Origin of the sequence: Streptomyces ardesiacus (assembly GCF_003112575.1) — a bacterium.
Taxonomy (GTDB): domain Bacteria; phylum Actinomycetota; class Actinomycetes; order Streptomycetales; family Streptomycetaceae; genus Streptomyces; species Streptomyces ardesiacus.
On sequence record NZ_BEWC01000011.1, the window covers coordinates 1 to 57671 of the forward strand.

Genomic DNA, 57671 nt, shown 5'->3' on the forward strand with positions numbered 1-57671 from the left:
TCGGGTGAGGGTCAGGTGGCGGTGCGGGACGGGGTGTGGTGGGTGCCGCGTCTGGTGCGTGCCGGTGTGGAGGCTGGCTCTGGTGTGGTGGCCGGTTCCGGTTCCGGGGCCGGTGCTGGTTCTGGTTCCGGTGCCGATGCGGGTTCTGGTTCGGGTTCTGGGTCTGTGTTTGGTTCGGGTGTGGTGTTGGTGTCGGGTGGTACGGGTGGTTTGGGTGCGGTGGTGGCGCGGCATTTGGTGGTGGGTCATGGGGTGCGTGATGTGTTGTTGGTGAGTCGTCGGGGTGTGGGTGGTTCGGGGGTTGCTGGTGTGGTGGGGGAGTTGGAGGGGTTGGGGGCGCGGGTGGAGGTGGTGGCGTGTGATGTGGCGGATCGTGGGGCGTTGGCTGGTGTGTTGGAGGGGCGTGTGTTGTCGGGTGTGGTGCATGCGGCGGGTGTGTTGGATGACGGGGTGGTGTCGTCGTTGTCGGTGGATCGGTTGGCGGGGGTGTTGCGGCCGAAGGTTGATGGTGTGCTGAATTTGCATGAGTTGACGTCGGGTATGGGGTTGTCGGCGTTTGTGTTGTTTTCTTCGGTGGCGGGGGTGTTGGGGTCGCCGGGGCAGGCGAGTTATGCGGCGGCGAATGCGTTCATGGATGCGTTTGCTGTGTATCGGCGGGGGTTGGGTCTGCCGGCGCAGTCGTTGGCCTGGGGGCCCTGGGCGCAGGAGACCGGCATGTCCGGGAGCGCCGAGGCCCGAGCCCGCTTCCGGGCGCACAGCGGCGGCATCACGGCACTCGCCACCGACGAGGGCCTGGCGCTCCTCGACGCGGCAGGACGTACCGGGCAGGCCGCGCTGGTCCCCGTACGGCTCGACCTGGCGGCCCTGAGGTCCGCCGGCCAAGGAGTCCCCGAGCTGCTGCTCGGCCTCGTGCCGCCGGCCCGGCGCAGTGCCGCCGGCAGCGGTCAGGAAGACCTGGCCGACCGCCTCTCCCGGCTTCCGGCCGCGGACCGCCTGGACGTCGTGCGGGAGCTGGTGCGGGAGCACGTGGCCGCCGTGCTCGGGCACTCCACGGCCGAGGTGATCGAGCTGGACCGTGCCTTCCAGGACCTCGGGTTCGACTCGCTCACAGCCGTCGAACTGCGCAACAGGCTCAGCTCGGTCACCGGCACCCAGCTGTCCGCCACGCTCGTCTTCGACCACCCGACGCCCGAGGCCCTCGCCGACTACCTCGTGGCGGAGTTCACCGACGAGGACCGTGAGGCCGAGGAGGCCGCGGCACCCGTCGTTGCCGTCGACGAACCGATCGCGATCGTCGGAATGGCGTGCCGCTACCCCGGCGGGGTCAACTCGCCCGAGGACCTCTGGCGGCTGGTGTCGGCCGGCGGCGACGGCATCACGCCGCTGCCCGGCGACCGTGGCTGGGACCTCGACGAATGGCTGGGCGCGGGCGCGGCCGACGGCCCCGAGGTCCAGGGCGGATTCGTCGACGACGCCCCCTGCTTCGACGCCGCCTTCTTCGGCATCAGCCCCAACGAGGCGCTGGTGATGGACCCGCAGCAGCGCATGCTTCTGGAGACGTCCTGGGAGGCGCTGGAGCGGGCGGGCATCGCCCCGGCGACCCTGCGCGGCAGCGCCACCGGCGTCTTCGCCGGGGCCATGCACACCGAGTACGACCCCGGCATGTTCGGCACCCTCGACCACACCGCCGGCTACCGGGCCACCGGGCTCTCCCAGAGCGTCGTCTCCGGACGGGTCTCCTACGCCCTCGGCTTCGAAGGCCCCGCGGTGACCGTCGACACGGCCTGCTCCTCGTCCCTCGTGGCGCTGCACTGGGCGATCCAGGCGCTGCGCCAGGGCGACTGCTCGCTCGCCCTCGCGGGCGGGGTGACGACGATCGTCACCCCCAGCGCCTTCGTGAACTCCGGCGGCCGCAGCGAGCTCGCCTCCGACGGCCGGTGCAAGTCCTTCTCCGCCGATGCCGACGGCATCGGCTGGGCGGAGGGCGTCGGTGTCCTCGTCGTGGAACGGCTCTCGGACGCCCGCCGCAACAACCACGAGGTCCTGGCGGTGGTCCGGGGCAGCGCCATCAACCACCACGGTGCGTCCAACGGCCTGACGTCGCCCAACGGGCCCTCGCAGGAACGCCTCATCCGCCGGGCCCTCGCCACGGCGGGACTGCAGCCCACCGAGGTGGACGCGGTCGAGGGGCACGGCACCGGCACTCCGCTCGGTGACTCCATCGAGGTGCGCTCGCTGCTGTCGACGTACGGCCAGGACCGGAACGACGACCGGCCGCTGTGGCTGGGCTCGGTGAAGTCCAACATCGGCCACACCCAGTCCGCGTCCGGTGTCGCCGGCGTCATCAAGATGGTCATGGCGCTGCGGCATGAACAGCTGCCGATGACCCTGCACAGCCGGGAAGCCGCGACCGACGTCGACTGGGCGTCGGGGCACGTGCGGCTGCTGCGCGAGACGGTGCCGTGGCCCGCGACCGGCGGCAGGCCGCGCCGGGCCGGCGTCTCGTCGTTCGGGTTCAGCGGCACCAACGCGCACACCATCATCGAGCAGGCGCCCGAGCCCGAGCAGCCGAGCAGCGGGGAGGAGCCGCGGCCCGAGCAGGAAGGGCCGCTGCTGCCCTGGACGCTGAGCGCCCGCGGCCGCGACGCACTGCCCGCCCAGGCCGAACGGCTCCTCGCCCACGTCACCGCGCGGCCCGACCTCGACCCCCTGGACGTGGCGTACTCGCTGGCCACCTTCCGTCCTCCGCTGCCGCACCGGGCGGTGGTCACCGGCACCGGGCGGGACGACCTGCTGCGCGGCCTCGCCGCCCTCGCCCAGGGCGGCGAGGACCCCGGACTCACCGTGGGCACCGCCCGCTCCGGCGGTCGGGTCGCCTTCCTCCTCCCGGGCCAGGGCGCCGTGCGGCCGGGCACCGGACGGGAGCTGTACGCCGCCTTCCCCGTCTTCGCCGACGCCCTCGACACGGTGTGCGCGAGGTTCGACCGGCTGCTGGACCGGCCGCTGCGCGAGGTCATGTTCGCCGACGAGGGCTCCGTGCCGGGCAGGCTCCTGGAGCAGACCACGTTCGCGCATGCCGCGCTGTTCGCGCTGGAGGTCGCACTCTTCCGGCTGCTGGAGTCCTGGGGCGTGCGGGCCGACTTCCTGGCAGGACACTCCGCGGGCGAGATCGCCGCGGCGCACCTCGCGGGAGTGCTGTCGTTGAAGGACGCCGTCAAACTGGTCGCGGCCCGCGGCACCCTGGTGCAGGAACTGCCCGCCGGCGGAGCCATGGTGGCGATCGGGGCGAGCGAGGACGAGATACGTCCGATGCTGACCGACGACACCGCGATCGCCTCGGTCGACGGCCCGGCCTCCGTGGTCCTGTCCGGCGACGAGGAGGACGTGCTCCGCATCGCGGCCCACTGGGAGGACCGGGGCCGCACCACGCGCCGGCTCCCCGCCCGGCGCGCGCTCAACTCGCCGCTGATGGGCGACGTCGTGGAGGACCTGGCCGACGTGGCGGACGAGCTGTCGTTCGACGCGCCCCGCATCCCCCTCGTGTCCACGGTGACCGGCCGCCTCGCCACCGAGGACGACCTGGACGAACCGGAGCACTGGAGCGACCAGTTGCGGGCGACGGTCCGGTTCCAGGACGCGATCCGCACCCTGGAGGCCGAGGGCGTCACCCGGTTCGTGGAACTCGGCGCCGACGGCACGCTGCTCGCCGCGGTCCCGTCCTGCCTGACCGGGGAGACGGGTGAGGCGACCCTCGCCCCGGTGCTCGAACAGGGCCGGCCGGAAGCCGTGGCCGCCCTCCACGCGGCCGGGACGCTGCACGCGTCCGGTGCGGAGGTGGACCTGAAGCGCCTGTTCGCGGGCCGGGGCGCCCGCAGCGTCGAGCTGCCCCCGTACGCCTTCCACCGCCGCCGGTACTGGGCCGAGATGGACACCCTCGCCCGCGGCGGCGAGCCGGGCACGGAAGCCGCCGCCGACGCCACCACGACGGGCCGGGAACCCGCTGCCGGGCCGGACCCGGCCGGGCTGCGCCGACGTCTCGCCGGACTGTCGGCGGACCGGCAGGAGCGCGAACTGTGCGGGCTCGTGCGGCAACTGGCCGCGGACCTGCTGGGTCACGAGACGGCGGACGCGGTCGACGCGGACCTGTCGTTCCCCGAGTCGGGCTTCGACTCGCTCGCCGCCGCGCGCCTGCGCGACCGGATGAACGCGGAGACCGGGCTCAGCCTTCCGGTGACCGCGGTCTTCGACCACCACAGCCCGGCCCGGCTCGCCCAGCACCTGCGCACCGAACTGGCCGCCGGCGACGCGGTGACCGCCGTGGCCGGCGAAGCCCCGGCGGCATCCGGCGGCGACGGGCGGGGCGACATGCTGCGCACCCTGTTCCGGGAGGCCGTCGGCAACGGACGGCTCTTCGAGGGCCTGGACATGCTCAGCGCCGTGGCGGCGATGCGGCCCGCCTTCGGCACCGTCACGGAGCTCGCGGAGCCGCTGCGACCGGTGCGGCTCGCCGACGGCCCGGCCCGGACCCGGGTGCTCTGCGTCGGCACCCCGACGGCGATGTCCGGGATCTACCAGTACAGCCGTCTTGCCTCGCACTTCAGGGGCGTACGCGAGGTGACCGCGCTGCCGGTGCCCGGATTCGCCCCCGGTGAGCCGCTGCCCCGCTCCGCCGACGTACTGGTGGAGACGCTCGCCGGGACGGCCCGGTCGGCCGCCGGCGGCGAGCCGTTCGTCCTCCTCGGCCACTCCTCGGGCGGCGCTCTCGCCTACGCGACCGCGGCCCTGCTGGAGGACGCGGGGCAGCCGCCCGCCGCGGTCGTCCTGCTGGACACCTACGCCATCGAGTCCGGAGACCCCGCCGAGAGGGCGGAGCAGGAACAGGACGGTCGGGGCGCCGGGTTCGACACGGCGATGCACGCCATGGCGGCGGGGATGCTCGACCGGGAGGCCGAGTACGGCCCGTTCGACAGCACCCGGCTGTCGGCCATGGCCCACTACATCGGACTGCTGTCCGGGCTGCGGCTGCCCGGGATCACGGCACCCGTGCTGTTCGTGCGGCCCGAGGAGGCGGCCGGGACGTCCGGCCCCTGGACCGCGGGGGACAGCGTGCAGGTACCCGGCGACCACTTCGGCATCGTCGAACAGCACGCCGCCGCCACGGCGGACGCCGTGGAGAAGTGGCTGACGTCGGTCACGCACCGCGACGGTGAGGAGAAGCACTGAATGTACGAGTCGGACGACGCGGAGATCTACGACCTGATCCACCAGGGCCGCGGCAAGGACTACGCGGTCGAGGCGGACGAGGTCACCGGCCGCATCCTGGACGCCCTGCCGGGCGCCGCCTCCCTGCTCGACGTCGCCTGCGGCACCGGCAACCACCTCCGGTACTTCCACAAGACGTTCGCCCACGTGGAGGGCGTCGACCTCTCGCAGGACATGCTGACCACGGCGGCTTCGCGGCTGCCCGGGGTGCCCCTGCACCTCGGCGACATGCGGGACTTCGACCTGGGACGCTCCTTCGACGCGGTGACCTGCTTGTTCAGCTCGGTCGGCCACATGCGCACCACGGCCGACCTGGACCGGGCGCTGGCCCGCCTGGCGCGCCACACCGTCCCGGGCGGGGTCGTCGTCGTGGACCCCTGGTGGTTCCCGGACACCTTCCTGCCCGGGTACGTCGCCGGTGACGTGGTCCGGGACGACGGCCGCACCGTCGCCCGGGTCTCGCACTCGGTGGTCGAGGGCAACGCGACCCGGATGAGCGTGCACTACCTGGTGGCCGATGCCGACTCGGGCGTGCGGCACTTCACGGAGACCACGCACATCACCCTCTTCACCAGGGAGGAGTACGAGACCGCGTTCGTCCGGGCGGGGCTGGCGCCTCGGTACCTGGGAGCGGGGCCGGGCCGCCGGGGTCTGTTCGTCGGCGTGCGCGGGACGGGTGGCTGACCGGATGCCCACCGTTGCCTTCGGCGCGTACGAGACGTGGTACCGCGTGACCGGCCGCCTGGAGCAGGGCGGCCGGCCACCGGTCGTCGTGATCCACGGCGGTCCGGGCAGCACCCACGACTACCTGCTGAACCTGGCGGTGCTCGCCGACCTCGGCTGGCCCGTCGTCCACTACGACCAGCTCGGCAACGGCGCTTCCACGCACCTGCCCGACCAGGACGCCGGCTTCTGGACCGTGGACCTGTTCCTCGCGGAGCTGGACAACCTGCTGGAACAGCTGGGGGCAGCGGGCAACTACGTGCTCCTCGGTCATTCCTGGGGCGGCATGCTCGGTGCCCGGCACGCCGCCGCGCGCCCCCCGGGGCTGCGCGGACTGGTCGTCGCCGACGCCCCCGCCTCCTACCCGCTGTGGCTTCGGGAGGCGGCCCGGCTGCGGGCCGCCCTGCCCGAAGGCGTGGACGCGGCCCTGCGGGCCCACGAGGAGGCGGGCACCACCGGCACCGAGGAGTACTTCGCCGTGATGCGGGCCTACTACGACCGGCACGTGTGCCGGATCAGCCCGTGGCCCCGCGAGTACCTCGCCTCGTTCATGGAGATGCACAACGACCCGACGGTCTACTACGCCATGAACGGGCCGAGCGAGTTCCATGTCGTGGGCAGCCTGCGCGACTGGTCGGTCGTCGAGGACCTGCCGTCGATCGACGTGCCCACGCTCGTGGTGTCGGGCCGGCACGACGAGGCCACCGAGGCCACGGTCCGGCCCTACCGCGACCTGGTGCCCCGGGCCCGCTGGGAGATCCTGGAGGAGTCCAGCCATGTGCCGCACCTGGAGGAGCCCGAGCGTTTCCTGACCCTGCTCGCCGAGTTCCTGCTGGAGCTGGGGTGACCGGCCCGGCGGCCGGGAACAGGGGAGGGTAGGGGTACCCGGAGCGGACCGCCGATCACAAGGTGGACGGCATGGAGAACGACGGCCGACACGGCACCGCGATCGTGTTCCCCGGGATGGGCCCGTCCCGCTTCGCCGACGTGGGCAAGTTCATGGTGGTCAACCCCTTGGCCCGGCGGCTGGTCGCGCTTGCCGACGAGACGCTGGGCTACCCCCTCGTGGAGCGCTTCCGCGCGGCCGGGGGCGACTACAGCGAATACGCGCAGGTCGCCTTCCTCGTGAACTGCCTCGCCATGGCGCAGTGGGCGGAGACGGAACTCGGCATGGCCGCGGACGTCTGCACCGGGCCGAGCTTCGGGGAGAAACCCATGGCGGCGTACGCCGGGTCGCTGACCACGGAGCAGGCGGTGTGGATGACGGCGCGCATCGCCCGCTGCATGGAGGAGTACTTCCGCGACGAGCACCAGGACGTCGTCACGCAGTCGTTCGTGCGCACGCCCGAGGCCCGGCTGCGGGAGATCCTCGGCGAGTTGGACGAGGCGGGCGAGTGGTACGAGATCTCCTGTCACCTCGACGACGACTTCCACATGCTGTCGCTGCGGGAGTCACGCCTGGAGTGGCTGCTCGGCCGCCTGCGGGCCGGTGGCGGCCTGCCGCTCTACGCGATGCGGCCGCCGATGCACTGCGCGGCGTTCGGTGCGCTGCGCGACAGGGTGGAGGCGGAGATCTTCGCCGAGCTGGACTTCGCCGACCCGGCGCTGCCCGTGGTCTCGGCCCAGGACGGCGGTGCGGTCACCACGGCCGACGGCGTGCGGTCCCTGCTGCTCGACAGCTTCGTGCGTCCGCTGCGCTGGCCCGCCGCGGTGGCGGCGCTGGAGGAGCGAGGGGTGCGGACGGCCTACGTGGTGGGGCCCGACAGCCTCTTCGGCAGGGTCGGCACGACCACCCGGGCCTTCGACGTCGTCCAGGCCCTGCCGAAGCTGTCGCTGATGCCGCGGTTCAGGCCGCCGGCTCGGTCATGACCCGGAGGGTCTCCCACAGCACGGCGGGGGTGGCGAACGACTCCAGGGACAGCGCGTCGTCCTGGAACCGGGTGTCGTAGGAGGACTCGAGGTGCGCGAGCAGTTCCACGGTTCCGAGGGAATCGAGACCCAGCTCTCTCAGACTCGTGTCCGGCTCAAGTGGCTCGTCCGGAGCGAGAAAAGGAAGATGACGGCGAAGTGCTTCCTCGAACTGCTCGTCCCACATACCCAGTTCCTCACTTCTGTATTTCGTGCGACCGTAAAAGCAGCATAGCAGCGCGCAGTTGGCCGGTGTCCTGAAAATTCAATTCATCTCGAAGGGGCAGGAATGACGGGGATGCGGCACGCCTTGCATGCGCGTTTTCTGCGGGGGCTCGAACTGTCCCCGCACGGTCTTGCGGTGAAGTCCGGGCGGGAGTCCGTCACCTACGCCGGGGCTCATCGGCGCGCGCTCGCCTGGGCGGGCGCGATCGACCGCGCGGTGCCGCGGGAGTCGAGGGTGGTGGGCGTCCTCGGCACCGGCGGGGTCCACACCTGCGTGGGCGTGCTCGCCGCGCTGTACGCGGGCGCCACCGTGGTGCCGCTGCACCCGGACTTCCCCGCGGCCAGGACGGCGCACATGGCCGAGGCCGCGGGCGTCCGCCTGCTGCTGACGGACGGCGCAGCCGGGCCCGGGGCCGGACCGGTGCCCGTGTTCGACCTGGACGACGAGCCCCCCGGCGCCCCGTTGCCGGCCCCTCTGCCCGTCGCCCCGTCCGACCACGCGTACATCCTGTTCACGTCCGGCTCGACCGGCCGGCCCAAGGGCGTGCCCCTCACGCATGCCGGCCTCGGCCACTACTTCCGCCTGGTGGACGAGCGCTACGACTTCACACCGGACGACGTCTTCTCGGGAACCTTCGACCTCAACTTCGACTGCTCCGTGTTCGACCTGTTCTGCGCCTGGGGAGCGGGCGCGCACCTGGTCCGTACGCCTCCCTACGCCTATCGCGACCTGCCGCGGCACCTCGCCGAGGAGCAGGTGACGGTGTGGTTCTCCACACCCAGCGCGATCGGTCTCGCCCGGCGCACCACGGGTCTCGCCGAGGGCTGCCTGCCGACGCTGCGCTGGAGCTTCTTCGCGGGGGAGGCACTGCGGTGCGAGGACGCGGCGTACTGGCAGCGGGCGGCCGCCGGCTCCGCGCTGGAGAACCTGTACGGGCCGACGGAACTGACCATCACCATCGCCCGGCACCGGTGGGATCCGGCGACCTCACCGGAGCTGGCGGTCAACGGAGTGGTGCCCATCGGCCTCGTGCACGACGGGCACGAGCACCTCGCGGTCGACGGAGAGCTGTGGGTGTCCGGGCCGCAGATGGCGGCCGGATACCTCGATCCCACCGACGACGAGGGACGCTACGTGCGGCGCGACGGCGTCACCTACTACCGCACCGGCGACCAGGTGAGCCCGGCCCCGGACGGGCAGCTCCGCTATCTCGGGCGGCGCGACAACCAGCTCCAGATCCAGGGCCGCAGAGTGGAACCCGCCGAGATCGAGCACGCGCTGCGGGCCTGCCCCGGGGTCGAGGACGCCGTCGCCGTGGGGGTGCCCTCCGGGGCGGGGACGGAGTTGTTCGTCTTCTACACCGGTGATCGGGTGCCGCCCGGAAAGCTGGCGAAGAATGTGGCGGAATCGGTTCCGGCGGCGCTGGTTCCCCGGCATTACCGGCATGTGGCGGAGCTGCCGCTCAACGGCAATCGCAAGACGGACCGGCGGGCACTTCTGGCCGAAGCGGAGAAGGAACTGCGGGCGCCGGGAATTCCGGATTGATGCCCAGGAGTGGAAATGCCCGGCCGCCCCGGGTCACCAGGAAGGGATCGGTGAATCCGGGGTTTCCGGGGTTTCGGGGGACCCCGTCAAGAGGACCCGGCGCAGTACTCCCGGGGGTGTCGGGCGGGCCTGCCACTCCACGGGGTGGCCGAGGGAGACCTCCTCGAACCGCACGCCGTCGTGCCACGTGGTCCGCGGGATGTGCAGGTGGCCGTAGACCACGGTCACCACGTTGAACCGCCGGTGCCACTGCGCGGTGGCCTCCGTCCCGCACCACTGGGCCAGCTCCGGGTGCCGCAGCGCCCTCGTGGGGGCGCGCACCAGCGGATAGTGATTGACCAGGACGAGCGGCAGGTCCGGGGAGCAGTCCGCGAGCCGCCGCTCCGTCAGCGCGGCGCGATGCCGGCACCACTCGTCGACGCCCGGGTACGGGTCGGAGTGCAGCAGGAACTCGTCACTGCACACGACGCCGGTGCTCTGGGCGTAGGCGAGTCCCTGTTCCTTGGTGCGGGCGCCGGCCGGGCGGAAGGTGTAGTCGTACCCCACGAACAGGGGCGCCACCGTCACCGGACCGCCCTGCCCGGTCCACACCGGGTAGGGGTCCTCGGGGGTGACCACGCCGAGCCGGCGGCACATCCGGACCAGGTGCAGGTAGCGGGCCTCCCCGCGCAGGCCCACCTCGTCGCTGCTGTGTGTCCACAGCTCGTGGTTGCCGGGTGCCCAGACCACACGCGCGAACCGGTCGGCGAACAGGCCGAGCGCCCATTGGATGTCGGCGACCCGTTCGGCCACGTCGCCGGCCACGATCAGCCAGTCGTCGGGGTCGGGAGGGTGCAGGCTCTCCACGATGCAGCGGTTCTCGCGGTGCGACACGTGGAGGTCGCTGATGGCCCACAGGCTGCTCCGGGCGGACGACGGCTCCCGCGCTGGCGTCGTCAAGGACGCCGCCCGGAGTGCCGCGGTGCGTCCGGCGCCAGACGCTCCCGGACGACCCGGATCAGATCCGCCTGATGGTCGGTGAGGAAGAAGTGCCCGCCGGGATAGGTCCGGAGATCGAACTCCGCGGACGTGTGCGCCGACCAGGCGTCGGCCTCGTCCGCACTGACCCGCGGGTCGCTGTCGCCGGTGAAGACGGTGATGGGGCAGGTGAGCGGCGGCCCGGGTGCGTAGCGGTAGGTCTCCGCCGCACGGTAGTCCGCACGCAGCGCCGGCAGCGCCATGCGCACCACCTCGGGATCACCCAGCACGCGGGGATCGGTGCCGCTCAGTTCCCGTACGTCGGCCAGCAGACCCTCGTCGTCGCGCAGGTGCACCCGCTCGTCCCGGAAGCGGGACGGGGCACGCCGGCCGGAGGCGAAGAGGTGGCACACGTCGGTGCCGCGCGCCTGGAGCAGCCGGGCGATCTCGAAACCGAGCGTGGCGCCGAGACTGTGGCCGAAGAGGGCCACCCGCCGCCCGTCCACCGGACCGAGCGCGTCGGTGATCCGGCGGGCCAGTTCCGGGACGTCGTCCACGGGGGCCTCGTGCCGGCGGTCCTGGCGGCCGGGGTACTGCACGGCCACGACGTCCAGCACGGGCGAAAGGGCCCGCGAAAGGGGGAAGAAGAAAGATGCCGAGCCGCCCGCGTGGGGCAGGCAGACAAGGAGGACTTCCTGCGGGCGTGCGGCCGCCGGCGTGGCGCCGGGTGCGCCCAGGAATCTTCTGACCCACAATTCTTGGGCGGCTTTCGGGGGCGTCATGAAGGCGTCCGGTCCTTACGTTGCCGAGCAGTTCCCCCGCAGGTGTGCGTGGGTCTTCCGCGGCGACACATGAACGGGGCGCCCGTTCCGGGCGGTGGAATTGACACGGGGGAATGTCCACCGTTTTTCCGGAACGAACCGCCCCGTCCACGCATTGCACTTCCAAGCCGTTCCGCGTCCGGCAGGCGGCCCGCTGTCCGGTCTGGACACCGATTAACCGTAAGGTGGGGGCGGATTTTCCCATACCCCTACCCACCCCTTACCGGCACGGAATCGATGCTCGGTCAGCCGGTGATCCAGCCGTGGCCGCGCACCACCGTGGAGACGACTGCGCGTACGGCCCTCACCTGGGCCGCCGTGAGCGTGTCGACGCCGTCGAGCAGGGCTTCCGTGAGCTCGGCCTGGAAACGGTCGGCCGGCATGCGGTCCGCCCCCGCCGCCGGGGCCTTCGCGGCCTGCGGGGTGATGCGATTGGGGGACGGCTGGTAGGAGAGCCGGATCTCCGACGCCTTCGGCCCCTTCTCTCCCGATTCCAGGAAGAACTCGACGGAACTGCCCGCCTGGTAAAGGTACTTCTCGTCGACCAGGTCGTTGGCGTGCATGAAGACGTCTTCACCTCCCTCCTCGGGAGCGATGAATCCGTAGCCCTTGACCTCGTCGAACCTCAGAACCTTGCCTACCGTCAACACAGCCATACCTCCCACGCACACCAGAAGAAACGACGGATGCCCGCAACCCCGGGCATCGCGTCACGCCGGGGAATCTACAGTTCTTCGCCCGGATATGCGAGCGGTCCCGTGGATCGGCTTGCGTCAATGAGTCGAAATCCCTGGAGCCGCAGTGCGGTTGAAGCCCATACTGCCCCCATGCAGCAGGCTGAGAACGTTCCCCTGTCCGTGCAACCGACCACCATTCAGGGCCTGATGGTGATCCGGATGAAACAGATAAGCGATGAGCGCGGTACGGTCCGCGAGTTCTACCGCGAGTCGGCCTTCCTCGGCGCCGGGCTCCCCAGTCTGGGTCCCTTCACCCAGATCAACGTGATGGAGACGCGGCAGGGCGCCCTGCGAGGGCTGCACGGCGAGGACATGCACAAGCTGGTCGCCGTGGCCGAGGGCGAGGCGTTCGGTGCCTACGTCGACGCCCGCACCGATTCCCTCACGTTCGGCAGGACCGCCACCGTCCGACTGGCCAAGGGCACCCAGGTCCTCGTCCCGCGCGGGGTGTGCAACGGGTTCCAGTCGGTGAGTCCCGGAGTGACCCAGTACCTGTACTCCTTCGACCAGGAGTGGCGGCCCGGGATGGCAGGGACGTCGGTGCACCCGCTCTCCGCGGAACTGGCGATTCCGTGGCCGCTTCCCGTCGACCCCTCGAACCGTGCCGCGATCTCCGCCAAGGACGCCGGTGCGCCGTCTTCGGTGGCCGGTCCGCCCACCCCGTGAACCCCGGGACCACCGGGAACCGCGCCGCTGCGAGGCGTCGGCGGACCCGTGCCGGCGCCTCGGCGTGACGACTCACGAGGGGCCCCCAGCCCAGGGGGTCCTAGGGGTGGGACCTGGTGGGGGCCCGCATTAGCGTTCCAGCGCATACGGCGATGCGGTGAATCGGGGGTATTGCATGCTCGTGCACGACATCCTGGACGGGGCGGTGGCAGAGTGCCCGGACGCCCGTGCGGTTCAGGACCGGTCAGGTGCCTGGAGCTATGCACGGCTCGGCGAGTACAGCCAGGCGTTCACGCGGTGGCTGCGCCGGCAGGGCGTCGAGGCCGGTGACCGTGTCGTGGTCCGCCTGCCGACCACACGCGAACTCGTGGCCCTGTTCTACGGAACCTCCCGGCACGGCGCCGTCTTCGTGCCGCTCAACCCGGAGATGAAGACGTTCCAGCTGGGTTCGGTCGTCGAGAGCGCCGACCCCGCCCTCGTCATCTCCGACGCGGCCGGCGCCGTCGCGCTGAGCGAGGTCACCTCCCTGCCCGTCCACGACATCGGGACGGTGTGGGCCGAGGTCGAGGCGCTCCGCGCCGAGGACGGACCGGGGGAGCCCGCGGCGCAGGTGGCGGAGGACGCGCTCGCGGTGCTGATCTACACCTCGGGGAGCACCTCCGCGCCCAAGGCCGTGATGGGCCCGCACGCCCAGGTGACCTTCGCGGCGAGCGCGATCCAGGCGGTCCTGGGCTACCGGCACGACGACGTCGTCTTCTGCCGCTTCCCCATGTCCTGGGACTACGGCCTGTACAAGGTGCTGCTGTCCGGTCTGGGCCGCTCGGAACTGGTCCTGGCCGGCGAGGAGTCGGACCTGATGCTGCTGCGGCGTATGTGCGAGACCGGGACGACGGTGGTGCCCGTGGTGCCGTCCCTCGCCTCCATGATCACCACGTTGGTGCGACGGGATCCCGGCTCGGTGCCGCCGGTGCGCATGGTCACGAACACGGGTGCCGCGCTGCCGCGCGCGACGATCGAAGCGCTGCGCGCGGCCTTCCCCGGGGTCCGGGTGGTGCGTCAGTTCGGGCAGACGGAGTGTAAGCGCGTGTCGATCGTGCCGCCCGAGGAGGACCGGGACAAGCCCGGCTCCGTCGGTCTGCCGCTGCCCGGTACCGAGGTGCTGATCCTCGACGCCGAGGGCAACCGGCTCCCGGCGGGCGAGACCGGGGAGATCGTGGCCGTGGGACCGCATGTGATGCCCGGCTACTGGCGTGCCCCCGAGCTGACCGCCAGAACCTTCCGGCGAGAACCGGAGACGGGCGCGCTGCGGCTGCACACCGGTGACTACGGCCGTCTCGATGACGAGGGGTACCTGTACTTCGAGGGCCGCCGCGACGACATCTTCAAACGCAAGGGCGTCCGTATGAGCACCGTGGAGATCGAGGCCGCAGCGATGGACATACCCGGCGTACGCGCGGCCACCGCACTGCCGCCGAGCGACGACACCGACCTCTCCGTGTGTGTGGAGAGCGACCTCACGCCGCAGCAGGTGCTCAGGGAGCTGAGCCGGCGCCTCGAACCGCAGAAGGTTCCGTCGGTGTGCCACGTGGTCGACGAACTCCCGCTCACCGTGCACGGCAAGCAGGAACGCCGCGAGCTCGCCCGGACACTCGCCGGAGCCCGCCGGTGACCCGCTACGACGCACTCGCCCGGCGCTTCGGCACTCCGCTGTACGTGTACGACCTGGACCGGGTGACCGCCGCCCGGGACGACCTGTTCGCCGCGCTTCCCGAGTCGTTCGACGTGTTCTACGCGCTGAAGGCCAACCCGCACCCCGAGGTGGCGGGCGCGCTGCGCGAGGCACCGGGCAGGGCGTGCCGGGCGGAGATCAGCTCCACCGGGGAACTGGCGGCGGCCCTCGCCGCCGGGTACGCGGCGGCGGACTGCCTGTACACCGGGCCCGGCAAGACCGAGGGCGAGCTCGACGAGGCCATCGGCAGCGGCGTGCGGACCTTCTCCGCCGAGTCCGCCACGGACCTCGCCCGCATCGGCTCGGTCGCCGTCCGGCACGGTGTGGTCGCCGAGTGCCTGCTGCGGGTCAACAGCGCCTCCGCGAGCGCCCGGACCAGCATCCGGATGACCGGCACCCCCTCGCAGTTCGGCTTCGACAGCGAGACCCTGCCCGAGGTGCTGCCCGCCCTGCGGGACACGCCGGGCACCCGGCTCGCGGGCGCGCACTTCTTCCCGCTCAGCAACGCCAAGGACGAGGCCAGCCTCGTCGCCGAGTTCGATCACACCATCGCCCTGGCGGCGCGGCTGCGGGACGAGCACGGTCTGCCGCTCGACTTCCTCGACATCGGCGGCGGCTTCTCGGTGCCCTACGCGGTGCCGGGCGACCGCGCGGTCTACCACGGACTGCGCGGCGGGCTCGAGGCCGCGCTCGACCGGCACCTGCCCACGTGGCGGGCCGGCACACCCAGGATCGCCTGCGAGTCCGGCCGGTACCTCGTCGGCGACAGCGGCACCCTGCTCAGCTCGGTCGTCAACACCAAGGAGAGCAGGGGCCGTTCCTTCGTCGTCCTCGACGCGGGCATCAACACGCTCGGAGGCATGTCGGGCCTCGGCCGGCTGCTGCCGGTGGCGGTGGAACCGGAGGAGGACAGCCCGGCGGCCGTCACCGCGAGCCTCGTCGGACCGCTGTGCACACCGGGCGACGTCCTCGGACGGGAGATCAAGCTGCCCTCCCTGGCCCCCGGCGACACCGTGGCCGTCCCCAACACCGGTGCCTACGGCGCCACCGCCAGCCTGCTGACGTTCCTCGGCCGCCCCGCGCCCGCGGAGGCCGTCGTCCGCGGCGGCGAGGTGGTGTCGGTGACCAGGCTGCGGTACGAGCGCGTCCACGAAACGGTCCCGCCGGAGCGGCCGGAGACGGCCCCGTGACCGGCCCGCACGGCCTGGCGCCGACGGGCCGCGGCGTCCTCGTCAGCGGGCTGGCGTCCGACGCCCACACCTGGAACCTGATGTACCTCCAGCTCCTGATCGAGGAACTCGGCCACCCGGTCACCAACCTCGGCCCGTGTGTGCCCGACGAACTCCTCGTCGGCGAGTGCCTGCGGCGTGCCCCCGGGCTCGTCGTCCTCAGCAGCGTCAACGGCCACGGCACCCAGGACGGGCTGCGGCTCATCCGCGCGCTGCGTCGGCACGGGCGGCTCGCCACCACACCGGTGGTCATCGGCGGCATGCTCGGCATCACCGAGGAGGGACGCGAGGAGCGGGTACGCCAGCTGCTGGCGGCCGGGTTCGACGCCGTCTTCGAGAACGGCACGGACGCGGTGGCCCTCTTCAAGGACTACGTCGGTGCGCTCACCGGCGACCGGCACGCGGCGTCGTGAGCGGCTTCGCCGACTTCGTGGCGCAGCAGGCCGCCGCCGGGCGGCTCGTCGTGCAGCCGAGGATGGGCTTCGCCACCCCCGAGGAGATGCGTGCCGGACTGATCGCCACCAAGTCGGCGGCGGCGACCACGGTCGGCACCGTCACCGTCGACAGCTACACCCGGGTCGGCGACCTGGCGGCCGCCCGCACCGCCCTGCGCCGGGGAGCCGGTCTCAACGGCTATCCCCTGGCCACCCACGACGCGGCCACCACCCGGCGGATGCTCGACGGCGTACGCGACGACACCTTCCCCGTGCAGGTGCGGCACGGATCGGCGGCACCGCAGCACATCTTCGCCGCGTCGCTCAGAGCCGGCCTCGACGCCACCGAAGGCGGGCCCGTGTCCTACTGCCTGCCCTACGGCCGCGTGCCGCTGGAGGTGTCCGTACGCAACTGGGCCGCGGCCTGCCGGCTGCTGGCACGCACCCGGGACCTGGGCGCGCGGCCGCACCTGGAGACCTTTGGCGGCTGCATGCTGGGTCAGCTCTGCCCGCCCGGCCAGCTCGTCGCGATCAGCGTGCTGGAGGCGCTCTTCTTCCGACAGCACGGCCTCGACGACGTGTCGGTCAGCTACGCGCAACAGGCCAACGCGGACCAGGACAGGGAAGCGGTCCTGGCGCTGCGCCGCCTGTGCACCGAGTTGCTCACCCCGCTGGGGATCGAGTGGCACGTCGTCGTCTACGCCTACATGGGCGTCTACCCGACGACCGACGAGGGCGCCCACGGTCTGCTGGCCCGGGCCGCCGAACTCGCGGTGACGACCGGCGCGCCCCGGCTCATCGTCAAGACGGTGGCCGAGTCCCGCCGGATCCCGACGGTCCGGGAGAACGTGGCCGCGCTGGAGCACGCCGCCGCCGCGGCGAGGTCGGCGGCCGGGCCCCACGACGCGACGGCCGACTCACAGACCTACGCCGAGGCCCGCGCGCTGATCGACGCGGTGCTCGGCCTCGGGCCCGACCTGGGCGATGCCCTGGTGACGGCGTTCCGGCGGGGCCTGCTGGACATCCCTTTCTGCCTGCACCCCGACAACGCCGGACGCAGCCGCAGCTACCTCGACGCGGACGGACGCCTGAGGTGGGCCGAGCTCGGCTCGCTGCCGCTGCGGCACCTCGTCGGGACCCGTGCGGCACGGCCCGTGACCTCCACCGAGCTGCTGGGCGCCCTGGCGTTCGTGCGCCACAGATACGACCGGGAGGCGCTGGAGGCGTCTCCGACAAGGAGACTGACGTGAACACGGCCGGCCGAGAGATCCGCGCGTACCCCTTCGAGATGCGCGACATCCAGGTTTCCCCGCTGTACGCCAAGCTGCGCGCCGAAGAACCGCTCAGCCTGGTGCGCCTGCCGTACGGCGAACCCGCCTGGCTGGCCACCCGCCACGACGACGTGAAGACCGTGCTGACCGATCCCCGGTTCAGCCGCGCCATCGCCCAGGGCCTCGACCAGCCACGCCTGCGGGCGGAGAACACCGGCGACGGCATCATGGGCATGGACCCGCCGGACCACACCCGGCTGCGCAAGCTGGTCGGCAAGGCGTTCACCGCGCGCCGCGTCGAGCAGATGCGCGCGGGCGTGGCCCAGCGCGCCCGCGACCTGGTGGACGCCATGAAGCGCGGCGGGAGCGAGGCCGACCTGGTCGAGGAGTTCGCCCGGCCCCTGCCCGTCTCCGTCATCTGCGACCTGCTCGGCGTTCCGTACGAGGACCACTCCCGGTTCCGGCGCTGGACCGAAGCGATGACCAACGAGGAGTCCCGCACCGCCGACGTGCTCGCCGAGATCGGGCCCGAACTCGACGAGTACCTGGGCGGTCTGATCGCCCAGCGGCGCCGCAGGCCGACCGACGACCTGCTCGGCGCGCTGGTGCGCGCCCGCGACGAGGGAGACCGGCTCACCGAGGCCGAACTGATCTCCATCGCGGGCCCCGGACTGCTCGCGGGCGGCGCGGAGACGGTCACCTGCGGCATCCCCAGCTTCGTCTACGCCCTGCTCACCCACCCCGACCAACTGGCGTTGCTGCGGCGCACCCCGGAGCTGATGCCCACCGCCGTGGAGGAACTGCTGCGCCACGTGCCCATCAACACGGCGGCGATGTTCGCCCGGTATCCGCTCGAGGACGTGCGGCTCGGCGACACGCTGGTCAGGGCCGGCGAACCGGTGCTCGCCGCCCTGCACGCCGCCAACCGGGACCCGGACGTGTTCGAGAACCCGGAAGGGCTGGACCTGACCCGTGCCCGCAACCCCCATCTCACGTTCGGACACGGACCGCACCACTGCATCGGTGCGCAACTCGCGCGCCTGGAACTCCAGGTGGCCCTCACCACGCTCCTCGAATCCTTCCCGGAACTGCACCTGGTGGACGGCCCGGAGAACGTCGAGTGGAAGTTCGGCGTGATCGTCCGGGGTCCGTCGGAGCTGCGCGTCGGATGGTGAGCGGCATGCCCGCGCCGGGCGGGAACAGCGGGAACAGCGGGAAGAGAAGAAGCGACAGGAGTAGTGAAGCCCGAATGAGCGAGCCCGGGAATTTCGGTTCTGACGCGGTCGGCGAACCGGGCGGGACGGCACGGCCCCGGACCGTGGAACTGGTCCGCGTCCTGGAGGCACTGCCGGGCGCCGAACGCGAGCGCCACGTCGCCTCCCTCGTGCACGAGCACAGCCTCGCCGTCCTGCCCTCCGCCCCGCGGTCCCTGGACACGCGGCTGCCCTTCACGGAGCTGGGCTTCGACTCGCTGGCCGCGGTCGACCTGCAGGCCCGGCTCAGCGACGCGACGGGTCTGGCGCTGCCCGCCACCCTCGTCTTCGACCACCCGACGCCGGCCGCACTCGCCCGTCATCTCACCGGGCTGCTGCTGCCGGGACGGACGGCGCCGGACGCCGGGCACGACGGCCACGAGGGCGTCGGCACCCCCGACGACGACCCGGTCGCCGTCGTCGGCATCGGCTGCCGCTACCCGGGCGGCGTGGCCTCGGCCGACGACCTGTGGCGGCTGGTGGCCGACGCCGGACACGTGCTGACGGACTTCCCCGACGACCGGGGCTGGGACCTCGAAGGGCTCTACGACCCCGACCCCGCCAACCCCGGCACCACCTACGTGCGCAAGGGCGGATTCCTGCCGGACGCGGCCGAGTTCGACGCGGGCTTCTTCGGCATCGGGCCGCGCGAGGCGTCGGCGACGGACCCGCAGCAGCGGCTGATCCTGCAGACCTCCTGGCACGCCCTGGAGCACGCCGGCATCGACCCGGCCGGGCTGCGCGGCGCGCGCGCCGGTGTCTTCATCGGGGCCGAGGCACAGGAGTACGGGCCCCGGCTGCACGAGGCACCGGCCGGCCTCGACGGCTATCTGCTGACCGGCAACGCGCCCAGTGTCATATCGGGCCGCGTCGCCTACGCGCTCGGACTCGAGGGCCCCACCCTCACCGTCGACACCGCCTGTTCGGGCTCCCTCGTCGCCCTGCACCTCGCCGGGCGCGCCCTGCGCGCGGGGGAGTGCTCCCTCGCCCTGGCCGGCGGTGTCGCCGTGATGAGCGGCCCCGGGGTGTTCACCGCGTTCAGCAGGCAGCGCGGCCTCGCGCCCGACGGGCGCTGCAAGGCCTTCGCGGCGTCCGCCGACGGCACCGGGTTCGCCGAGGGCGTCGGCGTCCTCGTCCTGGAGCGGCTCTCCGACGCCCGGCGCAACGGCCACCGCGTACTGGCCCTGCTGCGCGGGTCGGCGGTCAACTCCGACGGGGCCAGCAACGGCCTCACGGCCCCCAGCGGACCCGCGCAGGAACGCGTGATCCGCTCCGCCCTCGCGGACGCCGGACTCGACCCCCGCCAGATCGACGCCGTGGAGGCGCACGGCACCGGTACCCGGCTCGGCGACCCGATCGAGGCACGCGCCCTGCTCGCCGCCTACGGACAGCACCGCCCGGCGGAACACCCCCTGTGGCTCGGGTCGGTGAAGTCGAACATCGGACACGCCCAGGCCGCGGCCGGGGCTGCCGGTGTCATCAAGATGATCATGGCCATGCGGCACGGCACGCTGCCGAAGACACTGCACGTCGACGAGCGCACGCCCCACGTGGACTGGTCGCTGGGCGGGGTCGAACTCCTCACCGAGGCACGGCCCTGGGAGAGCGGCGACGAGCCGCGCCGGGCGGGTGTCTCCTCCTTCGGCGTCAGCGGCACCAACGCCCACGTGATCGTCGAGGAGGCCCCGGCCGAGCAGGCCACGGAGCCGACGCCGGACGCCCGCCCGGGTGCCCCGCTGCCGCTGCCGCTGTCGGGCAGAACCGAGCAGGCGCTGCGGGACCGGGCGACGGCCCTGCTGCACGGGCCCCTGAGCCCGCCCGGCGAACGGGACGAGGAGCGCGCCGGGGCCCTCGCCGACCTCGGACGGGCCCTGGCGACGACCCGCGCCGTCCACGAGGAACGGGCCCTGGTGATCGCGGCCGACCACGCGGAGGCGGCGCGCGGCCTCGCCGAACTCGCCGCCGGGCGGACCGCGCCCGGCGTGCTGCGCGGCACGGCCGGCACCGGCCGTCTCGCCTTCCTCTTCCCGGGGCAGGGCGCGCAGCGCCTGGGCATGGGCCGCGCCCTGTACCGGGCGTTCCCGGTCTACGCCCGCGCCTTCGACGAGGTGTGCGCCTTCACCGACCTCCAGCTCGACCGCCCGCTGCGCGAGGTGGTCCTCGGCGACGACGCGCGGGCGCTCGACCGCACCGCGTACGCCCAGCCCGCCCTGTTCGCGGTCGAAGTGGCGCTGTACCGGCTGCTGGAGTCCTTCGGCGTCACTCCCGACCTGCTGCTCGGCCACTCCGTGGGCGAGTTCGCGGCGGCCCACGCCGCCGGTGTCATGAGCCTCGAGGACGCGGCCTTCCTCGTGGCCGCGCGCGGACGGCTGATGGACGCCCTGCCCGAGGGCGGGGCGATGGCCGCCGTCGCCGCCACGGAGGACGAGATCCGGCCGCTGCTCACCGACGGTGTGTCCCTGGCCGCCGTCAACGGCGCCTCGTCCGTCGTCGTCTCCGGGACCGCGGACGCCGTGCGCGCGGTCGCCGGGCAGTTCGCGAGGTCCACGCCGCTGCGCGTCTCCCACGCCTTCCACTCGGCGCTGATGGAGCCGATGCTGGACGAGTTCCGCAGGGCCGCCGAGGTGGTCGACTACGCGCCGCCCCGCATCCCCGTGGTGTCGGACGTGACCGGCCGGACGGCCACCGCCGAGGAACTCCGCTCACCGGAGTACTGGGTGCGGCACGTCCGCGAGACGGTGCGCTTCCACGACGGCGTCCAGGAGCTCGCGGAGCAGGGGGCGCTCACCTACCTGGAACTCGGCCCCGACGCGGTTCTGTCGGCGCTCGCGTCCGACTGCGTACCCGGCGACGGTGCCGCCTTCGCCTCCGTGCTGCGGCGCGACGCCGACGACGAGCGGCAGCTCCTGACGGCGCTCGCCACCGCCCACGTCCGGGGCGCGTCCGTCGACTGGCCCGCCCTGTTCGAGAGCCGCGGGAGCGCCGCGGCCCCCGTGGAGCTGCCCGGTTACCCCTTCCAGACCCGCCGCCACTGGCTCACCCCGCCCGCCGCCGCCGACGCCGCCCGGCTGGGCCAGGAGGTTCCCGGACACCCGCTGCTGGGCGCGGCGCTCACGCTCGCGGACGCCACCGGCACCGTGCTGACCGGCCGGCTCTCGCTCGACTCCCACCCCTGGCTGGCCGACCACGCGATCTCCGGGACGGTGCTCCTGCCCGGGACCGCACTGCTGGAGCTGGCCGTCGGCGCGGGCGACCGGGTGGGCTGCCGGCACGTGGAGGAGTTCACCCTCGAAAGCCCGCTGGCCCTGCCCGAACACGGCGGCACCGCCGTCCAGGTCGTCCTGCGCGAGACGGGCGCGCCGCGGCGCTGGGCGGTCGAACTGTACGCCCGCGCCGGGGACGCGGCACCCGAGGACCCCTGGCACCGGCACGCCAGCGGGACGCTGGCGCCCGCGGCCGAGGACCCCGCGGGCCCGGCGGCGCCCGCCGCCGACGCCTGGCCGCCCGCGGCCGCCCGGCCGCTGCCCGTCGAGAACCTGTACGGCGAACTCGCCGCCGAGGGCTACGAGTACGGCCCCGCCTTCCGGGGGGTGCGCGCGGCGTGGCGGCACGGCGAGGAGGTGCTCGCCGACGTCGCCCTGCCCGCCGGCCTGGCGCCGGCCGCCGCGTCCTTCGGTCTGCACCCCGCCCTCCTCGACGCGGCCCTGCATCTGACCGACCTCGCCGCAGACGCGGCGGGCGGCGACGCGGCCGGGGGCGGGCCGCGCCTGCCCTTCGCGTGGACGGCATACACCCTGCACGCGACGGGTGCCGCCGAACTGCGGGTCCGGATCTCCCCGGCCGGGCCCGACGGCGTCGCGCTCCGCCTGACCACCCCGGACGGCCGCCCGGTGGCCTCCGTCGGGGGCTACCGCACCCGGCCCGTCACCGCGGACGCGCTCGCCCCCTCGCCCGGCGGCGCCCTGTACCGGATCGACCGGGTGCCGCTCGACGGGCACCCGGCGACGCCGGCCCCGTGGACCGACCACACCGAACTCCCCGGCACCGGACCGGTCCCCGCGACCGTGGTCCTGCGCCCCGGCGGTGACGTCCTCGGCGCCCTGACGGCCTGGGCGGCCGACGACCGCACCGCGGACTCCCGGCTCGTCGTCGTCACCGAGCACGCCGACACCGACACCGAACAGGCGGCGGTCAGCGGCCTGGTGCGTGCCGCGCAGGCCGAACAGCCCGGCCGCCACCTGCTGCTCGACCTGGAGGGGCCCGCCGACGCGGCGGCCCTCGACGCCGTGCTCGGCACCGTCCTCGCCTCCGGCGAACCGGAGGTGACCGTGCGCGCCGGCGTACCGTGCGCGCCGCGCCTCGCCCGGTTGGCTCCCCGGCGGACGACGCCCGCCCCGGCGCCCTTCGCACCGTCGGGCACCGTCCTCGTCACCGGCGGCACCGGCGCCCTCGGCGGTCTCCTGGCCCGCCACCTCGTCGAGCGGCACGGCGTACGGCACCTGCTGCTGGTGGGGCGCCGCGGCCCCGACGCCCCCGGCGCGGAAGAGCTCGCCTCACAGCTCACGGCGCTCGGCGCGGAGGTGCGCATCGCCGCCTGCGACGTCACCGACCGCGCGGCGCTCGCCCGTCTCCTGGCCGACATTCCCGAGGAGCACCCGCTCACCTCCGTCGTGCACACGGCCGGGATCCTCGACGACGCCCTGACCGGCGACCTGACCCCGCAACGCATGGCCGCCGTACGGGCGCCCAAGGCGGACGCGGCCCGGTACCTGCACGAACTCACCCGCGACCTGGAGCTGGCCTCCTTCGTCCTCTTCTCCTCCGCCGCAGCGCTCGTCGACGGCGCCGGGCAGGGCAACTACGCCGCGGCGAACGCCTCGCTCGACGCACTCGCCCGGCAGCGCCGCGCCTCTGGGCTGCCCGCCCTCTCCCTGGCCTGGGGACTGTGGAGCGGCACCACGGGCATGGGCGCGACGCTGGACGGGGCCGCGGCACGCCGCGTCGGCCGCCAGGGCCTCGCACCGCTGTCGCCCGCCCAGAACCTCGCCCTGTTCGACCTCGCGCTGAGCACCGGGGAGGCCCACCTGGCGCCGCTGCGGGTGGACAACGCCGCTCTGCGGGCCCGCCCCGACGGCGTTCCCGCCCTGCTGAGCGGCCTCGTCCCCGTACGACGCAGCCCCGCCGCCGCGGTCGCGGCGGACGCGGACCGGGTGCGGTTCGACGCACTCCCGGAGGCCGACCGCGCCCGCGCGGCGCTCGCGCTGGTGCGCGGCCACGCCGCCACCGTCCTCGGCCACGACGGCGCCACGGACATCGGGCCCGACCGCGCCTTCGACCAACTCGGCTTCGACTCGCTGGCCGCTGTGGAGCTGCGCAATCTGCTCAACCGCGCGACCGGGCTGAGGCTGCCCTCGACCCTCGTCTTCGACCACCCCACTCCCAGGGCGCTCGCCGCCCACCTGCTGGCCGCCACGAGCGTGCCCGGGCCCGCCCCCGAGCCCTCTCCCGCGCCCGCCCGGGCCGGCGGCCCGGCCTCCGTGGACGAGCCGGTCGCGATCGTCGGCATGAGCTGTCGGTTCCCCGGCGGCGTCACCTCCCCGGAGGACCTGTGGCGGCTCGTGGACACGGGCACCGACGCCGTCTCCGCCTTCCCGGACGACCGCGGCTGGGACACCGGGGGCATCTACGACCCCGAGCCCGGCACCCCCGGCAAGAGCTACACGCGCGAGGGCGGATTCCTCTACGACGCCGCGGAGTTCGACGCCGACTTCTTCGAGATCAGCCCCCGCGAGGCCGCGGCCATGGACCCCCAGCAGCGGCTGCTGCTGGAGACCTCCTGGGAAGCGCTGGAGCGTGCCGGGATCGATCCGCTGTCGCTGCGCGGCAGCCGCACCGGGGTGTTCGCGGGCGTGATGTACCACGACTGGGCCGCCCGGCTGGGCAACCGCGTCCCCGAGGACAGCGCCGGCTATCTCGGCAACGGCAGCCTTGCCAGCGTGGTCTCGGGCCGGGTCGCCTACGCGCTGGGCCTCGAAGGCCCCGTGATGACCGTCGACACCGCGTGCTCGTCGTCGCTCGTCGCCCTGCACTCCGCCATCCAGGCCCTGCGCCGCGGCGAGTGCGAACTCGCCCTCGCGGGCGGTGTCACCGTGATGTCCACGCCCGACACCTTCGTCGACTTCAGCCGGCAGCGCGGTCTGGCCGCCGACGGCCGCTGCAAGTCCTTCGCCGCCGCCGCCGACGGCACCGGCTGGGGCGAGGGCGTCGGCATGGTGCTCGTGGAGCGGCTGTCCGACGCCCGCAGGCTCGGCCACCGCGTCCTCGCCGTGGTCCGCGGCTCCGCCGTCAACCACGACGGGGCGAGCAACGGCCTCACCGCGCCCAACGGCCTCGCCCAGCAGCGGCTGATCGGTCAGGCACTGGCCGGTGCCGGACTCACCCCGGCCGACGTCGACGCCGTGGAGGGACACGGCACGGGCACCACCCTGGGCGACCCCATCGAGGCACAGGCGCTGATCGCCGCGTACGGCAGGCACCGGAGCGCGGACCGGCCGCTCTGGCTCGGCTCCGTCAAGTCCAACCTCGGACACACCCAGGCGGCCGCCGGCGTGGCCGGACTCATCAAGACGGTGATGGCGCTGCGGCACGCCCGGCTGCCCCGCACCCTGCACGTCGACCGGCCCTCGCCGCAGGTCGACTGGTCGGCGGGGACCGTCGCCCTGCTGGCACAGGCACGGGACTGGGAGGACCCGGGGCGCCCCCGGCGCGCCGCCGTCTCCGCCTTCGGCATCAGCGGGACCAACGCCCACGTGATCGTGGAGGAGTCGCCCGAGGCGGCCCTGGGGACCGCCGGGCCCGGCGACCGCGCCCCGCGCGAGCCGCGGCGGGCGCTGCCCGGCCCCGTCCCCGTCGTGGTGTCCGCGCGCACCGGACCCGCACTCCGCGCCCAGGCGGCGCGGCTGGGGGCCCACCTGCGGGAGCACCCCGGCCCCGGCCTGCTCGACGTGGCGCACGCCGCGGCCACCACCCGGGCCGCCCTGGAGCGGCGCGCCGTGGTGCTCGCCGACGACCTGGAAGGGCTGCTGGACGGTCTCGACGCCCTGGCCGCCGGGCGGCCGGTGCCGGGAGCGGGCACGCAGGACGTGAAGGACGACGGGGCCGTCGCCTTCCTCTTCTCCGGCCAGGGCTCGCAGGCGTGCGGCATGGGGAAGGACCTGTACGACACCTTCCCCGTGTTCGCCGAGACGTTCGACGCCGTCTGCGCCCGACTGGAGGACGCCCTCGGCACCCCGCTGCGCGAGGTGGTGTTCGGCACCGACGAGGCGCTGCTGAACGGCACCGCTCACGCACAGCCCGCCCTCTTCGCCCTCGGCGTCGCACAGTTCCGGCTGCTGCAGTCGTGGGGTCTCACCCCCGACTTCGTCGCGGGGCACTCCGTCGGCGAACTCGCCGCCGCCCACGTGGCCGGTGTCCTGTCGCTCGACCACGCCTGCGAGCTGGTCGCCGCCCGAGCCCGGCTGATGGGGGACCTGCCGGCCGGCGGGACCATGGCCGCCCTCGGGGTGAGCGAGGAGACGGCCGCGGCGCTGCTCGCGGAGCACGGCGGGACCATCGCCGTCGCGGCGGTCAACGGACCCGAGTCCGTGGTCGTCTCCGGCGACGAGGACGCCGTGCTCGCCGTGTGCGCCACCGTCACCGCCCGCGGCGGCACGGCCAGGCACCTGCGGGTGAGCCACGCCTTCCACTCGGCCCGCATGGAGCCGATGCTCGACGAGTTCGCCCGCGTCGCCGCCACCCTGGACTTCCGTCCGCCGCGGATCCCGGTCGTGTCGAACGTGTCCGGGGCCCTGGCCGCGGCCGGGGAGCTCGACTCGCCCGACTACTGGGTCCGGCACGTCCGGGAGACGGTGCGCTTCCACGACGGCGTGCGGACACTCGCCGGGGAAGGCGTCACCCACTTCGTGGAACTCGGGCCCGACAGCGCCCTGTCGGCGCTCGGCACGGGATGCCTGCCCGACGACGGGACCGCGGTGTTCACGCCCCTGACCCGCAGGGGCGGCACGGGCGTCACCGGGCTGGTGGCCGCCGTGGCGCGGCTGCACGCACGCGGTCGCGCCGTGGACTGGACCGCCTTCTTCGCCGCCCTGTCCGGCACCACGGACACGCGGCGGGTGGAGCTGCCCACCCACGCCTTCCAGCACAGGCGCTTCTGGCTCGACGCCGCCCCCGCCGCCTCGGCGGACGGCGCGGGCGCCGGACAGACGGCGGCGGCGCACCCCCTGCTCGGCGCGGTGATCAGCGCCCCCGACACCGGTGGCGTGACGCTCACCGGCAGACTGTCGGCGCAGGCACAGCCCTGGCTCGGCGACCACCGGGTCCTGGGCCGGACGACGCTGCCCGGCACGGCCTACGTAGAACTGGTGCTGCGCGCCGGTGACCAGGTCGGCTGCCCGCGCATCGAGGAACTGACCCTGCAGTCGCCGTTGGTCGTGCCCGATCGGGGCGGTGTGGCGGTGCAGGTCGTGGTGGGCCCCGAGACGAACGGCCACCGCCCGGTGTCCGTGCACTCCCGGGACGAGGCGGCCGCAGAGCAGGACCCGTGGACCCGGCACGCGCTGGGCACGCTGACGCCCGCACCGGAGACGGAACCGGACGGCGACCCGGCGCAGTGGCCGCCCGCCGGGGCCGAACCCGTGCCGGTCACCGACGCCTACGACCGCCTCCTGCGCCGCGGCTACGGCTACGGCCCCGCCTTCCAGGCACTGCGCGCCGCCTGGCGGCGCGGCGACGAGGTCTTCGCCGAGGTGGCGCTCGCCGCGGAGGCGGCCCGCGACGCGACGGCCTTCGGACTGCACCCGGCGCTGCTCGACGCCGCCATGCACGCCGACCTGCTCGGCGACCTGCTCGGACAGGGGGACGGCGAGGACGCCACCCTCATGCCGTTCGTGTGGAACGACGTCACGCTGCACACCCGGGGCGCTTCGGCGCTGCGGGTACGCATCCAGCGCCTCGACGGCGGTGAACTGTCGGCCATGGACGTCGCCGACCCCACCGGCCGGCCCGTGGCCACGGTCGGCTCCCTGGTCTCCCGGCCGGTCGCACCCGACACCTTCGACGACGCCGGCGCCGGGCTCCCGCTGTACGGCGTCACCTGGCAGCCGGCGCCCACCGGCGGGGCACCGGGCGCCGACCACCGCTGGGCCGTCCTCGGCGACGGCCCGCAGCCGCCGGACGCGGACGCCGCCTACCCCGACCTCGCGGCACTGCGGGCCGCCGTCGAGGCCGGACGGCCCGTACCGGAGACCGTCCTGGCCTACTGCGCCCCGGCCCCGGGTCCCGGCGGGCGGGACGCGGACGGCGACCTGCCGGGCCTGCTGCGCCCGGTCACCGAGGAGGCACTCCAGCTCCTGCAGGCGTGGCTGGCCGAGAGCCGGTTCGCCACCGCCCGGCTGGTGCTGGCCACCCGGGGCGCCGTCCGCCTCGGCACCGAGCCCGACGCCGGCCCCGCGGGACTGGCGGCGGCCCCCGTGTGGGGCCTCGTACGGGCGGCGGCCGAGGAACACCCGGGCCGCTTCGGCCTCGTGGACCTCGACGGCACCGCCCCGAGCACCCACGCCCTGTCCGCGGCCCTGGCCTCGGGCGAGCCGGAGATCGCTCTGCGGACCGGAACCGCCTACCTCCCCAGGCTCACGGAACTCCCGGACCCCGGCCCGGGCACGGGGCCGCGCCCCGACCCCGAGGGCACCGTCCTGATCACCGGCGGCACCGGCGGCCTCGGCGCGATCCTCGCCGGACACCTGGTCCGCACCCGGGGGGTGCAGCACCTGCTGCTGGTCAGCCGGCGCGGCTCCGCGGCGCCGGGCGCCGCCGGGCTGGTCACCGAACTCACCGGGCTCGGCGCCTCGGTCCGGGTCGCCGCCTGCGACGTCACCGACCGCGACGCCCTGGCCGCGCTCCTGGCCGGCATTCCCGCCGAGCATCCGCTGACCGCGGTCGTGCACGCCGCCGCGGGCGCCGACAGCGGACTGATCGGGTCGATGACTCCCGGCCGTCTCGCGTCGGTGCTGCGGCCCAAGGCGGAGGCGGCCTGGCACCTGCACGAACTGACCGCGGACCTCGGCCTCGCGGACTTCGTCCTGTTCTCCTCCGCCGGAGGCATGTTCCTCGCGGCGGGGCAGGCCAACTACGCGGCGGCGAACACGTTCCTGGACGCACTGGCCGGGCACCGCGCCGCCCTCGGACTGCCCGCCACCTCCATGGCGTTCGGCCTGTGGAGCGAGAACACCGGACTGGGCGGCGACCTCGAGGACGGCGACCTGCGCCGCATGGCCCGCCTCGGCACCCCGGCGCTCACCCGCGAGGAGGGCCTCGCCCTGTACGACCGGGCCAGCCGCGCGGACGCCCCGGTGACCGTACCGGCCCGTCTGGACCCGCAGGCGCTGGGGCGGCGCAGAGGCCCGCTGCCCGCTCTGCTGCGGGGGCTCGCACCGGCCCCGGCGCCGCGTCCGGCGGCCGCGCCGCGGCCCGCCGCGGCCGACTCGGCACTGGCCGGGCGCCTGTCCGGGCTCTCCGAGGCCGAGGCCGACCGGGTGCTGCTGGAGATCGTCCACACGCAGGTCGCGTCCGTGCTCGGCCACGAAGGAGCGGAGGCGATCGACCCCGGACGTGCCTTCAAGGAACTCGGCTTCGACTCCCTGGCCGCCGTGGAGCTGCGCAACCTCCTCGGTTCCGCCACCGGTGTGCCGCTGCCCGCGACGCTCGTCTTCGACCACCCCAACTCCCGGGCCGTCGCCGATCTGCTGAAGTCCCGGCTCGTCGGCGCCGCGCCGGCGGCGGTGCAGCCCGGCCGGACGGTGACCGCCGCACGCGACGAACCCATCGCCATCGTCGGCATGAGCTGCCGGTACCCCGGCGGCGTGCACTCGCCGGAGGACCTGTGGCGGCTGCTGCTCGACGGAACCGACGCCGTCACCGGCTTCCCCACCGACCGGGGCTGGGACATCGACGGCGTCTACGACCCGCGGCGCGGCATCCGGGGCAGGACCTACGCCCGCGAGGGCGGATTCCTGCACGACGCCGCCGACTTCGACCCGGGCTTCTTCGGCATCAGCCCCCGCGAGGCGCTGGCCATGGACCCGCAGCAGCGGCTGCTGCTCGAAGTGGCCTGGGAGACCTTCGAGCGGGCCGGGATCGACCCGAGCAGCATGCGCGGCACCCCCACCGGAGTGTTCGCCGGATGCATGTGGGACGACTACGCCGCCCGGCTCGGCGAGGTGTCCGCCGAGGTCGAGGGCTATCTCGCCAACGGCAGCTCGGGCAGCGTCGTGTCCGGCCGCATCTCCTACCTGCTGGGCCTCGAAGGGCCCTCGCTGACCGTGGACACGGCGTGCTCCTCCTCACTGGTGGCCCTGCACCTGGCGGTGCAGGCGGTGCGGGAGGGCGAGTGCGCCATGGCCCTGGCGGGCGGCGTGACCGTACTGTCGACCACGGACCTCTTCGTCGACTCCAGCCGCCAGGGCGTGCTCGCGCCCGACGGACGCTCCAAGTCCTTCGCCGCCGCGGCCGACGGCGTCGGCTGGGCCGAGGGCGTGGGCCTGGTCCTCGTGGAACGTCTCTCCGACGCCCGCCGCAACGGCCACGAGGTCCTGGCCGTCATCCGCGGCAGCGCCGTCAACCAGGACGGCGCGTCCAACGGCATGACGGCGCCCAACGGCCCCTCCCAGGAGCGGGTGATCCACCGAGCCCTGGCCACCGCCGGACTCACCCCGGCCGACGTGGACGCGGTGGAGGCGCACGGCTCCGGCACCCGGCTCGGCGACCCCATCGAGGCCCAGGCGCTGCTCGCCACGTACGGCCAGAACCGGCCGGAGGACCGCCCGGTGTTCGTCGGCTCCGTCAAGTCCAACATCGGACACGCGCAGGCCGCGGGCGGCATCGCCGGCGTCATCAAGACGGTGCTCGCCCTGCGGCACGGCCTGCTGCCCAAGACCCTGCACACCGACGCCCCCTCACCGCACGTGGACTGGTCGGCGGGGAACCTGCGCCTGCTGACCGAGGCCCAGCCCTGGGAACCCGCCGGACGGCCCCGCAGGGCCGGAATCTCCTCCTTCGGCATCAGCGGCACCAACGCGCACGTCGTCGTGGAAGAGGCGTCCCCCGAGCCGCCGGAGCGGCGGTCCGCCGCGCAGACCGCGCTGCCGGGGCTGCCGGCGCTGCCGGTCCTGCCCCTGGTCCTGTCCGGGCACACCGCGCCCGCGCTGCGCGACCAGGCGGCCCGGTTGCTCGCCCGGCTCGACGCCGAGGAGCCCGCGGCCGCGGACACCGGCGGACCGGGGCTCGCGGCGGACGTCGCCCACTCCCTGGTCACGACCCGCGCCACGCTCGACCACCGGGCGGTGGCCCTGACCGGCACCGGGTACGCGACCGTGCGCGAGGCGCTGTCGGCGATCGCCACCGGCACCGCCACGCCCCAGGTGCGGCAGGGCGTCACCGCCCGGTCGGCGACGGGCGCGACCGCGTACCTCTTCTCCGGCCAGGGCGCCCAGCGGCCCGGCATGGGCCGGGAGCTGTACGCGCTGTTCCCGGTCTTCGCCAAGGCCCTGGACGACGCCTGCGCCCGCCTGGACCCGGCGCTCGACCGGCCCCTGCGGGACGTGATGTTCGCCGAGGCGACCTCCCCGGACGCCGAACTGCTCGACCGCACCGCCTACACCCAGAGCGCCCTGTTCGCCCACGAGGTCGCCCTCTTCCGGCTCCTGGAGTCGTGGGGGCTCGCACCGGACTTCCTGCTCGGTCACTCCATCGGCGAACTCGCCGCGGCCCACGTGTCCGGCGTCCTCTCCCTGGCCGACGCCTGCGCCCTGGTGTCCGCGCGCGGACGGCTGATGCAGGCGCTGCCCCCGGGCGGCGCCATGGTCGCCCTGCAGGCGAGCGAGGACGAGGTCGCCCCGTCGCTGGGCGACGGCGTGGACCTGGCGGCGGTCAACGGCCCGCACGCCGTGGTCGTCTCCGGCGACGAGGACGCGGCCTGCGCACTCGCCGACCGGTTCACCGCCCTGGGACGCAGGACACGCCGGCTCCGGGTGTCCCACGCGTTCCACTCGGCACGCCTGGACGCCATGCTCGACGACTTCCGCGCGGTCGCCGCATCCGTCTCCTACGCGGCGCCGCGCATTCCGGTGATCTCCAACGTCACCGGCCGGCAGGCGACGCCCGGCGAACTCGGCTCGGCCGACTACTGGGTGCGGCACGCCCGCGGCACCGTGCGGTTCGCCGACGGGGTGGCGCGGCTGGCGGAACTGGGCGTCACCCGCTACGTGGAGCTCGGGCCGGACGCGGTCCTGACCGCGCTCGCCCAGGGCTGCCTGACCGGCCCGCCCGCGGTGCTCGCACCCACGGCGCGGACCGGCCGGCCGGAGACCGGCGTGCTGACCGAGGCCCTCGCCGCGCTGCACGTGGCGGGCGTGGACGTCGACTGGTCCGCGCTGTTCACCGGCCGGGGCACCCGCCGGGTGGCGCTGCCCACCGCGGCCTTCCAGCGCGAGCGATACTGGCTGGACGCGACACCGGCGCCCGGCGACGTCACCGCGGCCGGCCTCGGAGCCGCGGGCCACCCCCTGCTCGGCGCGGTGGTGCCCGCCCCGGAGACCGGCGGTGCGGTGCTGACCGGACGGCTGTCGGCCGACACCCAGCCGTGGCTGGCCGAGCACACCGTCATGGGCCGCCCGGTGCTGCCGGGCACGGCCTTCGTGGAGCTGGCGCTGCGTGCGGGCGAGGAGACCGGCCTGCCGGTGATCGAGGAACTGACCCAGGAGGAACCGCTGGTCCTGCCCGCCGCCGGCGCGATGGCGATCCAGGTGGTGGTGGGCGCCGAGGAGGCGGGCGGCCGCCCCCTGACGGTGTACGCGCGGCCCCAGGACGCCGCAGCGTCCACGCCCTGGACCCGGCACGCCCGGGGCCGGCTCGCGCCCGCCGGTGCCGGAAGCGGGCCGGGCCCCGAGGTGTGGCCGCCGCAAGACGCCGAACCACTGGACCTGAGCGGCCTCTACGAGGAGAGCCTGGCCGGTCTCGGCTTCGGCTACGGCCCCTCGTTCCGGGGCATCCGGTCGGTGTGGCGCCGCGGTGACGAGGTGTTCGCCGACGTCGCCCTGCCCGAGAGCGCCGGGCCGGTGGCCGCCGCCTACGGTCTGCACCCGGCCCTGCTCGACTCCGCCCTCGGCGTCACCGACTTCCTGCTGGGAGGTCCCGCGGCGCTCACCGAGGCCACGGTGCCCTTCGCGTGGAGCGGGGTGTCCCGGCAGACGGCGGGCGCCACGGCGCTGCGCGTGCGGGCCCGTCTGCGCGAGGACGGGGCGGGTGCCTCGCTCACCGTCCACGACGCGTCGGGCAGGCCCGTCATCACGGTGGACTCCCTGGTGACCCGTCCCGTCGCCGAGGACCGGCTGAGCGGCCCGGCCGACGCGCTCTTCCGCGTCGGCTGGCGGCCGCTGAAGCCCACCGGCACCGGCCGGAGCGCCGGCCTCGCGCACCTGGAGACCGACGTGCTCGGGCTCGGCGGCCCGGTCCACGGCGGCCTCGCCGCGCTCCCGGACCCCGTACCGGACACCGTGGTGCTGCCCTGCGTGTCCGGATCCGGCGACGCGCCCCTGCCCGACCGGGTCCGTGAGGCCACCGGCCGGGTGCTGGAGACGCTCCGCGCCTGGCTCGCCGACGAGCGGCGGGCGGGGGCCAGGCTGGTCGTGGTCACCCGGGGCGCGGTGGCCGCGGTACCGGGGGAGGGCGTACGCGATCTCGTGCACGCCCCCGTGTGGGGGCTGGTCCGCGCCGCCCAGGCCGAACACCCGGGCCGGTTCGCGCTCCTCGACGCCGCCGACGGTGCCGACGCCCGTGCGCTGTCCGCCGCACTCGGCTCGGACGAGCCCGAGGCCGCCGTGCGCGGCGACGCGGTCCTCGTGCCGCGGCTGACACCCGCGGCGGGCGATCCCGGCGCCGGCACCGACGGCGGGTTCCGCACCCCGGGCACCGTGCTGATCACCGGCGGCACCGGCGAGCTGGGCGGCCTGCTCGCCCGGCACCTGGTCACCCGGTACGGCGTCGGGGACCTGCTGCTCACCGGCCGCCGCGGCCCCGAGGCGCCCGGCGCCGCCGAACTCGTGGCGGACCTCGCCGCACTGGGAGCCACGGCCCGGGTCGTCGCCTGCGACGTGGCCGACCGCGCCGCCCTGGAGCGGCTGCTGGCCGGGATCCCCGGTGACCGGCCGCTGACGGCGGTCGTGCACGCCGCCGGGCTCATGGACAACGCCCTGATCCAGGACCTGACGCCGCGACAGCTCGACCGGGTCACCCGGCCCAAGGTGGACGGGGCCTGGCACCTGCACGAGCTGACCCGGCATCTGGACCTGTCGGCCTTCGTCCTGTTCTCCTCGGCGGGCGGATCCCTGCTCGCGGCCGGACAGGGCAACTACGCCGCCGCCAACGTCTTCCTCGACGCACTCGCCGAGCACCGGCGCGCCGACGGCAGGCCGGCGACCTCCCTGGCCTGGGGGCTGTGGGAGGGCGCCGGAGAGCAGCTGGACGTGGACCGGCTGGGACGCGGCGGCACCCGCGAGCTGACGGCGTCCGACGGTCTGGCCCTGTTCGACACGGCGCTGACCGTGCCGGACACCGCGGTGCTCGTGCCGATCGGCCTCGACCGCCGGGCGGCCGCCACCGCGCCCGGCGGTGTGCCGGCCCTGCTCCGCGACCTGGTGGGCGGCACCGTGCCGACCGCCGGGCAGGGCACACCGGCCGGCTCCTCACCGCAGGAGCTCAGGGCCCGTCTCGAAGCCCTGCCGGGCGCGGAACGCGCCGCCGCCGTCCTCGACCTGGTGCAGGAGCACGCGGCGGCCGTCCTCGGCCACCCCGACCCCCGGGCGGTCCCCGCGGAGAAGGGCTTCACCGATCTCGGGCTGGACTCGCTCGCCGCCATCGAGCTGCGCAACAGGCTCGCGGAGGCCACCGGCCTGCGGCTGTCGGCGACGCTCATGTTCGACCGGCCCACCCCGCTCGAACTGGCCGCGTTCCTGCTGGGGGAGATGCTGCCGGACGCACCACCGCAGGAGCCCGCACCGACGGGCGACGGGCCCGCGGCCGAGGACGCGCCGCCGTCCGCGTCCGCCGCGGAGATCAAGGCCATGAGCGTCGAGGACCTGGTGCGCACCGCGTTGCGGCGGCGCGAAACCGGTTCGGACAGGTGAACGAGGAGAACCATGGACACCACCCCGACCACCGAGCGGCTCGCCGAGGCCCTGCGCCGGTCCCTGCTGGAGAACGAGGAACTGCGCGCACGGCAGGCCGAGTCGGAGCGGGCGGCCGCCGAACCGGTCGCGATCATCGGCATGGCCTGCCGCTTCCCGGGCGGCGTGACCTCGCCCGAGGACCTGTGGTCCCTCGTCGACGACGGACGGGACGCCATCTCCGGCTTCCCCGAGGACCGCGGCTGGGACCTGACGGGCCTCTACCACCCCGAACCCGGCACGCCCGGCCGCACCCACTCGCGCGAGGGCGGGTTCCTGTACGACGCGGCCGACTTCGACCCCGGCTTCTTCGGCATATCCCCCCGCGAGGCACTCACCATGGACCCGCAGCAGCGGCTCTTCCTGGAGGTCTCCTGGGAGGCGCTGGAACGCGCCGGTGTGGACCCCGCCGCCCTGCGCGGCAGCCGCACCGGCGTGTACAGCGGCGTCATGTACCACGACTACGGCGCGGGCAGCAGCGACGGCAGCCTGGTCAGCGGCCGGGTCGCCTACACGCTGGGACTGGAGGGCCCCGCGGTCACCGTCGACACGGCCTGCTCCTCGTCGCTGGTCACCCTCCACCTGGCCGTCGAGGCGCTGCGCCGCGGCGAGTGCTCCCTGGCACTGGCCGGCGGGGTCACGGTCATGGCCGAGCCCGACATGTTCGTCTACTTCAGCGAACAGCGCGGACTCGCCTCCGACGGCCGCTGCAAGGCGTTCTCCGCGGCGGCGGACGGGGTGGGCTGCGCGGAGGGCGCGGGCGTGCTGCTGGTGGAGCGGCTCTCCGACGCCCGCCGCGCGGGCCACCCCGTGCTCGCCGTCGTACGCGGCGCGGCCGTCAACCAGGACGGGGCGAGCAGCGGCTTCTCCACCCCCAACGGCCCGTCCCAGGAGCGGGTGATCGCGCAGGCCCTGGAGCGCGCCGGACTCACCGCGGCCGACGTGGACGCGGTCGAGGCGCACGGCACCGGCACCCGGCTCGGCGACCCCATCGAGGCCCAGGCGCTGCTCGCCGCGTACGGCAAGGGGCACACCGCCGAACGTCCCCTGCTCCTCGGCTCGGTCAAGTCCAACATCGGGCACACCCAGGCCGCGGCGGGTGTCGCCGGCGTGATCAAGACCGTGCAGGCGCTGCGTCACGGCAGGCTGCCGCGGTCCCTGCACTCCGAGGAACCGTCGCCGCACGTGGACTGGGCGGACGGCAGGGTGCGGCTGCTGACCGGGCCGGTCGAGTGGCCCCGGACCGGAAGGCCGCGCAGGGCCGGGGTCTCGTCGTTCGGCATCAGCGGCACCAACGCGCACGTCATCCTGGAGCAGGCGCCGGCCGAGCAGCCGGCGGACCCGGCACCGTCCGCGCCCGCCCGCCCGGACCCGGCCCCCCTGCCCTGGCTGCTGTCGGCCCGTGACCCGTCGGCGCTGCGGGACCAGGCGGCGAACCTCCTCGGGCTGCTCGACGCCCGCCCGGACGAGTCGGCGTCCGACATCGCCCACGCGCTCGCGACGACCCGGTCCGTGTTCGAGCACCGCGCGGTCGTCGTCGGCGCGGAACGTGCCGAACTCGTCGCCGGACTCACGCGGTTGGCCACCGCCGGCCCGGAGGCGGCCGCCGGTCCCGGGCTGGTGACGGGCACCGCGCGGGAGCGCGGCAGGACGGCCTTCCTCTTTCCCGGCCAAGGGTCGCAGCGCGTCGGTATGGGCCGCGGACTGTACGCCCGTCCGGAGTTCGCGGCGGCCTTCGACGAGGTGTGCGAGCACCTGAGGCCCCACCTGGACCGGCCACTGCCCGACGTCGTGTTCGCCGCGCCGGGGACGGAGGCCGCGGATCTGCTCGACACCACGGCCTGGGCGCAGCCGGCGCTGTTCGCCCTGGGGGTGTCGCTCCACCGGCTGGTGACATCCTTTGGCGTGACACCGCACTTCGTCGGCGGCCACTCGGTCGGCGCGCTCACCGCCGCGCACGTGGCCGGCGTGCTGTCGCTGCCGGACGCGTGCGCCCTGGTGGCGGCGCGCGGGCGGCTGATGCAGGAACTGCCCGCCGGCGGTGCCATGGTGTCGGTGGCGGCCACCGAGGAGGAGGTCGCGGCTCAGCTCACCGAAGGGGCGGGCATCGCGGCGGTCAACGGTCCGGCGTCCGTGGTCGTCTCGGGCGCCGAGGGCCCGGTGCTGCGGGTGGCCGACCGCTTCCGGACGCTGGGCAGGCGCGTGACCGGGCTGCGCGTCTCGCACGCCTTCCACTCGTCGCTGATGGAGCCCGCCCTGCCCGGCTTCCGCCGGGCCGTCGAGGCCGTCCGCCTGAACGCGCCGAAGCTCTCGGTGATGTCCGACCTGACCGGGGCGATCGCCTCGGCGGACGAACTGACCTCGCCCGACTACTGGGTACGGCACCTGCGGCAGCCGGTGCGGTTCCACTCCGGCGCCCTGGCACTGGGCGAGCGCGGCGTGACGAGGTTCCTCGAACTGGGGCCCGGCGCGGCTCTGTCCGCCATGGTGCAAGACGGCCTGGACGGCCCCGCCGCCCTCGCGGTGCCCGCCCTGCCGGGAGCGGAGGACGAGGAACGATCCCTCCTCACCGCGCTGGCCCGCCTGCACACCGACGGCGGCGCCGTGAGCTGGGACCGCTTCCTCGCCGCCGACGGGCGTCCGGCACGCCGCGTCGACCTGCCCACCTACCCGTTCCGCCGCAGGCGTTACTGGCTGGACCGAGCGCCGGACGCCGTGCGGGACCCCGCGGGCCTGGGCGTCCAAGCGGCGGACCACCCGCTGCTGGGCGCCGTGCTGCGGACCGCGGACCGCGACGAGATCCTGCTCACCGGCCGGCTCTCGTCGCGCGCGCAGCCGTGGCTCGCCGACCATGTGATCGGGGGCCGGTGCCTGTTGCCGGGCACCGCGTTCGTGGAGTTGGCCCTGCGGGCGGGGCGGGAGGCGGGGTGCGAACTGGTCGAGGAACTGACCCTGGAGTCCCCGCTGACCGTGCCGCCCGACGGTGCCGTGGTCGTCCAGGTGCGCACCGGTCCGGCCGACGCGTCCGGCCGGCGCTCCCTCGGCGTCCACTCCCGTCCGGAACACGCTGCGGCGGGACTTCCCTGGACCCGGCACGCCGCCGGGGTCCTCGCCCCCGCGACCGGGGGCGAGCCCCACGACATGACGGTGTGGCCGCCTCGCGGCGCGACGCGGGTCGACGTGGCCGGACGGTACGCGGACCTGGCCGCGCGCGGCTACGGCCACGGGCCCGCCTTCCAGGGCCTACGGGCCGTGTGGACGCGCGGTGACGAGGTCTTCGCCGAGGTGGCCCCGCCGACCGGGACGGCCCAGGACGCGGGCCGGTACCACGTGCATCCGGCCCTGGCCGACGCCGCGCTGCACGCGATCGGGCTGGCCGGGGGAGAGGACGAGCGGCCGGTCGTGCCCTTCGCCTGGTCCCGCGTCGCGGTGACCGCACCCGGGGCCACGGGCCTGCGCGTCCGGATCGTGCCGGGGGAGGGCGGGGCGGTGGCGCTGGACCTCGCCGACCCGGCGGGCGTCCCCGTCGGCTCGGTCGGGGGCCTGGTCCTGCGGCCGCACACGGGCGCCGGTGCGGGGAACGGGGCGCTGTTCCGCGTCGACTGGATCCCGGCGCGGCCCGTGGGCCCGGCGGGCGCGCGGGTGCGCCGTGTCGCGGTGCTCGGCACCGAGGGCGGGGGCCGGCCGGATCTCGCGGCGGCGCTGCGGTCCGGCGGGGCCGAGGTGGCGAGGTACCCGGACCTCGGTGCGCTGGGCGACGCCGTGGACGCCGGAGCCCCGGTCCCGGGCGTGGTGTTCGCCGCGTGCCCCGCGGTGACCGGTGAGCCGGTCCCCGAGGCCGCCCGCCGGGTCTCCCGGGAGACGCTGGCGCTGGCGCAGGCCTGGTCGGCCGACGAGAGATTCGCCGATGCGCGGCTCACCGTGGTCACGGCGGGCGCGGTCGCCGCGTCGCCGGGGGAACCGGTGCCCGAGCCGGCCCAGGCACCGGCCTGGGGCCTGATACGCAGCGCGCTGCTGGAGGAGCCCGGACGGTTCGCCCTGCTGGACCTGACGGACGGGACACCGCACGGTACGGCGGTGCTCGACGCGCTCGCCGCCGGGGAGAGCGAACTCGCCGTACGCCGCGGCACGGTGCTCGTGCCGCGGCTCGCCGCGGCCCCGGGCGCGCGCGGCGTGTTCCGGGCACCGGAGCCCGACGGCACCGTACTGATCACGGGCGGCACGGGCGTCCTGGGCGGTCTGGTCGCCGGTCATCTCGTACGGGAGCACGGCGCGCGCCGTCTGCTGCTGGCGGGACGGCGGGGCGCCGACGCCCCCGGCGCCGCCGAACTGGTGGCGGAACTGCGCCGGGCCGGCGCCGAGGTGACGGTGGAGCGGTGCGACGCGGCCGACCGGGAGGCGCTGCGCCGCCTGCTGGCCGCGATACCGGACGCGCATCCCCTGACGGCCGTCGTGCACACCGCGGGCGTCCTCGACGACGGCGTTCTCACGGCGCTGGACGCGGGCCGCATGGACACCGTGGCGCGTCCCAAGGTGGACGCCGCCTGGAACCTGCACGAGCTGACGCGGGACGCGAACCTCACCTCGTTCGTCCTGTTCTCGTCCGTCGCGGGCGTCACGGGCGCGGCCGGGCAGGCGAACTACGCGGCGGCCAACGCCTTCCTGGACGCGCTGGCCCGGAGCCGCTCCGCCCTCGGGCTGCCCGCGGTGTCGCTGGCCTGGGGCCTGTGGGAGGGCTCCGGCATGGGCGGACGGCTGGCCGGTGCCGACGTGGAGCGGATGAACCGCTCCGGCGTGGGCGGGCTGTCCCGGGAGGAGGGCCTGGCTCTCTTCGACACGGCCCTCGCCACCGGGGAGCCGCACCTGGTGCCCGCGGCGCTGGACCTGGCCGCACTGTCCGCCCCGGGGTCCTTCGTGCAGCCCCTGCTGCGTGGCCTGGTGCCGCCCGCGCCCGCCGCGGGGGCGTCCGGTGCCGGCTCCCCGGACTCCCCGGACGCCGGCGGGTCCGACGGCCGGTGGCGGAAGGCGCTCGGCGGCCTCACGGAGGAGGAACGCCGACGGACCCTGCTGCGTCTCGTGCGGACGGAGACGGCCATGGTGCTCGGCCTGGAGGGGCCGGGACAGGTGGGGGCCGAGCGGGGCTTCCTCGACCAGGGACTCGACTCGCTGATGGCGGTCGAACTCCGCAACCGCCTGGGCGCGCACGCCGGCCTGAGACTGCCCGCGACGCTGGTCTTCGACCTTCCCACCCCGATGGCGGTGGCGAAGCACCTCCACGACGCGTTGGGCGACCTGACCGGATCCGGCCGGCCGGAGCCCGCCGCGGGCGAGGGCACGGACGGGATCGAGGGGGCGCTCGACCGGCTGGAGTCCGTGCTCGCGGCGGGTGATGTTCCGGACGACGTGACGCGCGAGAAGATCGCGGAACGACTGGCCGTGATCGCCGCGGCCTGGGCCCGGCCGCCGCGGGACGCGGCTTCCGCCGCCGAACCGGAACGGCACCTGGACGGGGCGACGGCGGAGGAGATCTTCGACATTCTCGACAGGGAGTTCGACGAGTAGCGGCAGTCGAGAATGCGCCAAAAAGCAGAACAGGGGTGGGGTAAAAGTAAATGCCCCGTACATTTACTTTACGGCAGAGGGTGCGTTGACAGTCGTGGCGGCACGTATTTAGTCTGCATATCGGAATGATGAATCGCGTCATTCCGATCTCCCATTTTCCCCACAGAATGAGGTAGACGTGCTTTCCTCCATGAAGCGGCGCCGTACGGTCCACGCCCTCGCCGCCGCGGCTGCGGGTGCCGCCCTGGTGATCGGCGGATCGTCGGCCGCGGTCGCCGCGCCGAGCGCCGCGCCCGCGGTGAGTGTGTCGCCGGCGACCGGGCTCTCGGACGGCGACACCGTGGCGGTCCAGATCACCGGGTTCGCGCCGTCGACCACCGTCTACGCCGCGGAGTGCGCCGTCCTCGCCGACGGCGTCGTGGCCTGCAACGTCCCGGACGCCCTGGTGCTCACGACCGACGCGAACGGTGCCGCCTCCGGCGACTCCTTCGCGCGCGCCACCTTCCAGGGCACCGACCTGGCCACCGGGGAGACCCACGCCGTCGACTGTGCCACGGTCGACGGCGGGTGCTTCTTCAACACCACGGCCGACGGCGCGGCCGGCCCGACCACGCCCATCTCCTTCGGCTGACGGGCCCAGACGTGAAGCGTTTTACCAGGCCTCTGCAGAGTCCTGGTAAAACGCTTCACCCTTCTTTTTCAGCAGTATTTCTCGTCAGTGGCTCGAACTCGCGTGCAACCGCCCGCGTTCGCCGAGGGCGGGCGGCGAGTCAAGGACATCGCTGTTTTCGGAGAGATAGGGCTGGGGAATTTTCGCCAGCAGATCGGTGCGCTTGCGCACCTTGAGCTTGCGGTAGATCCGGGTGAGGTGCTGCTCCACCGTGCTGATGGTGATGAAGAGCCGGTGCCCGATCTCCCGGTTGGTGTGACCGAGCGCGGCGAGCATGGCGACCTTGCGCTCCGCGTCGCTGAGCGCCGTCATCGAGTTCCCGTCCTGCTGGTCCGCGGGCCTGGTGTGGGACCGCTCCGGCACCGCCGTCGTGTGCAGCGTGGGCAGCACCTCGGCATGGCACGCCTTGGCCTCCTGGTCCGCTCGCCGGGCCAGCAGACGCGCCTGGCTGAGGTCCCCCATCTCGCGATGGGCCTGGCTGAGGTCGGCGAGCGCGCGGGCCAGTTCCAGGCGGGCGTCGGCTGCTTCCAGGAGCGCGATCGACTCCGTCAGGTGCGGCACCCGCTCGGCCGGGCTGCCCACGGCCGCCAGCAGGCGCAGCGAGACGCCGCGGGTGCGGGGCTGCAGCCGGCCCCCGGGGTGACGCAGCTGCTCCTCGATCAGTCTGCGCGCCTTCTTGCGCTGCCCCTGCCGCAACAGGGCCTGGGCCAGGTCGTTGCGCCAGGGAGCGAGCGAGGGATTGTCGATGTTGCGTGCCTTCGCCAGTACGCCGCACTGCTCGAAGTCGCTGGCGGCGGCCAGCGGGAGACCCACGGCGAGGTGGTAGTGGCCGCGCGCGTGCAGGTAGACGAGCCCGAACACGGTGTCGTGCATCTCCTCCGGCACCACGCGCTCCAGGAACCCGGCCGCGACGTCGTGGCGTCCCATACCGGTGTTGGCCAGCAGGAGATGGGTCAGCGGGAAGCCGATGAGGACGCCCCAGCTCTGCGGCGAGAGCATGTCGAGCGCGGCGGACGCCTGTGCCTCGGCGGCCACCAGGTCGCCGCGCTGCAACGCCAGCGAAGCACGCACACACCCGATGATCGCCTGCCAGGTGGTGGCTCCCCGGCGCACCGCCTCCTCGTACAGCGAAGTGCTCCAGAAAGCGGCCCGCTTGTGCTGGTCGGCGCTGCACAGGGTGAGCAGCGCCACCGCACCGGCCTCCGGCAGGGTGTCCTCCAGGGGGCCCTGGAGGATGTACTCGGCGCTGCGGATCGTCTCCTCGGTGGCGCCTTGGGGCCACAGGGGTTCGATCGCCGTCAGGGCCCGGGTCCACTGGTCGCCGGAGGAGGACGGGCTCGGCGCGTCGCCCGCCGGGTGGAGCGGGTCGGTGGGACGGCTGCCGTAGATCAGGTCGAAGGAGAGTTTGAGTTCGGCGACGGCCCGGGCGTCGGCGGGGCTCGTGGCGCGGCTGATCGCCTGCATGGGCTGGAGCGCCGTGTGCCGGTCGCCCTGCCACAGGAGATGCCGTATCAACGGCACCGCGTCGCGGGGCGCGAGTTCCCCGGCCCGCAGGGCGTTTTGGAGGGGCGTCAGGTGCCGTGCCGCCGCCGAGGGGTTGACCCGCCATGCCACCTGGATCAGGGCCATGCGGTAGCACCTGCGCTCCCGTTCGTCCTCGCAGTTGCGCATGGCGAGTTCCAGGCAGCGCACGGCGAGTTCGGAGTCGCCGGCGGCGAGCGCGTGATCGGCGGCGTGCCGCAGGGTGCGCAGAGCCCACCGGCCCGGTACCCGGCCGCTGGCGATGACGTGCCGCGCCACGTCGAGCGTCTCGGCGCCCTGCTCGTACAGCAGCTCGGCGGCGTGCGTGTGCAGTCGGGACGCGTCCTCGGGGGGCAGGCTCTCCAGGACGGCCGTGGCCATCTCGCGGTGGCGGAACCGGTGGTGGGTCAGGAGCCCGGCCGCCGTCAGGTTCCACAGCGCCTCGGTGACGGGCTCGGTCTGGAGGTCGAGCAGTTGGGCGGCGAGCTGCGGACCGGCGTGTTCGTCCAGCACCGCGATCGCGCGGGCGACCGGCATCAGCTGCGGGTCCCAGCGGCTCACGCAGTCCAGCACGGCCTGCCGGTAGTGGGGGCCGGCGGCGGTGCGGCTGCCGGAGGCCGCGCCGCCGGCCTGCCCGGCCCGCAGGTCGGCGGCCAGCGCGTGGGTCAGCAGTGGATTGCCACCGGTCAGCGCGTAGACATCGGCGGCGGGCATCGGCGGTCCGCCGGGCCCGGCGGCGATGTGGGTCACCTCGGCCCGGGACAGCGGCTCCAGCACGATCCTGCGGTCGGGCTGCCGGGTGAGGTCGGCGTGCAGCGGGCGCTTGGGCAGGCCCGGGCGGTCCCACTCGCTGAGGACCAGGAGCATGGAGGTGGTGGCCAGCCGCCGGCGCAGGTACAGCAGTACCCGCAGGGACGCCTGGTCCAGGAAGTGCAGGTCGTCCACCGCGATGACCACCGGGGTGTCCCGGGCCAACTCCAGGAGGAGGGCGCTGACGGACGGCACCAGGTGGTCGAGGGCCGGGCGGACGGGCCCCGGGCCGGACGGCGTGTTTCCGTCGGCCAGTTCAACGATTTTTCTGAGCGCCGATGCCGCCGTCGGCGCGTTGGCGGCCATGTGACAGATGGCGGCCAGATCGAGGTCGTGTTCTTCCCGCACCCCCGTGGCGGTCAGCAGAAGCGCTCCGGACTCGTCCGCGTGCCGCGATATCTCGGCGAGTAAACGAGTCTTTCCCCCGGCGATGACTCCGCTGGCCAGTACGAGCTGGCCTCTCCCGCTGAGACTCTCTTCGAGAGACTCCTCCACGGAAGCAAGCGCGGAACGTCGTTCGATTTGCATCTTTCGGTAGTCCAATCCCCAGTGCTTCCTTCCGTCGCGTGGATCTGTGCGGCGGAAGGAAATGAACTCCCTTTCGGAACGCCCCGCTTTGTGTATGTGCTATACGTATCCCCAAAAGAGACCGTGCGGACTTTACCAAAACGGCACGCTTTTTTCTATATTTTTACTCGGCATCCTAGCATGGCCGTCAATGCTGGGAAGGGCTCTCGTCGCCCGATCCGGGATCGCTACTGTCCGTGTCCGTGACGGCTATTCCGAAGCGTTCTGTGATCGCTTACGGTGCCGGGTACGGGGTGATAGGGGTTGAGTCGGGGCGGGCCCACTGTCATGTTGAGCGGGCGTGCCAGGAGAGGGTTTCAGGGGGGACGGCGTGGCATCAGGCGAGATCAGCGGCACGGACGAGGGGACTGCCGGTTCCTGGGTGCGACGTTTCAGGCCCGTCGGCGACCCCGCCGTCCGGCTGGTGTGCTTTCCCCACGCCGGGGGTTCGGCGTCTGCCTTCCTTCCTCTCGTCAAGGCGCTCCCGCCATGGGTCGAGGTGCTCGCCATGCAGTATCCGGGGCGGCAGGACAGACGTCGTGAGCAATTCGTCAGAAGCCTTGACGAGTTTACCGAACGATCACTTGGTGAACTTTCCGGCTGGGGCGACCGGCCGCTCGCTTTCTTCGGGCACAGCCTCGGCGCCACGATTGCCTTCGAGGTGGCCAGAAGGGCGTTCGAAGAGAATCTGGAAACGGTCGGACTCTTTGCCTCCGGGCGCCGTGCTCCCGCGCTTCCGCCCGAGGCGCCTTTCGGTGTGCACGACACCGAAACGGCGGTACGTGAGCTGGCCAGGCTGGGCGGCACGGATTCCGGATTGTTCGACGAGCCGGAGATTCTCGCCATGGTGCTGCCCGCGCTGCGCGCGGATTATCACGCGGCGGAGACGTATCGGTATGTGCCGGCACCGGCGGGACGGGACGTCGACTGTCCCCTCGTGGCCCTGACGGGTGACCGGGATCCCGTGACCACGGTGGCGGACGCCCGTGCCTGGTCCGCCCACACCTCGGGGACGTTCCGCCTGGAGGTGTTCGAGGGCGGCCACTTCTTCCTCACCGAGCGGGCCGCCGCGGTGGCGGACACGGTGGCGGAGTGCCTGCGGGCGTGGGCACCGCAGCCGATGCGCGGCTGACGGCGCCGCTCGTCCGGCGGGCCGGACACGACGCCGGCGGCCGGTCCGGTGTGCCGGGAGCCTGCGCGGCCCGCGCGGCTGACGGCGCCCCGTCCGGTCGGGTGGTGGCCCTGCGCACGCCCGTTGCGGCGGGGGCGGCGTGACCCATGCCCCCCGTCCGTCGCCCGCCTCGGTGACTTCGCTCGGACCGGACCGGACCCCGCGTCCGCGGCGGGGTCCGCCGGTCGGGTCTAGCGGTTCGTGGCCGTCCAGTCGCCCTCGACCACCGGGCTGCGTCCGATCAGGGGCTCCCACCAGGAGCGGTTGGCCGCGTACCAGCGGATCGTCTCGCGTACTCCCGCCTCGAACTCGATCTGCGGCCGCCAACCCAGCTCGTCCCAGAGCTTCGAGGAGTCCAGCAGGTAGCGGCGGTCGTGGCCGGGCCGGTCGGGCACCGTCGTCCGCTGCGACGACGGCAGCCCCAGCTCGTCGAGGACCAGGTCCGCCAGTTCCTCGACGCTGGCCTCCACGCCGGTGCCGACGTGGTACGTCTCGCCGATCCGCCCGCGTGCGAGCACCGTGTCGATCGCCCGGCAGTGGTCGAGAGCGTGAATCCACTCGCGCCGGTTGCCGCTGGAGGCGTACACGGGCAGGGGCTGCCCGTCGATCGCCCGGGTGGCGAACAGCGGCAGCACCTTCTCCGGGAACTGGTGGGACCCGTAGTTGTTGGCGCAGTTGGTGAGGGTCACCGGCAGCCCGAAGGTCTCGTGGTACGCGCGTACGGCGTGGTCCGCGCCCGCCTTGGAGGCGTTGTAGGGGGTACGGGGGCGGTACGGCGTCTCCTCGGTGAACGCCTCCTCGGCGTCCAGGGCCAGGTCCCCGTACACCTCGCAGGTGGAGATGTGGTGGAAACGCTGCACGTCGGCCCGCCTGCACGCGTCGAGGAGCACCTGGGTGCCCAGCACGTTGGTGCGGAAGAACCGTCCCGGATCCAGCACGGCGAGGCTGTTGTGCGACTCGGCGGCGAAGTTCACCACCACCTCGACCTGATGCTCGGCGAGGACCTTCGCGGTGTGTTCCGGGTCTCCGATGTCCCCGCGGACCAGAGTGACCCGGTCGGCCACGTCGGCCAGGTTCTCCTCCACGCCGGCGTAGGTGAGTGCGTCGAAGGCCACCACGGAGTCCTCGGGGTGGTGCTCGGCCCAGTACCTGGTGAAGTGCGAACCGATGAAACCCGCGGCTCCGGTGACAAGCAGTGAGGTCATGCTCGGCACGTTACTGACGCGGTGTCCGCCGGGGTGCCTTCCGGTGCCAGGACTGTGGTGTTCCAGGTCGCTCTACGGGTTCGAAGGGGGGTCCGGCTGTTCGGCCGAGGCAGCGGGCCCGGCCGCCACGGCGTTCCCCGCCTTCGACGGGCCTCGAGTCGCCCCCTCGGCATCTGCAGCGGCATCTACGGCGGCAGCGACGAAGGAGGCGACCAGGCCGCGGCGGTCCTCCCGGGACCACGCGAGGACGAGTGCACTGCTGGGGGCATCGGTGACGGGCCGGTGGACGAGGTCCGGCTGCATGGGCTGGGCCAGCGAGCGCGGCAGGATCGCGACGGCGCGTCCCAGCCTGATCAGCTGCAGCGCTTCGACCGCGTCCGTGACCTCGGGCCCCGGCCTGGCCTCGGGTGCCCCCGTCCAGCGCACGCCTTTCCAGCGGGGCAGTGTCTCCTGGGCGAGGTCGGCGAGAGTGATCTCCGAGCGGGAGGCGAGCCGGTGATCCGGCGGCAGGATCGCGACACGTCCTTCGACCATCAGGGTTTCGTGGTCCAGGCCCGTCAGGTCGTCGAACGGCGCGTACAGCAGGGCGAGATCGGCGCGGCCGTCGCGGACGTGATCGGCGCGGTCGGTGGCTCCGCCGAAGAGGATGTCCACCTGGCGGGCGCCGGGCCGACCGGCGTAGGCGGCCAGGATGCCGGACAGGAGGTTCGCGTCACCGCCTGGTTTGATCACCAGGCGAAGACGGGCCTGCTGATCACCGGCCCGGCGTGCCTTCTCGGCAGCAGCGCCGACGGCGTTCAGGGCGTGCCGGCCATGGTGCAGCAGTGCTTCGCCGGCGGGGGTGAGGGCGACGTGCCTGCTGGAGCGCTCCAGCAGCGTCACGCCGAGCCGGGATTCCACGCGCCGGATCGCTTTGGACAGGGCCGGCTGCGCGATCGCCAGGCGGGCCGCGGCGCGGCCGAAGTGCAGTTCCTCGGCGACGGCGACGAAGTACTCCAGTTCGCGGGTTTCCAGCTCGGCCATGACGCAAGACTATCGGCCGATCCATTCCTGGTAGGCATGGAACGTGAACGGATAGATCTTGGACGTACCCGGAGAATTCCTGTTCCTTGGAGGCATGATTCACCACACGATGATCGTGGCGTTCGACCATCCGATTCCCGCGAGCGAGCTGGACCAGTACCTCAAGGAGTTCGAGGAGCTCGCGCAGGGATTCGATCCGGTCGAGTCGGTCACGACCCGCCCCCACATCCGCGTCCCGGGCGACGACCACGCCCCCGTGGCTGTCGCCAGCGCCGTCCTGCAACTGCGCGTGCGCGACCTCGACGCCTTGAACGCGACCTTCACCATGCCCGGGGCAGCCGACCTCATCAAGCGCTGGCAGAGCCGCCACCCGTACAAGGCGGTCTGGGTCAACCACGAACCGCTGGAGTGACCACCTTCTTCCCCCGTCGAAGGCGAGCGGCCCGGGCCGGAGCCGCAGCATCCGGCTGAGCCCGGACCAAGGGGAACGTACGAAGCGGCGGAGAAGCTGCGCCGGACGACGACCGGCGACGGCCCCCTTGAGGCCTCGGCGGCGCGAGCTGCCGGGCGGATCGCCGAGGCTCTGGCCGGCACGCGTTCCGGGACACGCCGCGGCGTGCCTAACCGCTTCGTGCCGGCCACCGGCCTCGTCACCTGTCCGGCGATCCCGTCAGCGGTGGCACTGCCTGACGGCCCTCACGCCGGGAAAGCCTCAGTCCCTCCAGTGGATCGGTGAATGAGGTGACTCCGGGGGACGCGGGGGGTCGGGCGGAAGCGGAGGTGTGCTTTCGCGGGGCGTGCGGGTGGCGGTGGGGGCCGCGGGGGCGGGGAAGCCGGGGGGAGGGGGGCAGGGCGGAACCGGAGGTGTGTCTTCGCGGCGCCCACGGGCGGCGGCGGCCTTGGCACGGTTGAGCGCAGCCCGGCCCTTGCTCGCCGCAGCGCGATGCAGTCCGGAGTCGACAACTCGCCGCACGGTCTCGTGTCCGGCGGTCCTCTGCCCGCCGTGCGGGGCGTTCCGGACCGCGTTCTTCCAGGCTGCCTGGCCATCACGGGCCTTGGTGAGCCCCAGGGCCATCGTCTGGGAGACACCCTGCCGCGCGGTGCCCCAAGAGGGCCCGGGCAGCGTGATGTTGCCGACGGTGGTACCGGCCAGGCGGTCGGCGAGGGAGAGTCGACGGCCCCGGAGGGCGGGGACGCCGTTGGCCCAGAAGACGACCACCGCGACCATCCAGCACAACACCGACAGCGCGACTGAGCCGCTGACCAGCACGCAGCAGGCCACCGCGAAGCAGCCGACGTCGGCGAGTGTGGTGACACCGGCTCGGACCGCGGCCCGGCGGGGCCCGAGGACACCCGGCTCAGTGGGGGAGACGCGCAGGCCGAGCAACAGCTTGCCCACCGTGCGGTTGGTCAGCACGAGCGCCGTGAAATGGTAGGCAAAGGTGATGAGTGCCAACGCGACGAAGGCCTGCTGGACGGCACTCACAGCGGAGCCCCAGATGTGGTCCCACACCTGCTCGGTGGCATCGAGAGGGTGACCTCCCGAGGTGAGGACCTCCCAGGCGCTGCTGCCGACCAGACCGGTGGTGTCGGTCAAGAGCGCGCTGATGCGATGGAAAGTGAAGGAGCCGAGAAGCACGGCCACCGCGACCGTGAGGACGAAATCGATCAGCCAGGCCATGATCCGACGACTGGCTCCCGGCATGTGCGGCCCGTCGGCCAAGCCGAATTCTCCGGTTGCTACCGGCCCTGTGGACCTCGGGTATTGAGACACGCACGCCCCCGTGGTGACGAAACGTCAGCAGATAAGAGCCGACGGTCCACAGGTTAGCGCAGCGTCATGGCATCGGGCAGGCGCGCGTGGACAACGAGAACCGGACGCGGACCTGGGCGCGGTCGTGTGCCGTGCAGGAGAGATCGGTGTTTGCCGGTTGTGGCTCTCGGGGAGATCGGGACCGGATACGGTCCACATCGAGGGGGTGTCGACGTGCCGCAGGAACCGTGGGCAGAGCTGGGGGAGACCATCAGCGTGATTCGCGCCGAGTTGCAGAGCGCCGTGGAGAAGGGCAGGGATGAGCCGCTGAAATTCAGGACCGGGCCGGTTGAACTTGAATTCACGGTGGAGGTCAAGAAGGACGGTGGAGCCCGGACCAGAATCTTCGTTCTCCCGTGGACGGTTGAAGCCCAGGGTGCTGCGAGTGCGGGTCGGATCCATCGTGTCAAGCTCACCCTGCAGCCGGTCGACGGCGACGGCGACGATCTGAAGATCTCCGCCGACTCACCGCAGCGACCGGAATAGCGCGTACGGTCCGCGTGGGGACCGGCTCGTCTGGTGAGGGGCAGGACGGGGGATGGACCAGGAACGGGTCGTTGAGGTCTGGAATCCGGTCTCGAAGAGGTCGGGCAGCGGGTACCTGATCGGTGACGATGTGGTGCTCACGGCGCACCACATCGTGGCCGGGGTTCCCCTGCGCGGCGCTGTGGAGGTCCGGCAACTGGATCCGGAGGGCGGTACGGACTGGATGGCCGCCGAGCCGGTGTGGCTGCCGGAAGCAGCGGCTTCCGGGGTGCCGCCGGACATGGACGGAGCGCTGCTGCGGATCACCGCGCCGAACTGGCGGCCGCCGGCGACTTCCGCGGTGCGCTTCGGGCGGGTCGTGGGCAAGCACCGGTTGCCCTGCGTCGGGCTGGGCTTTCCCGATGCGGTGACACGCCCCGGCCGTGTACGGGACACCATGCCCGTACGTGGCCATGTCGACCCGTTGCACGGCATGAAGTCGCGGATGACGACGGTGCAGGTCGACGAGGGTATCGTGCCGAGCCGTTCGGGCTGGAGGGGCAGTTCGGGGACCGGGCTGCTGTGCGGACCGTACCTGATCGCGGTCGTGACGGCGGAAAAGAGCCTGGCCCCCGGCGTGCTGGAGGCCGTCCCCGTCAGCGTCCTCGCTGAACTGCCGGGATTCGAGCAGACCCTGTACGCCCACGGGGTCCACTTCGTCACTGAGGACATCGACGGGGCGCCCCCGGATCCCGACGACGAGCCGGACTGCACGCCGATCGCCATGCCTCCGCCCTCCTCACGGCAACGCCTGAGGAAGCTGCTGGCGCCCGCAGCGACAGGGACGGCGACGACCCTGGCGCTTCTGGCGCTGGCCCCGCCCTCGCCGAGCGTCACCTGGCCGGCCGGGTCGGCACTCTCCGGCGTTCTGGCCGGGTGGGGTATGGATTGGTTCCGTGGCGCGCGGTCGGCGGGAGACGTTCGGGAATCCGCGATCCGAAGGCTGCGCGAGGCCGTCCGGGCAGAGGTGGGGCGACGTCGTCGGCAACTGCTGGGCAACGACGACAAGGCCATCAACGTCACTTTCGTCACCCTGCCGCAGCACGGCAGGAACGCCGACAAGGCTTCGCCCCGCGGGGATTTCGACGGCATCGCCCGTTACCTGGACGCGCTCCGGCCCCAACGCCTGGTCATCACGGGCGGTCCCGGATCGGGCAAGACGCTCCTGGCGTATGAACTCGTTCATCGGTTGCTCGCCCGCAAGCACTACGACGGACCTGTTCCGGTCCCGGTCGACCTGTCGGGGTGGGACACCGGCGTGTTGTTCACCGACTGGTTCGCCGCTCGCCTGGGGCAGGAGTACCTGGGCGGTTCCGAGACCCAGGCACGGGACTTGTTGGCCTCCGGCCGCGTCATGCCGGTCCTGGACGGCCTCGACGAGATGGACGCCGCGGACGGTGAGCGGCCCAGAGCCGTCGCCGCGATCGCCGAACTCAACCGGTTCGCCGGGCCTTTGGCGCTGACCTGTCGTTCGGAGGAGTACGCCGGGCTCAGCCGCGCCGGTCAGCGTCTGCTGGACTGCGCGACGGTCCGGATCGAGAGGGTCCGTCCCGTCGACGGCTGGCGGTTCCTGGTCGAGCGGACGGTGGACAGAGCCCGGCTTGCCGAGTTGGAGAACGATATCTGCACAGCGGGGACGGTCTTGGGAGCGGTGCTGTCCTCGCCCTGGATGCTCACGCTGGCGTCACTGGCCTCGCAGACCGACGCCGGAGCCGCGAAACTGCTCTCGTTCATCGGCGCGCCGGCCTCGGACATCCGAGCGCGGGAAGAGTTGCGGGCGACCTTGCTGGAGGAACTCATACCGTCCTTGTGCGAGCCGGATCCGGCCGACCGGCGCCGGCGGTACCAGGCGGCAGCCGTGAGTCAGTGGCTGCGGCTGCTCACCGCGAGCCTGCGCGTCGGCCAGGCGGCACCGGCCGACGGCGGCGGCGCCGTCATGCCCTCCCGGGACCTGGCCATCCACACGCTGTGGCCGGTCGCGGGGCCCCGCAGCGCCCGCTACGCCGCCGCGGCGGTCACCATCGCCTGCTGGCTCCCCGCCCTGCTGTCCCTGGCGGTCTGCCTCCACCGCAACCACGCCCTGCCCCTGCTGCTCGCACTGCTGACCCCTGCGCCGCTGCTGTCGGCCTGGAACGCACGCGCACGGTACGTCGAACCCCGCCGCATCTTGTTCCGGCGGCTGGGCAGCAGACTCGGCTGGAGCCGGATATTGCTGGGAGCCACACTGGGCGGCGTCCTCATGCTGCCCCTGACCCCCGTGTTCGGTCAGGGTTTCGCGTTGGCCGCCGGCGCCGGTTCCGCCGCCGTCTTCGGTTTCGGCCTGGCGCTGTCCGTGCGGGCGGACATCGACCGCTCTCATCTGATGTCCGTCAGTGTCCCGACTGCCCTGCTGGTGACCGTGGGGGCCGGGCTCCTCGTCGGCCGACTCGGCGATTTCATCGGGCTCGTCGCGGGATGCGGTGCCGGAGCGATCGGGTTGGCGGTGGGGGTACCCGCAGGACTGCGCGCCGCTCGGCGAAACAATGGCGGAGAGCCGGACCCGGATCCGCCCGGGGTGCCCACGCCGCTGTCCCCCCTGCGCAATGACGTGACGGCAGGGGTGGTGTCCGGCGTCGTCGTCGCGATACTCACGCTCTACGGGACGCTGTGCGTCGAGTGGTTGCGGGTCGACTGGCCCCTCGCTGTCCTCACGGCCCTTGCCTGCGGTGTGGCTGCCGGGCCCGGTTTCGTCGCAGTCACCGGACGCCAGTACCTCGGGCTGCTTCTGGCCATGCGCGGAAAGCTGCCGTGGCGCCTGACCGCATTCCTCCGCTGGTGCCACGAACGCGGTCTGCTGAGGTCGGCTGGCACCGTCTACCAGGTACGTCACGACGAGCTTCTTGAGTGGCTCCAGCACTGACCCCTGACGGTGCGTTACCCGCTCCGTCACGCGACACGGTGGCAGCCCCTGGCAACCGGTCCGGCCCCTGGTAGAGCAGCAGGTTGACGATCTCCCGCATCGCGTACCGACCCTGATGGCCGCTGACCCTTCCCGCCAGCTCCGAGACAATGATCCACGTCGCCTCGATCGACAACCCCGCCAAGCGCATAACGGACGAGACAACACCAACTTGGCGAGGGACCTAAGAGAGCAGAATGGGCAATTCGCCTGGACCGAATGCCTTCTGAGGGTGTGGCTGTGCGTATCCCGGCCGGTCGGCGGCTGTGGGCATGTTGGGCTGGACACCGTAAGTGAGCGCAAGCCCTACAAGACCGATGTGAGCGACGAGCAAGTGGGCGTTGGCAATCAGCGCGGCGTTTCGGCGCGAAGTCGGCGTCTCACCCGCCAGTTCCGCACGGCGACACGAAAGGTCAACAAAGATGCGGAGGAGGCGGCGTCGCGAATGGATTCGGGTCGCCGCCCCCTCCGTTGGCTGGCATAGCTCCCTCGAGTCACCCCGCTCTCAGGGAGTGAATGGTTGGCGCGAGGTGCTCCGCGACATTGCCGAGGATGCGCAAGTTCTCCCGCACGCCGAGCGTGTTGGGGATCGTGACAAGCAGGGTGTCCGCCTCCTCCGCTGCGTGATCTTGCTGAATCTCCCTGGTGATGGCCTCCGGCTCTCCGATGAAGCTCTTCCCGAAACGGGAGACGGCACCTCCAAGGACGCCGACGTCTTCTTGTGCTTGGAGCGCCGCGGGGCCGAACAAGGATCGGTCACGGTCGGATACGATCGGCAGGATGCTGCGCACGACGGCGACGCGCGACCGTGTTGGCGGCGGTCAGCGACACGCGTGACTCCGCGAACACCGCGAGGCCGAAGTCGATCACCTTCGGTCCGTTGGGCCCGAGGAGCACGTTGGCCGGCTTGAGATCGCGGTGCAGCAGCCCCTGTTTGTGCACCGTCGCCAGTGCTTCCGCGAGCGTCGCGCCCAGCGAGGCGGTGAGGAGGGCGTCCAGCGGTCCGTGACGGGCCACATGCCTGCTGAGGTCCAGCCCCTCGACATACTCCGTCGCCAGCCACGGCGGGTCCGCCTCCGGGTCGGCGTCCAGGAGGGCGGCGATCCTGGCGCCCCACACCGTCTTGAGGATCTCCACCTCCTGCGCGAACCTCAGCCGGGTCTCGGAGTCCACGACGGACGGCTTGATCACCTTCACGGCGGCCGGTTCCCCACCCGGCGACTCCCCCAGATACACCTGGCCCATGCCGCCCTGCCCGATCCGCCCGAGCAGCTCGTATCCGCCCAGCTCGGCGGGGTCGTCGGGGCTGAGGGGCGCGATGTGCACGTGGGTCCTCACAATCGGGACTGGCTGCCGGGGCAGGTGTTCATCGGCACGTTAGACCACTCCGTGCCGGGCAGGTCGGTCTCAGACCGGATACGCCGTATGGATATGGCCGTCGCGGATGACGACTTCCACGTCCCTGGTCTCCCTCCCGCTGCCGTTGATGCCCACGGGCTCGCTGTGTTCGAAGCGGTGAATGTGGCTGTCCTGCCCGGCCCTGGCGCGTGGGTTGGGAATGGCGGGGGTGCCGTCGACGCCCTTGCGGAGCCGTCGGCCCAGGACGAAGTCGTCGCCCTCCCAGAAGAAGTCCTCGTAGAACTCACCGGGCAGTGAGGGTTCCGGCCCGGTGGGGTCGGCATTGTCCCGCACGCGGTCCTGGGCGCCGGGGCCGTGCTGGCCCTCGATGTGGGCCTCGCGTTCCTCGGTGATGCCGTGCCTGCTGCTCTCGCAGCTCACCAGCCCCCACGGGTCGGTCCAGCGAAGGGGGTCGAGGACGTAGGCATGGTGGTTCGGCGCGGGAGCGAGGCCCAGGGGGTCCGGGCTGATGTAGCGGGCGTTCTCGGGGTCGTAGTAGCGCCGGAAGTTGTAATGGAGGCCGGTTTCCGGGTCGTGGTACTGGCCCGGGAAGCGCAGAGGGCAGTCGACCGGGCCGGCGGGACCGCCCACCGGCGTGCCCCACAGCGTCGTGCGCGCCCGCCAGGCGACCCGGCCCTCCTCGTCGACCAGCTCGGTGGGGGTGCCGACCAGGTCGGTGACGATGGCGTAGAAGCGGCGGTCGACCTCGTCCTGGTCGATCTGCAGCAGCGCACGGTCGGTGCCGGGAGCCCATTCCCAGCTTCGGGTGGGACCGCCCGCGGAGCTGCTCTGTTCCACCAGGTGGGAACCGTCCCAGGTGAAGGCCGTCTCCTCGACCGGCAGCCCCGCGTCGGACAGCAGGCGCTTGGCGACGCGGCGGCCGAGACCGTCGTAGACGTACGCCCAGCGGCGCCCGTCCGGGGTCGTGACCTGAGTGAGCCGGTCCTCGGCGTCCCACATGTAGGTCCACTCCCGCGTCCCCCCGGACAGCAGCTTGCGCGTCTGCCGCACGAGGCGCCCCTGTGCGTCGTGGACGTAGGTGACGTGTCCGGCCCTGCGGATGAGTGTGCCGTCGTGGACCCGTTCCCCCTGCGGGCCCTCCGGTGCGTCCGCCCGGCTGACGTTGCCCGCCGCGTCGTAGGCGTAGCGCTCGGACCACCCGGTGGCGGAGACCGCCTCCACCCGGCCGAGACGGTCACGGCTGAACCGGCGGGTGCCGTGGGTCTGGTCCTCGACGGCGGTCAGGCCGCCGTCCGGTCCGTACGTGTACGAGCGGTGCAATAGGGTTTCGTCCGGTGAACCCGTGTCGGAGGCGATTCGGCCGAGGACCCTCTGCTCGGTCAGACGGTGGCCGGCGTCCCACTCCTGCGTCAGTACCGCCGTCTCCCCGAGCCGCCGCTCGGTCTCGTGGCCCGAGATCCCGTAGACGAAGGACAGCGAGTCGTCGGCGAGCCGGACCCGGGTCGGCCGGTTGTTCGCGTCCCATTCCCAATGGCTGACGGCACCCGACGGAGTCCGGCGTTCCGTCCGTCGGCCGAGTACGTCGTACGACGTGCGGACCGCGCGGCCGTTGCACTCCTCGGAGACGACACGGCCCACCACGTCGCGTTCGAAAGTGAGCGTCGTCTCAGCGGTGACCGCCGTGATGAGCTGCCCCGAGGAGTCGTAGGCGAAGGTTGCGATCGCTTCGCCGGACCGTCGCTCCACGACCCGGCCGCACGCGTCCCGCACATAGCTGGTGATCTCGCCGGCGCCGTTGGTGCGCCGGATCAGACGGCCCGCGGCGTCGTAGGTGTAGGCGACGGCGCGGCCGTTGAAGTCCACTTCGCGGACGAGGCGGCCCGCCGGGTCGTAGGTGTACGACCACACCGCACCCGACGCGCTCGTCACGGAGGTGAGCCGCAGTTCGGTGTCGTACGCGAACCACGTCGTCGAACCGTCCGCCTCCGTCCTGGAGCGGAGCCGGTCGAAGTGGGTGAAGGTGTGGGTCGTGCTCCGGCCGTCGAGGCCGGTGTGGCGGAGGATGTTGCCCTCGCCGTCGTAGGACCAGCTCTCACCGCTGCCGTCGGCCATGACGCGCTCGGCGGGGTAGCCCTCCACCGTCCAGGTGGTGCTTGTCGCCGCACCGGCGGCGTCGACGGTACCCACGATGCGGCCGAAGGCGTCGCGGGTGACGTGCGACGTACCGCCCAGTGGCGCGGTGACGGAGTCGGGCAGCCCCAGCGGTCCCGGGTGGACGCGGTGGGTCGCCCCCAGGGCGTTGGTGACGCCGAGCAGTCCACCGGAGGGTTCATGGGCGTAGGTGGTGACGGCACCATCGGCGTCGACGGTCGCCGCCGGGTGGCCGTGCTCGTCGTACGCGTAGCCTCTCCTGCCGCCGTTCGGCAACGTGATCCACAGGGGACGGTCGGAGGAGTCGTACTCACAGGTGGTGACCGTGCCGTCGGGACGGACCACGGAGATGAGGTTGCCACGCTCGTCGTAGCTGTAACGGGACGTGTGGCCCAGCGGATTCGTGCGTGAGAGCAGCCGGTTGTACGCGTCCCACTCGGCGTGGGTGGTGTTGCCGAGCGGGTCGGTCTGGGCGACGACCTGCCGGCGCTCGTTGTACCGGTAGGCCGTGGTGTGGCCGAGCGAGTCGGTGTAGCGGGTCTCCCGGCCTTCCGGGTCGTAGGCGATGGAGCAGGACAGGAACCCGTCGGCGCCTTCACCGCGTATGCAACGGTCCTGGTCGTCGTAGGTGAAGCGGTACCAGGTGCCGTTGCGGTCGGTCCAGGAGGTGATGCGTCCCTGGAGGTCGTAGTCGTACCTGAGGGGAAGACCGCTGGAGTTGTAGATCTCGGTCAGGTGACCCTCGGGGCTGTAGCCGTAGCGGCGCAGCGTCGTGCCGTCCGGCCCCCTCTCCTCGTCGCGCAGCCGCAGGCCGACGATGCGGTTGCCCTCGGTGTCGACGTGCACATGGCGGCCGCCGGAGTCGCGGACGGCGACGGGGGTGCCGGTGTCGTCCCGGTCGATGTCGATGCGCCGTCCACCGCGGTCGGTCACGGCGGCCAGGGGAAGGGTGAACGCCTCGTAGGCGGCGACGGGTCCGGCGAGTGGGGCGAAGTGGCGGGTGCGTCCGGAGGCCGGGTCGGTGATGCGGAGGGGACTCTGGGGGGAGCCGTCCCAGTCCAGCGGCCAGCGCGGGCCCTCCGTCGGCATGACCGACGTACCGGGGGCGGGCACGGGATACACGAGGATCATGCCGTCTTCAGCGGCGAAGACGACGCCTTCCCCGTCCAGTTCGAGACGCTCGTCGAACGTCGAGGCCCAGGACGGGCCGAACCACGAACCCCAGTTGTACGTCGAGAGATGCGTACGCCGCAGCACGAGCGGGAGGAGCCCGGGAAGCTCGGCGTCGGTCTCCTCCACGAGCATCTCGCCGGAGACCATG

27 protein-coding genes and 3 pseudogenes (1 of these 30 running past the window's edge) are annotated in these 57671 nt (G+C 73.3%); 19 read left to right on the forward strand and 11 right to left on the reverse strand.

Translation table 11 applies throughout. The features are described from left to right. Positions 1-177 precede the first annotated feature (177 nt). The 4 genes and pseudogenes from Sdi02f_RS32015 to Sdi02f_RS32030 all read left to right on the forward strand — a co-directional run. Positions 178-5223, forward strand: a pseudogene (locus Sdi02f_RS32015) (type I polyketide synthase); the annotation flags it as partial. Next, on the forward strand, positions 5224-5946 hold the full coding sequence (locus Sdi02f_RS32020; protein WP_030404647.1) for a class I SAM-dependent methyltransferase: 723 nt from the start codon (positions 5224-5226) through the stop codon (positions 5944-5946). Between the two features lie 4 nt (positions 5947-5950). Then, positions 5951-6832: a proline iminopeptidase-family hydrolase gene (locus Sdi02f_RS32025; RefSeq protein WP_030404648.1), complete on the forward strand. Its 882-nt coding sequence runs from the start codon at positions 5951-5953 to the stop codon at positions 6830-6832. Between the two features lie 71 nt (positions 6833-6903). Continuing rightward, the gene (locus Sdi02f_RS32030) at positions 6904-7854 is read left to right on the forward strand and encodes an ACP S-malonyltransferase (protein ID WP_030404649.1); all 951 of its coding nucleotides are present in this window, start codon (positions 6904-6906) and stop codon (positions 7852-7854) included. On the opposite strand, the gene Sdi02f_RS32035 is transcribed toward Sdi02f_RS32030, so the two are convergent. Continuing rightward, entirely contained in the window at positions 7832-8080 is a 249-nt protein-coding gene (locus Sdi02f_RS32035; RefSeq protein WP_030404650.1) for an acyl carrier protein, read from the reverse strand. The two genes, Sdi02f_RS32030 and Sdi02f_RS32035, sit on opposite strands and share 23 nt — an antisense overlap. Positions 8081-8254: 174 nt before the next feature. Here Sdi02f_RS32035 and Sdi02f_RS32040 point away from each other — a divergent pair, with 174 nt between their 5' ends. Further along, positions 8255-9664 (forward strand): AMP-binding protein, encoded by a 1410-nt coding sequence (locus Sdi02f_RS32040; RefSeq protein WP_308285959.1) that lies wholly within the window; start codon positions 8255-8257, stop codon positions 9662-9664. Between the two features lie 33 nt (positions 9665-9697). Here the strand turns inward: Sdi02f_RS32040 and Sdi02f_RS32045 are convergent, their stop codons facing one another. The 3 genes from Sdi02f_RS32045 to Sdi02f_RS32055 form a co-directional block, all read right to left on the reverse strand. Beyond that, entirely contained in the window at positions 9698-10603 is a 906-nt protein-coding gene (locus Sdi02f_RS32045) for a metallophosphoesterase family protein (protein WP_078869670.1), read from the reverse strand. Continuing rightward, positions 10600-11403, reverse strand: a complete 804-nt coding sequence (locus tag Sdi02f_RS32050; RefSeq protein WP_030404653.1) for a thioesterase II family protein — start codon at positions 11401-11403, stop codon at positions 10600-10602. The genes Sdi02f_RS32045 and Sdi02f_RS32050 overlap by 4 nt, the downstream gene beginning before the upstream one ends. Positions 11404-11687: 284 nt before the next feature. Then, positions 11688-12092 (reverse strand): cold-shock protein, encoded by a 405-nt coding sequence (locus tag Sdi02f_RS32055; protein ID WP_031087523.1) that lies wholly within the window; start codon positions 12090-12092, stop codon positions 11688-11690. Positions 12093-12269: 177 nt separating this feature from the next. Here Sdi02f_RS32055 and Sdi02f_RS32060 point away from each other — a divergent pair, with 177 nt between their 5' ends. From Sdi02f_RS32060 to Sdi02f_RS32100, 9 genes and pseudogenes are all read left to right on the forward strand, one after another. Further along, a complete protein-coding gene (locus tag Sdi02f_RS32060) occupies positions 12270-12845 on the forward strand; it encodes a dTDP-4-dehydrorhamnose 3,5-epimerase family protein (RefSeq protein WP_108934462.1) in 576 nt (191 codons plus the stop codon). A gap of 175 nt (positions 12846-13020) precedes the next feature. Then, positions 13021-14514 (forward strand): AMP-binding protein, encoded by a 1494-nt coding sequence (locus Sdi02f_RS32065; RefSeq protein ID WP_053639269.1) that lies wholly within the window; start codon positions 13021-13023, stop codon positions 14512-14514. Then, positions 14511-15764, forward strand: a complete 1254-nt coding sequence (locus Sdi02f_RS32070) for a type III PLP-dependent enzyme domain-containing protein (RefSeq protein WP_108934463.1) — start codon at positions 14511-14513, stop codon at positions 15762-15764. Before Sdi02f_RS32065 ends, Sdi02f_RS32070 begins: the two co-directional genes overlap by 4 nt. After that, a complete protein-coding gene (locus Sdi02f_RS36605; protein ID WP_030404658.1) occupies positions 15761-16216 on the forward strand; it encodes a cobalamin B12-binding domain-containing protein in 456 nt (151 codons plus the stop codon). Before Sdi02f_RS32070 ends, Sdi02f_RS36605 begins: the two co-directional genes overlap by 4 nt. Continuing rightward, entirely contained in the window at positions 16213-17487 is a 1275-nt protein-coding gene (locus Sdi02f_RS32080) for a methylaspartate mutase (RefSeq protein WP_030404659.1), read from the forward strand. Before Sdi02f_RS36605 ends, Sdi02f_RS32080 begins: the two co-directional genes overlap by 4 nt. Positions 17488-17525: 38 nt before the next feature. Next, a complete protein-coding gene (locus tag Sdi02f_RS32085) occupies positions 17526-18683 on the forward strand; it encodes a cytochrome P450 (protein ID WP_055468930.1) in 1158 nt (385 codons plus the stop codon). Between the two features lie 209 nt (positions 18684-18892). Continuing rightward, positions 18893-34996 carry an SDR family NAD(P)-dependent oxidoreductase gene (locus Sdi02f_RS32090; protein ID WP_438363753.1) on the forward strand — a complete coding sequence of 5368 codons (16104 nt, stop codon included), beginning with the start codon at positions 18893-18895 and terminating at the stop codon, positions 34994-34996. A 24-nt stretch (positions 34997-35020) separates the two neighbouring features. Continuing rightward, positions 35021-40597 (forward strand): annotated as a pseudogene (locus Sdi02f_RS32095) (type I polyketide synthase); the annotation flags it as partial. A gap of 178 nt (positions 40598-40775) precedes the next feature. Continuing rightward, positions 40776-41228: an enediyne antibiotic chromoprotein gene (locus tag Sdi02f_RS32100; RefSeq protein ID WP_158716770.1), complete on the forward strand. Its 453-nt coding sequence runs from the start codon at positions 40776-40778 to the stop codon at positions 41226-41228. 84 nt (positions 41229-41312) lie between these two features. On the opposite strand, the gene Sdi02f_RS32105 is transcribed toward Sdi02f_RS32100, so the two are convergent. After that, positions 41313-44126, reverse strand: a complete 2814-nt coding sequence (locus Sdi02f_RS32105; protein WP_108934466.1) for a helix-turn-helix transcriptional regulator — start codon at positions 44124-44126, stop codon at positions 41313-41315. A 370-nt stretch (positions 44127-44496) separates the two neighbouring features. On the opposite strand from Sdi02f_RS32105, the gene Sdi02f_RS32110 reads away from it, so the two are divergent. Beyond that, positions 44497-45297, forward strand: coding sequence for a thioesterase II family protein (locus tag Sdi02f_RS32110; protein WP_037825654.1), 801 nt, complete (start codon positions 44497-44499; stop codon positions 45295-45297). Between the two features lie 230 nt (positions 45298-45527). On the opposite strand, the gene rfbB is transcribed toward Sdi02f_RS32110, so the two are convergent. Continuing rightward, a complete protein-coding gene (gene rfbB, locus Sdi02f_RS32115) occupies positions 45528-46541 on the reverse strand; it encodes a dTDP-glucose 4,6-dehydratase (RefSeq protein WP_108934467.1) in 1014 nt (337 codons plus the stop codon). Between the two features lie 72 nt (positions 46542-46613). Beyond that, positions 46614-47564, reverse strand: coding sequence for a LysR family transcriptional regulator (locus Sdi02f_RS32120; RefSeq protein ID WP_108934468.1), 951 nt, complete (start codon positions 47562-47564; stop codon positions 46614-46616). 94 nt (positions 47565-47658) lie between these two features. Here Sdi02f_RS32120 and Sdi02f_RS32125 point away from each other — a divergent pair, with 94 nt between their 5' ends. Then, entirely contained in the window at positions 47659-47976 is a 318-nt protein-coding gene (locus tag Sdi02f_RS32125) for a hypothetical protein (protein WP_053665174.1), read from the forward strand. A gap of 300 nt (positions 47977-48276) precedes the next feature. On the opposite strand, the gene Sdi02f_RS36780 is transcribed toward Sdi02f_RS32125, so the two are convergent. Beyond that, positions 48277-49269: an RDD family protein gene (locus Sdi02f_RS36780; RefSeq protein ID WP_281262869.1), complete on the reverse strand. Its 993-nt coding sequence runs from the start codon at positions 49267-49269 to the stop codon at positions 48277-48279. A gap of 282 nt (positions 49270-49551) precedes the next feature. On the opposite strand from Sdi02f_RS36780, the gene Sdi02f_RS32135 reads away from it, so the two are divergent. The 3 genes and pseudogenes from Sdi02f_RS32135 to Sdi02f_RS32145 all read left to right on the forward strand — a co-directional run. Beyond that, positions 49552-49863: a trypco2 family protein gene (locus tag Sdi02f_RS32135; protein WP_031085500.1), complete on the forward strand. Its 312-nt coding sequence runs from the start codon at positions 49552-49554 to the stop codon at positions 49861-49863. A gap of 52 nt (positions 49864-49915) precedes the next feature. Then, a complete protein-coding gene (locus Sdi02f_RS32140; RefSeq protein ID WP_108934469.1) occupies positions 49916-52801 on the forward strand; it encodes an NACHT domain-containing protein in 2886 nt (961 codons plus the stop codon). 125 nt (positions 52802-52926) lie between these two features. Continuing rightward, a pseudogene (locus tag Sdi02f_RS32145) lies at positions 52927-53028 on the forward strand (IS5/IS1182 family transposase); the annotation flags it as partial. A 306-nt stretch (positions 53029-53334) separates the two neighbouring features. On the opposite strand, the gene Sdi02f_RS32150 reads toward Sdi02f_RS32145, so the two are convergent. The 3 genes from Sdi02f_RS32150 to Sdi02f_RS32160 form a co-directional block, all read right to left on the reverse strand. Further along, positions 53335-53631: a hypothetical protein gene (locus tag Sdi02f_RS32150; protein WP_159107675.1), complete on the reverse strand. Its 297-nt coding sequence runs from the start codon at positions 53629-53631 to the stop codon at positions 53335-53337. Next, positions 53597-54166, reverse strand: a complete 570-nt coding sequence (locus Sdi02f_RS32155) for a serine/threonine-protein kinase (protein ID WP_245962255.1) — start codon at positions 54164-54166, stop codon at positions 53597-53599. Before Sdi02f_RS32155 ends, Sdi02f_RS32150 begins: the two co-directional genes overlap by 35 nt. 81 nt (positions 54167-54247) lie before the next feature. Next, positions 54248-57671, reverse strand: partial view of a DUF6531 domain-containing protein gene (locus tag Sdi02f_RS32160; RefSeq protein WP_108934471.1) — the 3' portion only. It continues 1106 nt past the right edge of the window; only the last 3424 of its 4530 coding nucleotides appear in the window; its start codon lies beyond the right edge, outside the window — the gene reads right to left on this strand; it ends in the stop codon at positions 54248-54250.

What these genes read in the sequence shown, in the direction of transcription:
- Sdi02f_RS32020 (WP_030404647.1), top strand. Translation starts at nt 5,224, where the DNA reads ATGTACGAGTCGGACGACGCGGAGATCTACGACCTGATCCACCAGGGC.
- Sdi02f_RS32025 (WP_030404648.1), top strand. Translation starts at nt 5,951, where the DNA reads ATGCCCACCGTTGCCTTCGGCGCGTACGAGACGTGGTACCGCGTGACC.
- Sdi02f_RS32030 (WP_030404649.1), top strand. Translation starts at nt 6,904, where the DNA reads ATGGAGAACGACGGCCGACACGGCACCGCGATCGTGTTCCCCGGGATG.
- Sdi02f_RS32035 (WP_030404650.1), bottom strand. Translation starts at nt 8,080, where the DNA reads ATGTGGGACGAGCAGTTCGAGGAAGCACTTCGCCGTCATCTTCCTTTT.
- Sdi02f_RS32050 (WP_030404653.1), bottom strand. Translation starts at nt 11,403, where the DNA reads ATGACGCCCCCGAAAGCCGCCCAAGAATTGTGGGTCAGAAGATTCCTG.
- Sdi02f_RS32060 (WP_108934462.1), top strand. Translation starts at nt 12,270, where the DNA reads ATGCAGCAGGCTGAGAACGTTCCCCTGTCCGTGCAACCGACCACCATT.
- Sdi02f_RS32065 (WP_053639269.1), top strand. Translation starts at nt 13,021, where the DNA reads ATGCTCGTGCACGACATCCTGGACGGGGCGGTGGCAGAGTGCCCGGAC.
- Sdi02f_RS32085 (WP_055468930.1), top strand. Translation starts at nt 17,526, where the DNA reads ATGCGCGACATCCAGGTTTCCCCGCTGTACGCCAAGCTGCGCGCCGAA.
- Sdi02f_RS32105 (WP_108934466.1), bottom strand. Translation starts at nt 44,126, where the DNA reads ATGCAAATCGAACGACGTTCCGCGCTTGCTTCCGTGGAGGAGTCTCTC.
- rfbB (WP_108934467.1), bottom strand. Translation starts at nt 46,541, where the DNA reads ATGACCTCACTGCTTGTCACCGGAGCCGCGGGTTTCATCGGTTCGCAC.
- Sdi02f_RS32120 (WP_108934468.1), bottom strand. Translation starts at nt 47,564, where the DNA reads ATGGCCGAGCTGGAAACCCGCGAACTGGAGTACTTCGTCGCCGTCGCC.
- Sdi02f_RS32125 (WP_053665174.1), top strand. Translation starts at nt 47,659, where the DNA reads ATGATTCACCACACGATGATCGTGGCGTTCGACCATCCGATTCCCGCG.
- Sdi02f_RS36780 (WP_281262869.1), bottom strand. Translation starts at nt 49,269, where the DNA reads ATGCCGGGAGCCAGTCGTCGGATCATGGCCTGGCTGATCGATTTCGTC.
- Sdi02f_RS32140 (WP_108934469.1), top strand. Translation starts at nt 49,916, where the DNA reads ATGGACCAGGAACGGGTCGTTGAGGTCTGGAATCCGGTCTCGAAGAGG.